This window comes from Herbaspirillum sp. Sphag64 (genome assembly GCF_014192645.1).
Lineage (GTDB): Bacteria > Pseudomonadota > Gammaproteobacteria > Burkholderiales > Burkholderiaceae_D > Herbaspirillum.
The window spans coordinates 1-57,671 of record NZ_JACHYE010000004.1 but is presented as its reverse complement, the minus strand read 5'-3'; the positions used below and the strand labels follow the sequence as shown (position 1 = coordinate 57,671).

Sequence of the window (57,671 nt, the reverse complement as noted above, 5' to 3'; positions counted from 1 at the left end):
CTGACTACCATCGAGCTCATTGCCGCGGGAGGCGTGATCGGCGTTGCCGTCGGCATCTTCGGTGCCTGGGCGCGCACCCAGGGACCGCGCTGGCTCAAGCCGCTGGTAAGCGCCTATGTCGAGTTGATCCGCAACACGCCGTTTCTGGTGCAGCTATTTTTCATCTTCTTTGGCCTGCCCAGCATCGGTGTGCAAATCACCGAGATGCAGGCGGCGATTCTGACCATGGTCATCAATCTTGGTGCCTACAGCACGGAAATCATCCGGGCTGGCGTCACTGCAATTGCCCCGGGGCAGATGGAGGCCGCGCTCAGCCTGTCGATGTCGCGTCGGCAGGCATTCCGGCACATTATCCTGCGTCCGGCACTGCAAAAAATCTGGCCGGCGTTGTCGAGCCAGATTGTGATTGTGATGCTGGGTTCGGCGGTCTGCTCGCAAATTGCCGTGGAAGAATTGTCGTTCGCTGCCAACTTCATTCAGGGACGCAACTTCCGCGCCTTTGAAGCCTATCTGGTGACCACCGCCATTTATTTGATCATGGCGATTCTGCTGCGCCAGTTATTGCGCCTGATTGGTTCACGCTTCATCTTTGTCCGGAGGCCAGCATGATTTCATTTTCACTCTGGGACATCATCCGCAACCTGCTGCTGGCAGGGCGTTGGACCGTGCTGCTGTCGCTGGCCACGTTTATATTGGGTAGTGCGGTCGGTATGCTGATCCTGTTTGCACGCATCTCTCATCGCCCCTTCCTGCGCCGCTCGGCACAAGCGTATATCGAGCTGTTTCAGGGAACGCCACTACTGATGCAGCTGTTCCTGATCTTCTTCGGACTAGCCTTGTTTGGACTGGAAGTCCCCGCCTGGCTGGCTGCCGGTATCGCACTGACGTTATGGAGTGCGTCCTTTCTGGCGGAGATCTGGCGTGGTTGTGTGGAGGCGATTCCACGCGGCCAGTGGGAAGCTTCATCGGTACTGGCGATGGGCCATTTTCAGCAAATGCGTCACATCATTTTGCCCCAGGCTCTGCGCATTGCGATTGCACCGACCGTTGGCTTTGGTGTGCAAATCATCAAGGGGACTGCGGTAACGTCGATCATCGGCTTCGTCGAGCTGTCCAAAGCCGGGACCGTCATCACCAACGCCACTTTCATGCCCTTCACGGTATTCGCTGCGGTCGGATGTTTTTATTTTGTGCTGTGCTGGCCACTGTCCAAATACAGTCAATTCTTGGAAAGGAAATTCAATGCCGCTCATCGCCATTGAGGATGTCAAAAAAAGCTACGGCGACAATCAGGTGCTCAAGGGTATCCGGCTGTCGGTAGAGGCCGGCGAAGTGATCGCCATCATCGGCAAGAGCGGCTCCGGCAAGAGTACGCTACTGCGCTGCATCAACGGGCTGGAAAGTATCGATGAAGGAGCGATCAGCGTTGCTGGTGCCTACCTTGGCAAAAGTGAGCTGGAGCTCAAGACCTTGCGCCTGAAAGTGGGCATGATCTTCCAGCAATTCAATCTGTTCCCGCACCTCAGCGTGGGCCGCAATGTGATGATTTCACCGATGATCGTCAAGGGCATGCCGGAAGCGCAAGCACGTGAGCTGGCACGCAAGAATCTGGAGCGTGTCGGACTCGGGCAGAAATTCGACAGCTTCCCGGATCAACTGTCCGGTGGTCAGCAGCAGCGGGTTGCCATTGCCCGCGCCCTGAGCATGCAACCACAGGCACTTCTGTGTGATGAAATCACCTCTGCACTCGATCCGGAACTGGTCAATGAAGTCTTGGCTGTGGTGCGTTCACTGGCCGACGATGGCATGACCTTGCTGATGGTGACGCATGAAATGCGCTTTGCCCGCGAAGTCTGTGATCGCGTGGTCTTCATGCATCAGGGTAAGGTCCATGAGATCGGTCCGCCGGAAGAGATTTTTGCCAATCCCAAGACGCCGGAATTACAGCAATTTTTGGGTATGACACAGTAACCCGCACCGTTTCTATGCAAAAAAAGCCTGACAGCAGATCTGTCAGGCTTTTTCATCAGGATTTTTACGATGGTTCTTGGATTGGGCGTTAGCGCGAAATATCGCACACATTCTGCCCATTCTCAACAAAACGTATCGGCCCTGTGGTGTAACTTTCCTTCGGAATCTCGACCAGCAGAAAATCTTTGACGTCGTAGGTTGCGCCAGATGCGGGAGAAGCAAAACGGTAGCGTAGTGTCAGCACGCCATTCTTCATGATGACCGACTCGGGCGTAAATACCTGACCACGTTCAATGCTGTCGGGCGCTTGAATGACGCGCGTCGCCAACAGCAACTGACGCGTCTCAAAATATTCCGCCTTGGGTGCCAACGCATCCTGGCTGCGCAGTGGCAGCTTGCGTTTGGCACTATTCAAAGCCTGCGTAGGCTGGAACCAGTATTCCCACTCGCTCTGGGAGCGAATCAACGTACACAGGACTGGCTGCTGCTTGTTATCCCAGTTTTTCACGGTCCCGCTGTAGGCCCCGCTGGAAATTGTCTGGAAAGGGATTACACCGGGATCTTCCTTTTTCTCTCCAGAGAACATGGAACACCCCGACACCAGCGCCGCCCCCGCGATCAGCGCGCCGCTAGTCAGTGTGGTTTTGATAGTCTTGTTCATGCAGCCCCCATTTTTCGGTCATATTAAAACATGCAATGATGCTGATGCGACAAGTTTGCTTGAAAAAGTTTTATTTTTTACTCTCCAAAACCCGTCAATTAACGAACATTGACATCAATTAATTCGAAAAAATTCTCGTCATATTAAGTTTTTTTGTCAGCGATGTTTTCAGAGAATTCCACCATTTCTGCGAAAATAGTCGTGAAAATTTACTTAAAAGGCATCCCCATGACATCCCCTTCCCCCAGTACCTTGCCCTTGACTCCCGCTATGCGTAGTTTTGTCGAAGCCATGCCCAAAACGGAATTGCATCTGCATATCGAAGGTACGCTGGAGCCTGAGCTGCTGTTTGCTCTGGCGCAGCGCAACAATGTCAGACTGCCCTATGCTTCCGTGGAAGCGCTGCGTGCTGCCTATGCCTTTACTGATTTGCAGTCGTTTCTCGATCTCTATTACGCCGGCGCCAATGTCCTGCGTACTGAGCAGGACTTCTACGACATGACGGCGGCCTATATCGCACAGGCGCGCGCTGACAATGTGCGCCATGCAGAGATTTTCTTTGATCCACAGACGCATACCGAACGCGGCATCGATATCGCCGTGGTATTTGCCGGTATTGCACGTGCGCTGCGTGATGCTCGGTCCGAACATGGTTTTTCCAGCAGCATGATCATGTCCTTCCTGCGCCATCTGTCAGAAGAAGACGCCTTTGCCACCTTGGACGCGGCGCTGCCCTTGCGCAAGCAATATGCGGATTTGTGGAATGGCATTGGCCTGGATTCCTCTGAACGTGGCAATCCACCCGAGAAATTTGCCCGCGTGTTTGCCCGCTGTAAGGAACTTGGATTCCATCTGGTGGCACATGCCGGCGAAGAAGGTCCACCGGCCTATGTCACCGCAGCGCTCGACATCCTGCAGGTTGAGCGGATTGATCATGGTGTGCGCAGCGAAGAAGATCCGGCCTTGATGGCACGTCTGGCGCAAGAGCGCATGCCGTTGACGGTCTGCCCTCTGTCCAATCTGAAACTGTGCGTGGTCAAAGAGATGCGCGAACATAATCTGGCGCGACTGTTGCGCGCCGGACTGGCGGTGACGGTCAACTCGGACGATCCGGCCTATTTTGGTGGCTACATGAATGCCAACTATCTGGCCGTCGCCGAGGCACTGTCACTGAGCAAGCAGGAGTTGCTGCAACTGGCCGCCAACGGTATTGCGGCGAGCTTCCTCGACAAGGCCGAGAAGGCTCGCCTGCAGGCTGAGCTGGACAGCTTCGCAGCGACACACTGAAATACGAATTGATGCATGCATTCATGGCGCAACCAAAGGGTTCGCCATGACGGCACTGCCCCCAGACCTCCTCCTTGGCGTAAATTGCGCGGCAAAATCAAGCGACGCGCAACGCGCTTATTATTCTCAAGATTTGTGCGACAGTCCTTGTTGTACAGCCTCGGCATCCCAGATAGCGACAAATTGATTGTCAACAATCCCGTGAGACAGTACATGGCACACTGATTGCTGATACAGAATGGATAGCAGCCGGCTAGCCACGAAGGGCCTTGTGTAAATGGGGTAATTGCTGCGACATTCTGAAATTGCCACGTAGGGCGATCAGGTTTGGTGCACGAACTCACCAAATTGTTGCAAATCAACTTCACCATTGTTGACAATACTGAGCGATTGGTTTGCTACTGCGGGGTCCGATATCGGTACTACTATGCATATCCGGTGCTGGAAAAATGCGTCTCTTTGCCACCGACTGCCTTGACTCACTTACGCGCCATGACCAAAGCAACCAAGACCAAACAAACACTACCAGCGCCAATGACCACAGTGCTGGAAGAACGCATTTATCAGGATATCTATGACGCCATCATGGAACACCGCTTACCACCGCGTACCAAGCTGACAGAACAGGTGTTGTGCCAGATCTATGACACGGCCCGTCACACCGTGCGTAAAGTATTGGCGCGCTTGTCCAGCGAGGGCCTGGTCGATCTGGAAGCCAATCGCGGCGCCTTCATCGCCAGTCCCTCCCATGCGGAAGTACGGGATATGTTTGAGCTGCGCAATATCATTGAATATGCAGTATTGGACAAGGTGGGACGGCAAGCCAGTACGCGTCAGATCGCGGGATTGCGCAAGATGGTCGAGGAAGAGCGCCAGTCTTATCTGAGCGGCGACCGACCGCGCTGGATACGGCTGTCTGCGCAATTTCACATGGCGCTGGCTGAGCTGACCGGCAATGACCTGCTGGTCGACACCTTGCGCAAGCTGGTATCACGCACCACCCTGATGATCGCCAAGACCGAAGCGCCGGGTCACAATGCCTGTTCCTTCGACGAACACGATACGGTGCTGGCGGCGCTAGAGAGTGGTGACGTCGCGCAGGCGCAGGCGCACATGGCGCAGCATTTGCACCTCTGTGAAGATCGGGTATTGCCAGATACCACTGAACAATTTGATTTACGGTCGGTACTAGGAAAATCATAAGAAAATCCTGTCACCGTTTTGACTCATTTACTCTGATAAAAACATGCAAGCAAGCAACCATTATCCCCGCGACCTGATCGGCTATGGCCGTCAGGTTCCACATGCAAACTGGCCAGGCCAGGCCAAAATTGCCGTGCAATTCGTCCTCAACTATGAAGAAGGTGGCGAAAACTCGGTGCTGCATGGCGATCCGGCATCGGAACAGTTTCTCTCGGAAATTATCGGTGCGGCAGCCTATCCGGCGCGCCATCTCTCGATGGAATCGATCTACGAGTATGGATCACGCGTCGGCGTCTGGCGCATCCTGCGTGAATTTGAAAAACGTCAGTTGCCACTGACCGTGTTTGGCGTAGCCATGGCATTGCAACGGCATCCAGAGTTGACTCAGGCGTTTGTCGAACTGGGACATGAAATCGCCTGCCATGGCTTGCGCTGGATTCACTATCAGAACATCGATATCGACACCGAACGCGCACATCTGCGTGCCGCAGTCGAGATCTTCCGCGAACTGACTGGCAGCGCTCCGCAAGGCTGGTACACCGGTCGGGACTCACCCAATACCCGACAACTGGTGGTCGAGCATGGCGGCTTTGCCTATGACTCGGATTACTACGGCGATGACTTGCCGTTCTGGACCAATGTCGCGCTCGCCGATGGCAGCCAGCAACCGCATCTGATCGTACCCTATACGCTCGATAGCAACGACATGCGCTTTGCCACGCCACAGGGCTTCAATACGGCCGATCACTTCTTCCAGTACCTCAAGGACAGCTTTGACGTACTCTATCAGGAAGGAGAGGAAGCGCCCAAGATGCTCTCGGTTGGTATGCATTGCCGTTTGCTCGGACGACCGGGTCGCTTTGTGGCACTGCAACGCTTCCTCGACTATATCCAGTCCCATGAGCGCGTCTGGATCTGCCGCCGGCTCGACATCGCCGAACACTGGCAACGTGAGCATCCCTATCCGCCAGCCGCTTGACTGACGCAAAAATCACCGAGACATTGATACGCAAAACAAAAGGGCTGAACACCATGTTCAGCCCTTTGACTTTCTTGCGTCAACGCAGATTACTCTGACTTGGCACCCTGCTCGAACCACTTACCGATCAACGCCCGTTCCTCATCAGTAATATTGGTCATGTTCCCCAGCGGCATGGCCTTTTGTACCACCACCTGCTGATAGATATCCTGCGCGTGTTGCAAAATGCCATCCTGATTGTCCAGGATGATGCCCTTGCCGGGAACCGGCATCAGTGTCGGCTTGGCCGCATGGCATTGAATGCAGCGCGTCTGGATAACTTGCTGGACTTGGGCAAATGACACTGACGCATTTGGGTTACCTGCCGCCGGCTCCAGTACCGACTTTGGCACGATCCAGGCGGCTACGGCGGCCAGAATCACGATCGCCGCGACCGGGTATTGCCATTTGACGATGTCCTTGTGACGCAACACGAAGAATTGCCGGATCAGTACCCCGGCCAGCATGATCAGCAGTAGCACAAGCCAGTTGCTGGGCGCACTGTAGGTCATGCTGTAATGGTTGGACAGCATCGCAAAGATTACCGGTAGCGTGAAATAGGTGTTGTGCACGCTGCGTTGCTTGCCGCGCTTGCCATGAATCGGGTCCGGACTCTGTCCGGCACGCATGGCAGCGACCATCTTGCGTTGCCCGGGAATGATCCAGAACAGCACATTGGCACTCATCACGGTCGCCAGCGAAGCACCGGTCATCAAAAATGCTGCCCGTCCGGAAAAGACATGGCAGGCTACCCAGACCGCGACAACCACATACAGCGTCACCAGGAGGCCGACGATACGATCGCCATTCTTCCTGTCACCGAACACCCGACAGATCAGGTCATACATCAGCCAGCCAGCAACAAGATAGGCCAGCGCGGCAAACACGGCTGTGCTGGCCGTCATCTCCAGCACATGCCGGTCGACCAGAAAGGTACCGGCATTGAACAGATACAGGACAGAGAACAGGGCAAAGCCAGAGAGCCAGGTACTGTAAGACTCCCAGAAGAACCAGTGCAAATGTTTGGGCAACTTTTGCGGCGCCAGCAAATATTTCTGCGGGTTATAGAATCCTCCGCCGTGTACTGCCCACAACTCGCCGCCAACCCCCTTTTCCAGCAGCTCAGGATCTTCTGGCCGGGTCAGACTGTTATCGAGCCAGACGAAATAAAACGACGAACCAATCCACGCAATCGCGGTAATGACATGCAGCCAGCGCAGCAGTAAATTGAGCCATTCAAAAAGATATGCTTCCATGAAGTTCGCCTATGTAATCGTACATCGCCTGTCAACGCTGTGAATCATTAGCGTTGTCGCAATCGTCTGAAACATTCTATTGTCGACAATATTAATAACACTCCCCGAGGAAGTCTCAACTTCCCTGGCTTCCCCAAAAGCCTTGCCAAATCGCTTATTCAACTGGAATAACAGAAACCCTTTTTAGGGCAAAGGGTCAAACTTAGTGCAGTAAAAGCACCGAATAATCCACTTTTTTAAAATTTTGTCGACAAAAATAACGCACGTCTACCTCCATCCGAAAAAAAGCCGGGCCCGCAGACCCGGCACATCCATCGCAGACCAACAGAAATAGTCATGACTGCGGGTGCTTCGTCAAGATTAAGCTTCCCGCGTCATCAGGATTGCAACTTAGAAATGATACTCGGCACGGACCATTGGTGTCTTGGCGAAAGAGCCCGGGACAGTGTCAGGGTTACCGAACTTGTTACGCCAGTATTGATATTCCAGACCGACACGGAAAGTATTTTTGCCCATGCCGATGCGGGAGCCCAGGTCGTACATGATCTGGCCGTCGAAGTTCAGCTCAGGCGACGTTGGGTCACCAAATTCATCCGTACCCTTGGCGGCGATATAGTCGCAGTAGCCTTCAAACGAAAAGCCGCTGTCACCAATCGGGATACCCCAGGCGAGATCCAGCATCGGGTGCGTCCTGTATTCATAGCGAGCAATACGAACGTTGCTGCTATTGACCGGCTGATTGCTTTCCCACAGGGCCAGTACACTGATATTCAAGAAGCCAGGCACATCCATCATCACAGTCGGACCAGCGACATACATACGCTTGCGTGAGCTGTAGCCTGGGTCATTCTTGGTATTCCAGTCAAATCCGACCGTTGCACCGAAACTGCGTGCCGGGCCCCATGCCAGATCCTTGCCGCCGACCTTGCTGAAGTCAATGGTATTACGGTAGACCACGTAAGCTTCCTGCGAATCATTGTCCTTGGCATTGGACATCAGCATGTCGATGCTGAAGAAGTTGGTACCGTACTTGTAGCCACCGCTATGGGTGAAGTTATAGATGGTCTTGGCAATGCCGTCACCAACATACGGCTCGGCAAACTGCGTACCGTAACGCACGCTCAGCGAGTTATCAGACCATTCCTCTGCATGTGCCACCGAACCGGCACAAGCTGCAGCCAGCAAGGCAGCTGTCGTCAGAATTTTCCCCATTGCACTCTTTTTCATACTTCTCTCCCTTTTTTAGATGTCATCAAAATAATTCAGACCCAGACCCCTACAACCCTCAAAACTGTTTCGGCAAACATGCACGCCAGAGTCCATCGCAACACGCGCCGAACCCTGTTGAATTTGTCAGCCAATGTCAAATAACATCAGGTCATGTCCACAACGCATGCGCCAGACGTCACCGCCGGGATCACTAATGCAAACCCCATGCCAGGAAAACACCTGCTCGCAAAAAAAGTGTCGACAAAGCTTTCAAAAATGATCGTCAGGCGACCTGCATCATGTGACAGACCACTCCAGACGTCGCACCGACGGGGCAAGCCATAACACGCCCGCAAGCGAACACGCCACCTTGGATAAAGTGGACGCAACTTACCTCATGCAAGGAGCTATCAAAATGATTGTCGACAATACCTAAAAAGGTGTCGAACAGCCTGCTTCCGCCTCATGCCTGTCTCCAAGGTATTTTTTGCACCACGCGTTATCTCGTCTTTTGGTGCGTTTTGTCTATTAAGGTGCAACGTAGCACAAGATTGTCGCAAATTATTATTATGATTGTTGACAATGCTATTCGCAAAATCATATATCTCTTGAGAAGAATGCCAGTCCGCAGGTTGCAACAACCGTAACAGCACAGGCGAGGATCAGGTTTTAACGGCTGGCATAGTAAATGCTTTTGGCTGTGGGAGATTTCAAACAATTGATGGCACAAGCAAGCACAACGCAGGCAATTTGCAACACTGCCCAGCCCTGCAACGACTTGCCAGCGCAATGCGCCATCACGCTTGGTCATTCAATTCAAAGGGAGAACATCACATGCCTAGCAATCGCTTCATCAAGTACACCGCTGCCTTGCTGCTCGGTGCAGCCTGTTCCAGCGCCATGGCGCAGACCAAAATCAAGTTCCAGCTCGACTGGCGCTTTGAGGGGCCTGCGGCATTGTTTCTGGTAGCAAAATCCAAAGGTTATTTTGATCAGGAAAAACTGGATGTAACGATTGACGCCGGCAACGGTTCTGGCAATGCGGTCAACCGGGTTGCCTCTGGCACCTATGACATGGGCTTCGCTGACATGGCCGCGCTGATGGAATTCACTGCCAACAATCCGAATACCCCGGGCAAGCCGATGGCTGTCATGATGGTCTATAACGACACACCTGCCGCCATCTTCTCGCTCAAGAAAACCGGTATCAAGACACCTGCGGATCTGATCGGCAAGAAACTCGGCTCACCAGTGTTCGACGCCGGACGCCGTGCATTTCCGATCTTTGCCAAGGCCAACGGCCTGGATGCCTCCAAAGCAAACTGGATCAGCATGGACCCACCGCTGCGCGAAACCATGCTCGCACGCGGTGATGTGGATGCGATTACCGGTTTCTACTTCACCTCGCTGCTCAATCTGTATGCACGCGGCTACAAGGACCAGGATCTCAACGTGATGATGTATCCGGACTATGGTGTCAAGCTTTACGGCAATACCATCATTGCCAATGAAAGCCTGATGAAAACCAATCCGCAGGCGATCAAGGGCTTCCTGCGCGCATTTGCCAAGGCGACTCGCGATGTATTGGCTAATCCGGAAGCGGCAATCAAGGTCCTCAAGGAAAAAGATGGTCTGATTGACGAAAAACTGGAACTGCGTCGCCTCAAGCTGGCGATCTCCAGCGCGATTGCCACGCCGCATGCCAAGGCGGAAGGCTATGGTCAGGTTTCCCTGCCACGCCTGACGCTGATGGCCTCACAAGTGTCGGATACCTATGCGACCAAGACCCGTGTCGATCCATCCAAGATCTGGACTGCAGCGTTCCTGCCCTCCAAAGAAGAACTGAACGTGCTGGGGAAATAAGCGTGCAGACTCTTACTTCCACAGCCAGCGCTACGTCGACAATCGCCAGCGAGCCCAATACGGAGGATAGTTTCGTCGACTTCCAGCGGGTATTTCTCTCCTATGACGATAGCGATGCGTTTGCCGTGGAAGATATTTCACTGCAGACCCGACATGGCGAATTCATCGCCATCGTCGGCCCTTCAGGTTGCGGAAAATCAACCTTCATGAAGCTGGCAACCGGCCTTAAGAAACCAACCCGGGGCAGTATCGCCATCGACGGCAAGCCAGTCACCGGCCCATTGAAAATTGTCGGTATGGCGTTTCAGGCGCCGACACTGCTGCCGTGGCGGACCACGCTGGACAATGTCTTGCTGCCTCTGGAAATTGTTGAGCCTTACCGGCATGACTTCCGCAAGAACCGCGAGCAATATGTGGAACGTGCGATGCAATTGCTACGCACGGTCGGCCTGGAAGCGTATGCCGACAAGTTTCCATGGCAACTGTCGGGTGGCATGCAGCAACGGGCCTCGATCTGTCGTGCGCTGATCCATGAGCCTAAAATGTTGTTGCTCGATGAGCCCTTTGGCGCGCTCGATGCCTTCACCCGTGAAGAACTCTGGTGCGTGTTGCGCGACCTGTGGACGCAACGTCAGTTCAACGTGATTCTGGTCACCCACGATCTGCGCGAAGCCGCCTTCCTGGCCGACACCATTTACGTCATGAGCAAGCATCCGGGCCGCATCGTGGCACGCAAGGTCAACCCTTTGCCACGTCCGCGCGAACTGGAGGTGACCTATACCGATCCGTTCAACGCGCTGGTGCACGAGCTGCGCGAACACATCGGCCGTGTGCGCAATACCTGAGCCTGCCTGCGCCGAGACGACTAGCTAACGAGACCTCATGAAAAAATCACCTTCCCTCAATCACGCCGCCAAAACTCTGGCACCCTGGTTGCTGCTATTGGCCATTCTGGTCCTCTGGCAAATCATCTGTAGCGCGCTGGAAGTCTCTGAATTCATCTTCCCCAGTCCGCTGGCGATCATTGACGCGCTGATCGAATTTTCCGGACCGATTGCCCACCATGCGCTCAGTACCTTCTGGGTCACGATGGCGGGCTTTGCCATTGCCGTCGTGGTCGGTGTTTCGCTAGGATTCCTGATCGGTTCGTCGCCACTGCTGTATGCCGCCGTCTATCCATTGATGACCGCCTTCAACGCACTCCCCAAGGCCGCTTTTGTGCCAGTGCTGGTGGTCTGGTTCGGCATTGGTGCCGGACCAGCGATTCTGACCGCCTTTCTGATTTCGTTTTTTCCGATCATGGTCAACATCGCCACCGGCCTGGCCACGCTGGAACCGGAACTGGAGGATGTATTGCGGGTGCTGGGTGCCAAGCGTTCGGACATCCTGCTCAAGGTTGGTCTGCCACGCTCGATGCCCTATTTCTTTGCCTCGCTCAAGGTCGCCATTACCCTGGCATTTGTCGGCTCCACTGTCTCGGAAATGAATGCCTCCAATGAAGGTATCGGCTATCTGCTGGTCTCGGCCGGTTCCTCGATGAAGATGCCGTTGGCCTTCGCCGGGCTGGTCGTCATTGGCGCCATGGCGATGGTGATGTACGAACTGTTCGCCATCATCGAAAAACGCACGACGGGCTGGGCTCACCGTGGCAAGAACGGAAACTAGCCACTGTCATGCATTGGCTTGATCCCTATTTTGCAATTTTCTGCATGAACGGCAATTCGTCTATGGTAAATTCCGCACAACATTTACATAACAAGAAGGCTCTGCAGCCCCTGCTGGTGCTGCGCAGGACTTCCGCGAAAGGAACCCAGTGACCGCTACGCCTGCCCGTCTCGACATAGCGCACATACGCAAGGCCTACCCGGGCGTATTGGCCAATGACGATATCAATCTCCGTGTTGCCCCAGGGGAAATTCATGCGGTACTTGGTGAAAACGGTGCCGGTAAATCGACGCTGATGAAAATCATCTTCGGTACCGTCAAACCCGATGCCGGTGAAATTCGCTGGAATGGCGACATTGTCCATATCGCCAATCCGCAGATTGCGCGCAAGCTGGGGATCGCCATGGTGTTCCAGCATTTCTCGCTGTTCGATACGCTGACCGTGGCAGAAAACATTGCCCTCGGCCTCGATGCAAATACCGATCTGCAGGAGTTGACCGCGCGTATTCGCGACACCGGTGCGCGCTATGGCCTGGAGCTGGAACCAAACCGCCATGTGCATACCTTGTCGGTCGGTGAGCGTCAACGCGTCGAAATCGTCCGTGCGTTGCTGACCAATCCGCAATTGCTGATTCTGGATGAACCAACGTCGGTACTGACACCGCAGGCGGTGGAAAAACTGTTCGTGACCCTGCGCAAGCTGGCGGCCGAAGGTTGCAGCATTCTTTACATCAGTCACAAGCTCGACGAAATCCGTGCGCTATGCCACAGCGCGACCGTCATGCGCGGTGGCCGTGTCACCGGCACCTGCGACCCGCGCAACGAAACTAGCGCCAGCCTGTCGCGGATGATGATCGGCGACGAACTGGTCCGTCTGCGTCGCGAGCGTAACGGCGATGTCGGACGTAACGAGCGCAAGTTGTTCATCAACCGTTTGTGCCTGCCGAAGGCGCATCTGTTCGCGACCGAGCTGAAGGATATTGAATGCGAAGTCCGCGCCGGTGAAATCGTCGGCATTGCCGGTGTGTCTGGCAATGGTCAGCAAGAGTTGCTGGCAGCCTTGTCCGGTGAAGACCAGCGCGCCGCGCCCAACATGATTTTGCTGGGTGGCAGTGCAGTCGGCCATCTGGCGCCCAATCCGCGCCGCGCACGCGGTCTGGGCCTGGTGCCGGAGGAGCGTCTGGGACGGGGTGCCGTCCCCAGTCTGAGCCTGGCGGACAATATGCTGCTGTCACATCAAAAGACGCCTTACGTCAAACGCGGCATGATCGATTTTGCCTACACCCGGCGTATCGCCAGCAGCATCATTGAGCGCTTCAAGGTCAAGGCCAGTGGCCCGAATGCGTTGGCCAAGAGCCTCTCTGGCGGCAATCTGCAGAAATTCATCGTGGGCCGCGAGATGGAGCGCAAGCCAAGTGTCTTTATCGTGGCGCAACCAACCTGGGGGGTGGACGTTGGTGCTGCCGCTCAGATTCATGCCGAAATTCTGGCGCTCAAACAAGAAGGTTGTGCTGTGCTGGTGATCTCCGAAGAACTCGACGAACTGTTTGCCCTCTGTGATCGCCTGCATGTGATCGCCAAAGGACAACTGTCTCCCTCCATCCCGATCGAGCAAGCTACCCGTGAGCAGGTCGGACTGTGGATGAGCGGCCTCTGGCACGACACCCCAGCCGCTGATCAGGCAACGGAGGTCAGCCATGCTTAAGGCATTCCCGTTGAAACTCGAATTGCGCGGCAATCCTTCGCGCGCCATGACTTACTGGTCACCGGTGATTGCCATCGTCCTGACGATGCTGTTCGGCTCGCTGCTGTTTCTGCTGCTGGGCAAGGACCCGGTCGCTGGACTGAAGGTGTTCCTGATCGATCCGTTCAGCGGCAAGCGTGCACTCAGCGAGCTTCTGCTTAAATCGGTGCCACTGATCTTGTGTGCGCTGGGCTTGACCGTCTGCTTCCGCGCCAGCATCTGGAATATTGGCGCTGAGGGTCAGTTTACGGTCGGCGCACTGTGTGCCGGTGCTATGCTGGTCTGGCTGGATGTGCCCAATCATGGCATCTCGGGCGGATTCGGCCTGCTGCTGATGATTCTGGCCGGCATCCTTGGTGGTGCGCTGTGGGCCAGTATCACTGCGGTGCTGCGGGATCGCTTTAACGCCAATGAAATTCTGGTCTCGTTGATGCTCACCTATGTCGCCCAGCTGCTGCTGATGTATGCCGTCAATGGCCCGCTGAAAGATCCGAATGGCATGAACTTTCCGCAATCCAAAGTATTCTCGGATGAATTCATGTTGCCAATGCTGATCCATGGCACGCGCCTGCATATCGGCTTTGTGGTGACCATCATCGCGGCATTGTTGATGACCGTGTTCATGACGCGCAGCCTGCGTGGTTTCTCACTGACCGTGGGTGGTATTGCACCGCATGCGGCACGCTATGCCGGCTTCTCCAGTCGCAATGCATTGTGGACCTGCCTGCTGATTTCAGGTGGCTTCGCCGGGCTGGCCGGCGCGTTTGAAATCGCTGGCCCCATCGGTCAGCTGCTGCCGTCGGTGTCTCCTGGTTACGGCTTTGCTGCGATCATCGTGGCGTTTATCGGCCGTCTGCATCCGATCGGTGCCATTTTTGGTGGGCTGGTCATGTCGCTGCTATATCTGGGTGGTGAACTGGCGCAATCGCGTCTGGGATTGCCGTCGGCTATTACTGGCGTGTTCCAGGGCATGCTGCTGTTTCTGCTGCTAGCCTGCGACACCCTGATCGACTATCGCCTGCGCTGGCAACGTCAAGGATAAGACACCATGGATCAACTTGCTCCTCTCATCGCCGCTTCCATCAATGCCGGCACACCACTGCTTCTGGCAGCGATCGGTCTGCTGATCAACGAACGCGCCGGGGTACTCAATCTGGGTGCCGAAGGCATGATGCTGGTCTCGGCAATTGCCGGTTTCGCCGTCGGTTATGCAACTAAAAGTCCGCTGCTGGGATTTATCGCTGGTGCCGCATGCGGCATGCTGCTGGCAAGCTTGTTTGCCTGGCTGGCGCTACTGCTGGCGACCAATCAGGTAGCGACCGGTCTGGCGCTGTCGATTTTCGGCAGCGGCTTGTCGGCCTTTCTCGGCCAACACTTTGTCGGTCTAGCCCTGCCCGCACAAAGCACCGGCATTCCCTTGCTGCGTGACCTGCCATTCGTCGGTGCAGCATTGTTCAGCCAGCACTGGATGAGCTATCTGGCGCTGCTGCTGTGTGGCGCGATTGCCTGGTTCCTGTATCGCACACGCGCCGGACTGGTTCTGCGCGCGGTCGGTGAGTCGCCGGAATCTGCCCATGCACTGGGCTATTCGGTACGCGGCATCCGCTTCATGGCCTTGCTGTTTGGTGGTGCCTGCTGCGGTCTGGCGGGTGCTTATCTGTCGCTGGTCTATACCCCGATGTGGGTCGAAGGACTGGTCGCTGGTCGTGGCTGGATTGCACTGGCACTGACCGCATTTGCGACCTGGCGTCCGGCACGGGTCTTGCTCGGTGCATTGCTGTTCGGCGGCGTGACGATTCTGCAGTTCTATCTGCAAGGCATGGGCGTGACCATCCCCTCCCAGATCCTGTCGATGTTGCCGTATCTGGCGACCATCGTAGTGCTGGCACTGATCTCGCGTAATCCCGACTGGATCAGGCTGAATATGCCCGCGTCACTGGGCAAGCCGTTCCGCCCGGGAGCCTCCTGAATTTTTTGTATTCGGCATTGCTGCTGATTGTTTTTGTTTCACATTGCTTGCTGCTTTTTTTGCTTCATTTACTCAACCAACACTGCCCAGGGAGAAATACATGAGAATTTCGCGCAGAGCCTCGATTGCGATGCTCGCTACATTGGCCGCCGCCAGCTTGATCGGCTGTGGCAAGAAGGAAGAAGCGGCACCTGCCCCAGCACCTGCTGCGGCTACCGCACCGGCTCCTGCGGCCGACCCGCTGAAGGTAGCGTTCGTCTACGTCGGCCCGGTTGGCGACGCTGGCTGGACCTTTGCCCACGACAGTGGCCGCAAGGCAGTCGAAGCCAAGTTCGGTGACAAGGTCAAGACCACCTTCGTGGAAAACGTCCCTGAGTCTGCTGCCGATGCCGAGCGCGTATTCCGCCAGTTGGCGACCGATGGCAACAAGCTGATTTTCGGTACTTCCTTCGGCTTCATGGAAGCGATGCTGAAAGTCGCCAAGGAATTCCCGGACGTCAAATTTGAACACGCAACCGGTTTCAAGACTGCCGACAATCTGGCCCAATATGATGTCCGCACCTACGAAGGTGCATACCTGGCTGGCGTCGTCGCAGGCAAGACCTCCAAGACCGGCAAGCTGGGCGTGGTGGCGTCAGTACCGATTCCTGAAGTGATCCGCAATATCGATGCGTTCACCCTGGGTGCCCGCTCGATCAATCCTAAGGCCACTACCCGCGTGGTCTGGGTCAACAAGTGGTTTGATCCGGGCAAGGAACGTGAAGCGGCGACAACTCTGATCGGCCAGGGCGTTGACGTGCTGATGCAAAACACTGACTCGGCTGCCGTGGTGCAAACTGCGCAAGAGAAGGGTGTGCACGCATTTGGCTGGGATAGCGACATGACCAGCTTTGGTCCCAAGGCCCATCTGGCTGCTTCCATGAACAACTGGGGTGTCTACTACATCGCACGTGTACAAGCCGTCCTCGATGGCACCTGGAAGAGTGGTACCAGCTGGAATGGCATCAAGGAAAATGGTATTGATCTGGGTGCCTTCAATCCGGATGTTCCGGCCGACGTGAAGGCATTGATCGAAGAACGCAAGAAGGGTATCGCTGACGGCAGCGCACCGATCTGGAAGGGTCCGATCAAGGACAATACCGGTAAGGAAGTGGTTGCCAAGGATGCCGTGGCCGATGATGGCTTCCTGCATGGCATCAAATTCTACGTTGAAGGCGTAGACGGCAAGGTTCCGGGCTAAGTCGACAGCTGAATCTGAGCCTGCCGGCGCCGGTGTAAGCCTGAAAACTTGCATCGGCGTCAACATTTCCACATCCATTTCTGCACTACCCTGCCAGCTGCTGATGCCGCCGGCACGTCCTCCGCCCTCCCCACCGACGCCAGTTTCTGTCGAACATGCCTAATTTGCTGTATTTGCGGCCATGAGGCGCTATCCCGCCGTCAGCCTGACTGTATAATGCAAAACCATCGTGTATCCGGCCTGCTGCCGCCTGATCGCGACGAGATATAACAATTTCACGCTCCCCGAACGCAATGATGCTTGTGCCGTGCTGTTAGCGCGGTCGCTGAACAATTTATGCAAAAAAACCGCAAACCGATCGATATCAAAATATCTACGGTGGTCGCCATTTCTGCGATTCTGCACGAAACCGACACTGCCGCCCTGGAGCAAGCGCTCAAGGAAATGACCGGTGGCGTTTCCGACTTCTTTGAAGACGAATTCGCCGTGCTGGATCTGTCCGCACTCGATTGCCAGCCCGATACCATCGCCTGGAGTGCACTGGTGGCCTTGTTCAAGCGCTACCGCCTCAACGCGGTGGCGGTCCGCCACGCGCCCGAGAGCCTGCACGCAGAAATCATTGCGCAGGGCCTGAGTATCGATAGCGGCGCAGTACCACGGCAACCGGCCGAGACACCAGTGGCTACCGCACCCACGCCAGCGCCAGTAGCAGTGGCGGCACCGGCTGAAGCCCCCAAGCCGGCATGGGCCGCAGCAGCGCCCGCTCCGACACCAGCAGCAGCACCGCCCAAGCCTGTCAGCACCATGATTGTCGATACGCCAGTGCGTGCCGGCCAACGAATCTATGCCCGTGGTGCTGATCTGGTGATCATGGCTGCGGTCAATAATGGCGCTGAAATCATTGCCGATGGCAGCATCCATGTGTACGCCCCCTTGCGAGGCCGGGCACTGGCCGGTGCCAGCGGCAACACCAGCGCGCGCATCTTTGCTGCCAGTCTGGAAGCTGAACTGGTCTCCATTGCCGGGGTCTACCGTACATTTGAAAATGGCCATCCCGCCGAGCTGGCACAACAACAAGTGCAGGTGCGCCTCAATGGCGACCGTATCGATGTCTTGCCAATCAACGGTAAAGGCTGATTGGCTGATCAACTGATGAGCTGAGCGGTGCATCTGCAAACAAGTACATTCAAATTAACTGATTTTCTAAGGAGTCTTTTGTGGCAAAAATCATCGTTGTGACATCGGGTAAAGGTGGCGTCGGCAAGACGACTTCGAGCGCCAGTTTCGCATCGGGACTGGCGTTGCGCGGACACAAGACGGTCGTCATCGACTTCGACGTCGGCCTGCGTAACCTGGACCTGATCATGGGCTGCGAACGCCGTGTGGTGTATGACCTGATCAATGTGGTCAATCAGGAAGCGTCGCTGAATCAGGCGCTGATCAAGGACAAGCACTGCGACAATCTGTTCATCCTGCCGGCCTCGCAAACCCGCGACAAGGATGCCCTGTCGGAAGAAGGCGTTGAGCGCGTACTGGGTGAACTGGCGAAGATGGACTTCGAATACATCATCTGCGACTCCCCTGCCGGTATTGAGCACGGTGCTGTTATGGCACTGACCTTTGCCGATGAAGCCATCATCGTCACCAATCCGGAAGTCTCTTCGGTACGCGACTCGGACCGTATCCTCGGCATCATCCAGGCCAAGTCGCGCCGCGCCCTGCATGGTGGCGAGCCGGTCAAGGAACATCTGCTGATCACCCGCTATTCCCCCAAGCGTGTGGACGCCGGTGAAATGCTGTCGTACACCGACGTTCAGGAAATCCTGCGCATTCCACTGATTGGCATCATTCCTGAGTCCGAATCGGTGTTGCAAGCTTCCAACCAGGGTAACCCAGCGATTCACCTGAAGGATACTGACGTCTCTGACGCCTATCTGGATCTGGTCAGCCGCTTCCTCGGTGAAGATTTGCCATTGCGCTTCACAAGCTACGAAAAGCCGGGCCTGTTGCAGCGTATTTTCGGAGGTAAGTAATCATGGCTCTGCTTTCCTTCCTGTTTCCGCCGAAGGCCAAGACCGCCACGGCGGCGAAAGAACGCCTGCAGATCATCATTGCGCGCGAGCGCGGTGGCCGTCAGGGTCAGGGGTATGACTTTTTGCCAGCCTTGCACAAGGAACTGATTGAAGTCATTTCCAAATACACCAAGGTCGATGCGGACGACATCAAGATCTCGCTGGATCGTCAAGGCAACCTGGAAGTGCTTGATGTCAACGTCGTGCTGCCCGACAGCGACGCGCCCTAAGTGCCGCCGATTACTGCGGCGACCGCCATGCAAATTGCCATCCTCAGTCAGACTGGCAGTGATATTGCGCTCATTTCACGCAATCTTTCGCCGCACCACTGCCAGGGCGTGCCTACTGCCGCCGATCTGCCTGCCTTGTCGGCACAGTTGCTGATCATTGACCTGGCCACCGCCGGACAACAACTCACAGCATTGCTGCAACGTGCCCATGAACAAGCTATTCCGGTATTGCTTTTGGTCGCCGATCAGCCAAATGAGCTGGCGATCCTGACGGCGTTGCGCCGCGAGCATGCCAGCTGGCATCTTCTGGACGCTGAATTCAAGCCACTGCAAAGGCACGCCATCAATGCGCGTGTGCGCCTGCTGTTGCGACTGGCTTATCCGGACTATCAGGACATACCAGTACAACAGATTGGCGACTATCTGTTTGAACCGGCCACCTATCGCGTACGCCATGGCGAGCACAGTGTAGCCTTGACCAGCAAGGAGTTTGCCCTTGCCCTGTTGCTGTTCCGCCATCTGGGACGCCCGCTGTCGCGCGCTTACCTACAGGAAAGCATCTGGGGGCCAGAGTCAGAAGACGCCTTGCCGACACGGACCATCGATACCCATATCGCACGTCTGCGTAGCAAGCTGCAACTCAAGCCGGAGCATGGGTTCAGGCTGGCAACGGTGTACGGTTACGGCTATCAGCTGGAGCAACTGGTTGATGGACAAAGCGCAGTGGCACCCCAATAAAGTTAACAAAAAGACAATTTCCCTGTTGTTTTGCTGCGCTTTCCGGCACTCCTTGATAGTCAGCTTATATAGTCATTATTGATACAGTTCAAAGCTCGATGACGCGCAACGCGTATAATGATGATTGAATTTTGTCAGTTTATTGCTCCACTTTTTACGTTGTCGCTCCCGAAAAATCATGCATTTGCTTGCCGTCGGACTCAACCACACTACCGCGCCGCTATCGCTGCGTGAGAAGGTGGCATTTCCGGCCGACCAGATTGGTCAGGCGGTCGCCTCTGCGCGCGCCTGGTTCGGTCGTAGCGATTCCAGCACAAGTCATGCGCAAACTGGCGAAGCAGCCATTCTGTCGACCTGTAACCGCACCGAACTCTACGCAGCCAGCACCAAGGTAAATGGTGGCGTTGACGATGCCATCGATAGCACTGCCCACTTCCTGGCCGACCACCATCAATTGCCGTACGCCGAGCTGCGCCCTTTCCTGTACGCGCTGCCGCAAGACAATGCGGTACGTCACGCGTTCCGGGTTGCTTCCGGGCTCGACTCGATGGTGCTCGGTGAGCCGCAGATTCTCGGACAAATGAAAGATGCAGTTCGCCAGGCAGAGGCTGCCGGCGGACTGGGTACCTACCTGCATCAGCTGTTCCAGCGTACCTTTGCGGTCGCCAAGGAAGTACGCAGCACCACGGAAATCGGTGCCCACAGCGTCTCAATGGCAGCCGCTGCGGTGCGGCTTTCGCAACGTATCTTTGATTCCATCTCTGGCCAGCATGTCCTGTTCATCGGCGCTGGTGAAATGATTGAACTGTGCGCTACGCACTTTGCGGCGCAGAATCCCAAATCGCTGACAGTGGCCAACCGCACCCTAGAACGCGGTGAAACTCTGGCACACCGTTTCAATGGCGCCGCGCTGCGTCTGGCAGACCTGCCAACAGAGCTCTCACGCTTTGACATCATCGTCTCCTGCACTGCGTCTTCCTTGCCGATCATCGGACTGGGTCTGGTGGAACGCGCCGTCAAGGCACGTCGTCACAAACCGATTTTCATGGTCGATCTGGCGGTGCCACGTGATATCGAGGCGGAAGTCGCGCGCCTGGATGACGTCTTCCTCTACACCGTGGATGATCTCGCCTCGGTGGTACAAAGCGGTGTCGAAAACCGTCAGGCTGCCGTCGCGCAGGCCGAGGCCATCATCGAAACCCGGGTGCAGTCGTTCATGCACTGGATCGATCACCGTGCCATGGTGCCGCTGATTCAGGATCTGCATGACAGTGGCGAAGCACTGCGTCAGGCCGAACTGGAACGTGCCCGTCGTATGCTGGCCAAGGGTGCCGATATCGATCAGGTACTGGAAGCCCTGTCCAAAGGTCTCACCGCCAAATTCCTGCATGGCCCGCAACAGGCCCTGCATCACGCCCAGGGTGACGAGCGTAGCCAGCTCGTCAATCTGCTGCCTCAACTGTTCCGCGCCAAGCGTTAGCTTCCCTTTGCGCTAGCCGCTGCCGTCACAGGCACTGCGGCTGTACTGCCTGCCCGGGCGCATCTGCCCTGCCTCCCTTTGATTTTTGTACATTCGATTGCAGACCTACTCATGAAACCCTCCATGCTCGCCAAACTCGACCAGCTCGCCGAGCGGCTGGAAGAACTCAATAGCCTGCTGGCACAAGAAGATGCCACCGCTGACATGGACAACTATCGCAAGATGACGCGCGAACATGCTGAACTGGGTCCGCTGGCCGCGCTATATCACGACTACACCCAAGGCGCGAAGGACATCAGCACGGCACAGGAACTGCTGGCCGACCCTGATATGAAGGACTTTGCCCAGGAAGAGATCAATACGGCCAAAGCCCGGATGGAGGCACTGGAAAGCGATCTGCAAAAGATGCTGCTGCCTAAGGATCCCAATGATGAACGCAATATTTTCCTGGAAATTCGTGCCGGTACCGGTGGCGATGAATCAGCGCTGTTCGCAGGCGATCTGCTGCGTATGTATACGCGCTTCGCCGAGCGCAATCGCTGGCAGGTCGAAATGATGTCAGCCTCGGAATCAGAAATCGGCGGCTACAAGGAAGTGATTGTGCGCATTGCCGGCTTCGGTGCGTATTCGCGTCTTAAATTTGAATCAGGCGGTCATCGGGTCCAACGCGTACCAGCGACTGAAACACAGGGACGTATCCACACCTCGGCCTGCACCGTAGCAGTCATGCCTGAAGCAGACGAAGTTGAGGATGTGGATATCAATCCAGCCGATATCCGTATCGATACCTATCGTGCTTCAGGTGCCGGTGGCCAGCACATCAACAAGACTGATTCTGCGGTGCGTATCACGCATATGCCGACCGGTATCGTGGTGGAATGCCAGGATGATCGCAGCCAGCACAAGAACAAAGCCTCGGCACTCAAGGTGCTGGCCGCGCGTATCAAGGATGTACAACTGCGCGAACAGCAATCCAAGGAAGCCGCAACGCGTAAATCGCTGATCGGGTCAGGTGACCGCAGTGAGCGTATCCGTACCTATAACTTCCCACAGGGACGGATGACCGACCATCGCATCAACCTGACCTTGTACAAACTCGACTTCATCATGGACGGTGATCTGGAAGAACTGACCAATGCCCTCATTACCGAACATCAGGCGGAGTTACTGGCACAATTGGGTGACGATTGAGAATCGCTGCGTCACGCTGATCGTTAGCAGAAACGATATCAATCGAGATTGATTGTCGCTTGCCGTGGCACAATGCAGCGACGCTGGAACCTATTGCAAGAGACGATCTCTGAGGTACTGCCTGAATTCAGGAAAATCCAACAACATCAAACGCTGACTCACTCTCCCGATCCCATGAAATCTTCCAAACTCCTGTTGCTGTCGGTCGCTGTCTCCTGTGTCGCCCTGCTGGGCGTTGCCTTGTATCTGCAGATCGTCGAAGAAATGACACCCTGCCCGCTGTGCATCATCCAGCGTTATCTGTTTGCCGCAATCGCGATCATTTGTGTGATCTTCGCGCTGTTGCCAGCCCGCGCCGGCCGCACCGGCTCAGGTCTTGCACTGCTGGCAGCACTTGGCGGCGTTGGCACTGCCTGCTGGCATCTTTGGGTACAGGCTCATCCAGGTACCACCTGCGCGATTGATCCGCTGGAAACCGCACTCAATACCGCGCCCACCGCCAAGCTCTGGCCGATCCTGTTTCAGGCCGATGGACTGTGCTCGATGCAATACCCATTCCTCGGTCTGGCAATCCCGAAATGGTCGCTGATCTGCTTCGTGCTGTTGAGTCTGGTACTGGCACGGCGCTTCTTCAAACGTGGCTGACACCAACGCTAACTTGAACTCTTCCGCCTACTTTACGCCCGGCATGTCGCTGGCAGCAGCATTGCGCAGTGCACCGCTGGATACCCTGGAAAACCGGATTCTGCTCAGCCATGCGCTGCAACTGACAAGAATCCAGTTGATCACGCAGTCGGAGCGGTCCCTGAGCAGTGATGAGGTCTTGCAATTGACAGCGCTGTTTGAACGTCGACTCCGCGGCGAACCGATTGCCTATATCGTCGGTGAGCGCGAATTTTTCGGTTTGCCACTGCAAGTCACACCGGCGGTATTGATCCCGCGTCCAGAGACTGAACTGCTGGTCGAACTGGCGCTGGACCGGCTACCACCCGGTGGCTGGGGGCTCGATATGGGTACCGGTTCAGGCGCTATTGCTGTCGCTATCGCCCACACCCGTGCCGACGTCACCATGACTGCACTCGATATCAGTGAAGATGCCCTGCTGGTGGCTCGCAGCAATGCACAACGCCATGGCACCAGCGTGCAATTTTTGCACAGCAACTGGTATGAAGCGCTAGGCACGGATATGCGGCATGCACTGGACCTGATCGCTGCCAATCCGCCTTATATTGTCGCGGGCGATACCCATCTGTCGCAGGGTGATTTGCGCTTTGAACCGGTCAGTGCCTTGACCGACCATGCGGATGGCTTGTCGGCATTACGCATCATCGTCGATGGTGCCAAAGTGTTCCTGAAACCGCATGGCTGGCTGCTGATGGAACATGGCTACGATCAGGTTGACGCCGTGCGCGAGCTGCTCAGCGCCCAGGGCTTTACCGAAGTGCAGAGCTGGAATGATCTGGCAGGGATCGCGCGCGTCAGCGGTGGCCGACGCGCTTGAATTAGTCCCTGCCTTCGACTCTGATCAGGCGGCTTCCTGACTGCCTCCTGCAACCGGCTGTTGCTGACCATGATAGGTCTGCAGCAACGCGGCTTGTTTTTGTGTAGCGGCCTTCAGGTGACGCTCCTTGACGTGGCCATAACCACGAATCTCCTCCGGAATACGTGCAATGGCGACAGCCTGTGCCAGGTTCTCCGGCGTCAGCTTTGCCAGCACGTCAGCAATCGTAGTGCGATAGGCCTCAATCAAGGCGCGCTCCTGCTTGCGCTCGGCGGTGTAGCCAAACGGATCAAACAGCGATCCGCGCAAGAAGCGTAACTTCGAAAGCACGCCAAACGCCCGCATCATCCACGGACCATACTGCTGCTTGAGCAGATGACCATTGGCATCATGCCGTGCCAGCAGCGGTGGCGCCAGGTGGAATTTCAGCTGGTAGTCACCTTCGAACATGGCTGCAATTTTTTCGCGGAAGGCCGGTGCAGTGTAAAGTCGTGCCACTTCATACTCATCCTTGTAGGCCATCAGTTTGAACAGATAATTGGCAACTGCATGGGTGAGCTTGAGCCCGTTTCCAAGGTTGCCAAAGCGACTCTCTACAGCCCTGACCTGTTCCACAAATTCACTATATTGGCCGGCATAGGCAGCGTTCTGATAATCGCTCAGGAATGCGACGCGCTTGGCAATGACCTCATCAAGCTTGGGTGGCAACTTGAAATCGATCACTTGCGCGGTCATACCATTGCGACGCGCGGCCAGCTCTACCGCAGCAGTATCATGTGCCGCAGCACGACCCCAGCCAAAGGCCTGCTTGTTGAACTCGACCGACAGGGCATTGAGCTCGATGGCTTTGAGAATTGCGGCTTCTGACAACGGCACCCAGCCTTTTTGCCACGCGTAACCAAGCATGAACATATTGGTGGCAATCGCATCGCCCATGAGTGCGGTGGCGATATTACCTGCGTCGATAAAGGCCACACCCTGCTTGCCGCAGGCTTGCTCAATGCTGCCCTGTGCCGAAGCGGCAGGGAACTGCCAGTCGGGATTACGGACGAAAGCAGCGGTAGGCATTTGCGTCGCATTGATGGCAGCACGGGTTCGTCCCTCACCCATGCGCGAGAGTGCATCGCGACTGGCACTGACAATGACGTCGCAACCAATTACCAGATCAGCAGCACCGGTGCCAACACGCGTCGAATACAAGCCATCGGTATCGCTGGACAAGCGCACATGCGACATCACGGGCCCCCCCTTTTGGGCCAAGCCACTCATGTCCAGCACCGAGCAGGCACGTCCTTCGACATGCGCTGCCATCGCGAGAATCTGACCAATGGTGATGACGCCGGTGCCGCCGATGCCGGTGACAATGATGCCGTAATGATCCGTCAGTGCAGGCAGCACTGGCTGCGGCAACGTCGGCAGGGCAACGCCATCGCTAGCGGCAGGAGCAGTCTTCTTTGCCTTTTTCAGCTTGCCACCTTCGACGGTCACGAAGCTGGGGCAAAAACCGGTTACGCAAGAAAAATCCTTATTGCAGGAGGATTGATTGATCTGACGCTTGCGACCGAATTCGGTCTCCAGCGGCTCGACCGACAGGCAGTTCGATTGCACACTGCAATCGCCACAACCTTCACAAACGGCTTCGTTGATGACGGCACGTTTGGCCGGATCAGGGTAGGCATCACGTTTGCGACGGCGACGCTTTTCCGACGCGCAGGTCTGGTCGTAGATCATCGCCGAGACACCTGATACTTCGCGCAATTCTCGCTGCACCGCATCGAGCTCGCTACGATGACGAATAGTGACGCCTTCGGCCCAGCGCGTGCCGGGTGGATATTTATCGGGCTCGTCGGTGACAACGATGATGGGTTGTACATTTTCGGCAGCCAGCTGACGCGAAATCATCGCCGGGTCGAGTGGTCCATCGAACTCCTGACCACCGGTCATGGCCACTGCATCGTTGTAGAGAATCTTGTAGGTAATATTGACCTTGGCCGCTACCGAAGCGCGCACCGCTAACAAACCAGAGTGGAAATAGGTGCCATCGCCAAGGTTGGAAAACACATGCTTTTCGCTGGTGAATGGTGCCTGCCCCACCCAGGTCACGCCCTCCCCGCCCATGTGCGAGAAAATCGTTGATTCCCGATCCATCCAGGTCACCATGTAGTGGCAACCAATCCCAGCCAGACCGCGGCTGCCTTCGGGTAGCTTGGTCGAGCTGTTGTGCGGGCAACCAGAGCAGAAATGCGGGATGCGATCTTTTTCGGGATCCGGTTTGGTGCTGATGTTGAGCGTGGCTTCCTTCGCTTCCAGATAGGCAATTCGCTGTTTGACACGTTGCTCAATCGGATGGCCAGCAAAGTATTTGGAAATGCGCGTGGCAATCGCCCGCGCAATTTGCGCCGGATTCAGTTCATAGGTCGCAGGCAGCAGCCAGTTACCGTGACCTTCGCGCGGTGAGCCACTCCATTCTCCGGTGTCATCGAACTTGCCAACCACCCGTGGACGAACATCATCGCGCCAGTTATAGAGTTCTTCCTTGAGCTGGTATTCCAGAATCTGGCGCTTTTCTTCCACCACCAGAATTTCATCCAGCCCTTGTGCGAACTCGCGCACGCCTTCCGCTTCCAGTGGCCAGGTCATGCCGATCTTGTAGAGACGCAGGCCAATGTCGCGCGCAACCTGTTCATCAATGCCGAGGTCTTCCAGTGCTTGTCTGGTATCGAGATAGGACTTGCCGGCGGTGATGATGCCGATACGAGCATGCGGACTGTCCCAGATGATTTGATTGAGCTTGTTGACCCGCGCGTAGGCCAGTGCCGCATACCACTTGTAGACATTCATGCGGGCTTCCTGCTCCAGCACGGTATCGGGCTGGCGGATATTGAGACCGCCCGCTGGCAGAGCAAAGTCCTGTGGCAAGATCGGTTGCACACGTTGCGAGTCGATCATCACCGACATACCCGACTCAACGATATCGGTGACGCATTTCATGGCTACCCACAAGCCGGTATAGCGGCTCATGGCCCAGCCGTGCAAGCCGTAGTCCAGATATTCCTGGACCGATGAGGGATACAGCACCGGGATACCACAGGCCTTGAGAATATGTTCGCTCTGATGGGCGGTGGTGGAAGACTTGGCGGCATGATCATCGCCGGCAATCACCAGCACACCGCCGTGGCGTGAGGTGCCCGCCATATTGGCATGTTTGAAGACGTCTCCACAGCGATCTACGCCCGGTCCTTTGCCGTACCAGAGCGAGAATACGCCGTCATATTGCGCGCCCGGGAACAGGTTCACCTGTTGCGTACCCCAGACACTGGTGGCAGCCAGATCCTCGTTCATGCCGGGATGGAATTTCACATGCGCGGCATCCAGATATTTTTGTGCCTTGGCCGCAGTCTGGTCCACGGTGCCTAGTGGTGAACCGCGATAGCCGGTGATGAAACCGGCAGTGTTGAGTCCGGCCTGTACATCACATTGCCGTTGCAGCATGGGCAGACGAATCAACGCCTGTATGCCAGTCATGAAGACCCGGCCATGCTGCAGCGAATATTTGTCGTCCAGGGAAATGGCGTCCTGCAATAGCGCCTGTTGGTTTGCTACCGTGAGTGGTGCATTCATGCGTTTGTCTCCGTGCCAAAAATTGTGTCTTTGTTGCACTTGAATCCGATCGGGATCCGGTCAAAACATCTCTGCCTTGTGAGCTGGATGTTTCCTTTTTTAGTGAGACGACATTAGCACAACGGCAGCGAGACTGCTACGCACGGCGCAGCATGGAAACAGGGGGCAGACATAAAAAAACCTGCCACAAGTGGGCAGGTTGCCGGAAAATATTATACGTCTGACAATAAAAACCAATTCACTTCATGGGCTGGCCGGCAGATTGATTTCCCCTGCCAACAAACTGTTGGCGGGTAACGCCTCCAGTGTGTTCAGGTGGGCATATAGCGGTGTAAAGTCAGGATGCGTATCCTCAAACAATTGCTCAAAATCACGAATCACGAAGTAAGTCTCCTGATACGAATCGATCTTGTACAAGGTCCGCATGACGCGCTCGACATTAAACGGAATGCGCCTGGGTTGCGAATTACGCAGGCAGTGCTCAATCTCGCCACCTGAAGACAAAATACCGGCACCATAAACGCGCAAGCCTTGCGGACTTTCGATCAACCCAAACTCGATCGTGTACCAATATAGCCGCGCCAGCAAGCCCAGACCATCAAGCTTGAGCGCCTTTAAACCGCCTTTGCCATACTCTTGCAGGTGATCGGCAAAGACGGAATTGAACAGCAACGGTACGTGACCAAAGAAGTCATGGAACACATCCGGCTCGACAATGTAGTCAAACTCATGCGCTTCACGCAGCCAGACCGTGACCGGAAAACGACGGTTGGCCAGGTGCTCGAAAAAGGTGTGGTCCGGCACCAGCCCCGGGACCGCAACCAGCTGCCAGCCGGTCGCCTTATACAGCGCCTCGCTGGTCTGATCGAAACGGGGAATCCCGTGGGAAACATCCAATGCGGCCAGGCTGTCGATAAAGACGTCACAGGCACGGCCGGGAATCAGCTTGGCCTGGCGCTCATAAAGGCGCCGCCATAGGGCGTGCTGGGCAGGGGTATAGGCGTCCCATTGCTGGGTGACAACAAAATTCTGGTCGGCCAAGGTATAGTCGCCGCGTAATGCGCCGCTATCGGATTTAGTGGCAACGCTGGCGAAGAAGTCGGCGGTGCTGGCGGTACTGTTCATGATCTGGATGCGTGAAATGCCAAGCCCCGTATTATGCGCTCAACCGGCTAGGCTTTGGGCTTGCCGATACCAGTGACCTTGGTCAGCCATTTCAGCAAGGCACGCACATTGGACTTAACGATGTAATCCAGCATCGCCGCCTGTTCCTCAACGGCCTCCTGCAATACTGTGACCGAATTGGCTGGTTTGAGCTTGAGGTAGGCATCCGCTTCGCCGTAATCGCGATGGATTTCCATACCTGCCTTGGTGGCGATATGCATCATCACTTTGTTGGACGACAGACAATGCATGTACAAGGTATCGACGTCAGCATTGCGGCAACGCATGGCACCGCGCTCAAACAACTTGGTACCAACTCCCATACCGCGTGCAGCCGCCGATACCGACACCCCGAATTCGGCAATACGGGCCTTGATGGTGGCGCCGCTGACACGCGAAGTTTCTCGCGGCGCGAACGCCAGATGGCCGACGCCAAGCAGCCGCAATTTGCGGTCATAGACGCCAAATATCGTATCGCGGGAAAAATCGAGCTGCTCTACGTAGCGCGTCACAAGCTCATCGGACAGCTTGGTACCAAAGCGCAGCAGCCGGTCCTTTTCTTCCAGTGCCAGGAAATGACGCAGTAGGTGTCGACGTGAACGAGGCGACAACTCCTTGACCAGAATCATTGGCTTTTCGGAAGCCTCGGCAATGGCGTAAAGAATACGTTTGCACCGCGTCACGCGCTCTGCCATGCGATCAAGAAATGTCGACATGATGACCTGACTCAGACATCTGAAGTAGGGTTGGACTGCGGGCCTGGCTGCAGGGTGGGCTGCTGGTTCGCCACCTCAACATACGCTTTTACTGCCGCGATACGCGCGGCAAGAATCGCCTCCGGAATGCGCTGAGGCTGCTCCCGCAATCGGCCCGCAATCGCGCCCGCATCCACCGCTTGCGCCACCTGCAAGGCACCCAGCAGATAAGGGCGCTGATCGAAACTGACTTCTTCAAAACCGGTACGCCCACGCCGGTCGCATTCGGATGCCAGCAACATATCGTCGAAACGCTGCGGTTTGCGCCAGCCGTCACAACGCGTAATCAGATCAACGATGGTGGCGGGCCGTAACTCAAAAGCCCGACCAACATTGCCATGCTCACGTGCGGTGATGAGTGCCAGGTCACGGTAATCATTGGGAATCTTGAGTCGTGCACAAATACCTTCAACCAGCGTAACACTACGCCCTTCATGACCGTGATGGCTAGGCCACAATGCCGGAGATGTCGTCCCCTTGCCGAGATCATGAAACAAGGCAGCCAGTCTTACACCCATTGAGTAGGCACGTGCAGCAGCATAATCGAGCACCATCATCACGTGCACACCGGTATCGATTTCCGGATGGTAGCGCGCCGGTTGCGGCACACCCCACAAAGCATCCAGCTCTGGCAGGATACGCGCCAGGGCACCGCAGGCACGCAATACTGCAAACATGCGTGATGGTTTCTGCTCCATCATGCCGCGCGCCAGTTCCTGCCACACCCGTTCTGGCACCAGTGCGTCGACCTCTCCTTGCCGCACCATATCCTGCATCAGTGCATTGGTTTCAGGTGCAACACGGAAGTCCACAAATCGCGCAGCGAAACGCGCTACCCGCAGAATTCGCACAGGATCTTCAACAAACGCGGGGGAGACATGACGGAACACCCGTTCATGAAGATCGGCTTGGCCATCAAAGGGATCTATCAGCACGCCATCCTCACCTTTGGCAATGGCATTGATAGTCAGATCGCGACGCGCCAGATCCTGTTCCAGCGTGACTTCGCTGTCGGTATGGAACACAAACCCGCGATAACCGGGAGCGGTCTTGCGCTCGGTACGTGCCAGCGCGTATTCCTCTTGCGTCTGGGGATGCAGAAAGACCGGAAAATCCTTGCCGACCGGACGATATCCTTGCGCCAGCATCTGTTCGGGCGTAGCACCAACGACCACGTAATCGCGGTCCTGCACCGGCAAGCCGAGCAGTTCATCACGTACTGCGCCACCAACAGTATAGATTTGCATGTTTCCTGCGACCTCGATAGCCGTGGTCAATGATCGGGCAATACTTCGGTCTCCGCCAGCGCGCCGGCGATCCAGCTGGCCACGGCAGGATGCGCAGCGACCCGATCACAGTAGGCCTGCAATGCTGGCGCCAGCGACACCTGATAGGTACGGAATCGCATCACCACCGGTGCAAAGTAAGCATCGGCAATCGAAAAATCACCAAACAGAAATTCGTGGTGACCGAATTTGGAGAGACAGTCTTCCCAGATTTCACAAATGCGGCCAATATCGCCCTGCGCTTCCGGGGTACGTCCACGGCCAGGATAACTGGCCCGAATATCCATGCTCATGGCGCTGCGCAAACCGCCAAAGCCGGAATGCATTTCAGCACAGATGCTGCGTGCCACGGCCCGGGCGGCAGTTTCCTTCGGCCACAAGGCGCGTTCGGAACATTGCTCTGCCAGATACTCACAGATTGCCAGCGAGTCCCAGACAGTGAGCTGTCCATCAATCAATACCGGTACTCTGCCAGCGGCACTGTACTCGGCGATGTTGGTGTCGGTATCGGGCTGATCGAGACAGATACGCACTTCCTGAAAAGGAATGTCAAACGCCGTCAGCACCACCCAGGGGCGCATCGACCACGATGAATAGTTCTTGTTGCCAATCACCAGGGTCAAGATATTTCTTCGGGCTTTTTCCAGCGTTTGTGACAACACAGCATCGAGTTCAGTATTCTGCATGCAACATCCTTAGGGGTGAAGAGAGTCTTGCGTTCATGGCCCGCATGTTGCGCGCCCGTAGCCGAGGAGTTTATCAGCGTCTGGCATTGCGACGCCAGGCGTCCAGCTGCTGCTGCACATTCACTCCGGCAAGATAGCGCGGCCCGACCTGCTCCAATGCCGTCGGCACAATCCCTAGTTCGACCGCCATTGGCGCACTAGCGATATTATCAACCCGCATCGAAGCCAGATTGTCGCGGCTCATCAATTGGCCTGGTAAGTGCTCCAGACAAAATGCTTGCAAGCTTGCCAATGTAGATGGCAACCCGATGATCGGGCGCGGATGACCGGCATAGATGCCCGCCAGATGGACCAGTTGTCGCAAGGTATATATCTGTGGCCCGGCCAGCTCAAAAATCTTGCCAGCGCCAATCTGGTGCTGCACAACGGCGACGACTGCCTCGGCTACATCACCGACATAGACCGGCTGGAAGCGTGCTTCAGCACCACCGAGCGGGACCACCGGGAACAGCTTCTGCAAGGCAGCAAACATATTCAGAAAATGATCCTGTTCACCAAACACGACGGATGGCCGCAATACCGTGGTGACGATTTCCGGGCTGGACAAGACCGCCGCTTCGCCAGCGGCCTTGGAACGCAGATACATGGAAGGTGCCTGTATGTCAGCGCCAATCGCGCTGACATGGACCAGACGCTTGATCCCACGGCGCTCACAGGCTGCCACGATCTTGCGCGGCAGATCGACATGAACTCGCGCGAAATCCGGACCATAGGCAGTGCCAGCAGGTCCACGGCGAGATTGCAGAATACCGACCAGATTGATGACCGTATCGACGCCATCCATGAGGCGCTCCAGCGCCGCTTCATCATGGATGTCGGCGACGACGGTACGAACCGTCGGCATGACCAGCAAGTGCTTGCTTGATTCGTAGCGCCGCGTCGGCACTGTAATGCGAGGCGCGGCGCCACGTGCCAGTCGCGCAATAACTTGACTACCGATGAAACCGGTACCACCGATGACCAGAATATTCTTGTACGCCATGAGTACCCTTCTCGTTGTTTGTCGTTGTTCGCCTTACCACCATGACATCAAGGCAAATCAGTTGGTGCATCAACCTTTGGTCCGACCATGCCAAGCCGCTGTTTGAGCGACTGCGGCCGGTTTTCAAAAATGGCGGCGTAATACGTGGCATTGGACATAACATTCTTGACATAGCCACGGGTCTCATTGAAAGGGATCGTCTCGGCAAAGATGGCCCCCTCCACCGGACCTGGCAAAGTCGCACGCCAGCTGCGCGGGCGTGATGGCCCGGCATTGTAGGCTGCGGTGGCAAGTGCCTGCGAACCATCCAGATTGTTGAGCACCATGTTGAGATAATTGGTACCCAGCAAGATATTCGTATTGATGTCATTGATCTGATCCTGACTGAACTCAGACATCCCGATCTTGCGAGCGACATATTTTGCGGTCGACGGCATCAGTTGCATCAAACCGGATGCACCAACGTAAGACTTCGCATTTTTGATGAAACGCGACTCTTGTCGGATCAGGCCGTAGACCCAGGCATTCTCCAGTCCGAGCGCACGGGTGCTGGCAGTCATTTCCGTCAAATGGGGCGCGGGAAAGCGTTGAGTGAAATCCATCTCGGCGCGGGTGCGTTCGGAGGTATTGACCATCCGGTCCAGCACATCGCTTTGTCGGGCAAACTCTGCAGCGGCCAGCAATTGCCGGTCGTTCATCTTGCGCAGTTCCCAGTTCCACTCGCGGATACCCTCAAAGCGCATGTTCAGATCGTAGAATTTGAGCGCCCGCTTGAAACCTTCGTTTTGCGCCATGGGTGCAATCTCGGCAGCAGTTGCCGGCACAGGTCCGGGAGGAATCACAATTTTCTTGCCCAATTCCTCAGTCGCCAGCTGCCCATAAAAGCCGACATTCGAGGCAATCGATTGAAACAGCTTTTGTGCGGCCTCATTCTGTCCATCCTGGCGCAGTGCGCGTGCCTGCCAGTAAGTCCAGGTAATGTCCGAACGCAACGACGCCGGCATAACATCAATGGTGCTGCGCAGCAACTTCCAGTCTCCTGCACGCAAGGCGATACGCGCTTTCCACTGATAGGCTTCGTAGGACAGAGGGACATCACGTGTCTTGCGCCAGTAGTCAATCGCTTCCGGTGTCAGTTTCATGGAGGCCTGCAGCGCAATCTGGGCCCAGGCCGTTGCCTGCTCCTGCTGAGACAGGCCGCTGGCAGTATTAAGCAACATGCCCGCTTGCTGCGCATTGTTACGCGCTACCCGACCCAGTGCCACGATGTAGAGTTCATGTGCAGTGCGGGTTTTCCCCGGGCCACGTGCCAGTAATGGGCCCGGCTTGTCGATCGCCTGTTGCAGCACGACATCGGTGCGGTCATTGAAAACCGCAGCAGCACGGCGTGCTACGGTAGGACTCCCCGCCTCGACTGCCTGCCGGATTTGAGCCCAGATATCATTGTCGTCAAATTGATGATTCTGGAACAAGGTGACAATCAAATCACTGCAACCCTGACCATAGTCTTTGGGACTGATCAGCGCAGCACGCGCCTCATCAGCCACATTCTGGCCTTTTAGCGCACGCGAAGTGAGTGCAAAACATTTCACCTGTACGTCATCGTTGAGAATGAACAAGGGATACTGCTCATCGAAGGTGGCCCAGTCACCATTTTTACCCAACGCCAGCAACCAGTCGTTGCGCAGGCGATCAGCAATGGCGCTACCATCATAGCGATTCAGAAACTCGCGAATTTCAGCCTGTGAAGCGGTGAAATCACGCACACGCGGCTTGAGGCGATAATAGTCAACGTAGGAAGGAATGACATAATCAGGCAAACGTGAGGCCAGCGTGAGCGCGGTCGCAGAGTCATCTGCCCGGACCGCATCCCGCAGCGCCAGGAAAATGTCATCCGGTGCAGCATCAGACGGCAGTTTTTTTTGCGCCTGGGCTGGTAGCGCCAGACTGAAGGCCAGAGTGAAAGCGCAAGTAATGGCGCACACAGATTTCTTAAATTGCATTCTGAGACAATCCTAGTTGGAACAAGATGACAACAGCAACAATAGTACGCGATCACGAGAACAGCGACGAACCTTCTGCGAAGTCTGCCATCCGCAAACAATTGCTGGAACAACGTCGCCAGCGCAGCAGCGCTGACCAGGCTGCGGCAGAAGCTGCCATCTGCGCGCGTCTGCTGGCATGGTGGCAAGCCCATCCGGTCAGCAGCCTTGGCGTCTACCATCCAATCCGGCGCGAGCCCGATCTGACATCGTTCTATAACGCCTTGAGCAGGCAAGGCGTGCACCTGTCATTACCAATTATTCGTGGGACTGCATTGCCACTGGAATTTATCGCCTGGACACCCGGTGAAACCCTCGTCAAAGATGCCTTGGGTACCTTGGTACCGGCCTCGGACATTACCGTACAGCCACAGGCACTCGTGATTCCTTGTCTAGGTTTCAATGCCGATCGTCTACGGCTCGGTTATGGTGGCGGCTTCTATGACCGCACACTGGTACAGTCGCCTCGCCCCTTCAGTATTGGCGTGGCTTACAGCGATGCGGAAGTCATATTCGCCGGTGAAGAACACGACATTGCCCTGGACTTGATTGTGACTGGTCCCTGACACTGCGTCTCGCACAGTCCAATAAAAAAGCCGGCAGCGTGCGCTTGCCGGCTTTGTCACTCGATCCGCAGAGAAAGCTGCAATCAATCGACCAGTCGTTGCCAGATCGCCATCGTGGCGTTGGCCTGATTGAGCGTATAGAAATGCAGGCCCGGTGCGCCACCCTTGAGCAGGCGTTCGCACAGCTCGGTCACCACATCCAGCCCAAACGCCCGAATCGACTCGGTGTCGTCACCATAACTTGCCAGCTTGAGACGAACCCAGCGCGGGATCTCGGTACCGCACATATCCGAAAAGCGCATCAATTGCGAATAATTGGTAATGGGCATGATGCCGGGAACAATCGGAATTTCCACGCCTTGCTTGCGCGTCTGTTCAACGAAGTGGAAATAGGCGTCCGCATTGTAAAAATACTGGGTAATTGCGGCATCGGCACCGGCTTTTACCTTGCGCGCAAATTGCTGCACATCATCTTGAGGCGAGCGTGCCTGTGGGTGCATTTCAGGGTAGGCACCGACTTCGATATGAAACCAGTCGCCGGTTTCAGCGCGAATGAATTCGACCAGCTCATTGGCATAGCGAAATTCGCCAGAGGATAAGTCGACTGCACCGTAACCGCTAGGCAAATCGCCGCGCAATGCCACCAGACGCTTGATGCCATGCGCCTTGTATTCCTTGAGGATGGTGCGCAAGGTGCCACGTGAGCTACCGATGCAAGAAAGATGCGGTGCGGCTTGATGACCTTCTGCCAGAATTTCCAGGACGGTATCCAGCGTACCTTGCTGGGTAGAACCGCCGGCACCAAAGGTCACCGAAAAATATTTAGGCTGCAACTCGGCCAGCTTGGCACGAGTAACGCGTAATTTCTCCACGCCCTCAGGGGTCTTCGGAGGAAAAAACTCAATGCTGAAATTATGTGATGTCATGACAAGCGTGATTCTGTATCAGGAAGAATGTGTCAGTACTGAAGTGTCACGATTTAAGCAATAGCGTCGACAGCGCCCACGAAACGATGCTGTAGACGATCGCACCGCCGACTGCAGACCAGAAGCCAGCAACGTGAAAACCACCGACCAACTGCGCCACGACCCAGAACATCAGTCCGTTAATGAGCAGGATGAATAAACCGAGGGTCAACAGCGTGACCGGCAGGGTCAGCACGACCAACACCGGACGCACCAACGTGTTGACGAATCCTAATATCAGGGCGGCAATGAGCGCAGCACCGAAGCTGTCAACCTGCACCGAGTGCATCAAATAAGGAACAGCAAGCAATGCAAGCGCATTGACCAGCCAGGTAAGCAACAACATGGAACGTCCTTCGGGGATAAGCGGATGATGCGATCAAGAATTGGATGCCATTCGCAAACTAACACCTGCCTGGCGACAGATATTATCGTCACCAGGCAGAGTCATTACCAGATTAGTAACGGTAATGTTCAGGCTTGAACGGGCCTTGCTGCTTCACACCAATGTAGTCAGCCTGCTCCGGCGTGAGCACGGTGAGCTGTGCGTTGAGCTTCTTGAGCTGCAGGCGGGCAACTTTTTCATCGAGGTGCTTGGGCAGGGTGTAGACACCGACCGGATAGTCCTTGGTATTGACGAACAATTCAATCTGCGCAATCGTCTGATTGGCAAACGAGGAGCTCATCACATAGGAAGGATGGCCGGTAGCACAGCCGAGGTTGACCAGACGTCCTTCGGCCAACAGGATGATGCGCTTGCCGTCCGGGAAGATCACGTGATCGACTTGTGGCTTGATGTTTTCCCAGGTGTATTGCTTTAACGCTGCGACTTCGATTTCATTGTCGAAGTGACCAATGTTGCAGACAATCGCCTGATCTTTCATCTTCTTCATGTGCTCGTGTGTGATCACATGATAGTTGCCGGTTGCTGTGACGAAAATGTCAGCATGCTCGGCCGCGTAATCCATGGTCACTACACGATAGCCTTCCATGGCTGCCTGCAGCGCACAGATCGGATCGACTTCCGTCACCCAGACCTGGGCCGACAATGCACGCAAAGCTTGTGCAGAACCCTTACCAACATCACCATAGCCAGCCACGACTGCAACCTTGCCGGCGATCATGACATCGGTAGCACGCTTGATACCGTCGACCAGCGACTCACGGCAACCGTACAGATTGTCGAACTTGGATTTGGTCACGGAATCGTTGACGTTGATAGCAGGGAAAGCCAGCTTGCCTTCCTTATGCATCTGATACAGACGATGCACGCCGGTCGTGGTTTCCTCAGTCACGCCCTTGACTTGTGCCAGACGCGATGAATACCAGTTGGTATGCGTGGCGAGACGCTTCTTGATCGAGTTGAACAGGCAAATTTCTTCTTCCGAAGTCGGATTGTTGAGCACGGAAGCATCCTTTTCCGCGCGTGTACCGAGGTGCAACAACAGGGTCGCATCGCCGCCATCGTCGAGAATCATGTTGGCTTGCTGGTCTTCTGCGCCCGGCCATTCGAAGATACGGTGGGTGAATTCCCAGTAGTCATCCAGACTCTCGCCCTTGAATGCAAATACTGGCGTACCTGCATCAGCGATTGCAGCAGCGGCGTGATCCTGGGTCGAGTAAATATTGCAGGATGCCCAACGCACCTTGGCGCCAAGCGCTTCGAGCGTCTGGATCAGCACCGCTGTCTGGATGGTCATGTGGATTGAGCCGGTGATGCGCGCACCCTTGAGTGGTTGCGTGGCAGCGAACTCTTCACGGATGGCCATCAGGCCAGGCATTTCGGTTTCGGCGATGCGAATTTCCTTGTGACCCCATGCTGCGAGGCCAATATCGGCGATGACATAGTCATTGAAACCGGTGCTTGCGCTGGATTGCAAGTTGGAAATAGTGGAATTGGCATTCATGGCTGCGGCGTTGTTCACGCCCTCCTTTCATAGAAAATCAGAAAAAAAGTAACGTGAGCGCAGTTGCGGTGTGACGGTATCAAGCCTGGCAAAACCGCTGTGGGTTTCGTCGCAACGCTCCTTGATACGGAAAGGCATTGTAAATCACTTCTCACATGCAATGCCAGCACATACGAGAGCTCCGTTGCTAAACAGAGCAACAAGCAAAGCGTCATGCGCTTTGCTTGTTATTTTTGCATCGCAGATCAACGATCCGGATGCAATTTCTTCACTTAGAAACCTGCTGCGGCACGCAGGGCAGCCGCCTTGTCTGTACGTTCCCAGGTGAATTCCGGCTCTTCGCGACCAAAGTGACCGTAAGCTGCCGTCTTCTGATAAATCGGACGCAGCAGATCAAGCATCTGCACAATACCCTTTGGACGCAAATCGAAATGCTCCAGTACCAGTTTTGCCAGCTTTTCATCACTGATCTTGCCAGTACCAAAGGTTGTCACCATGACCGACGTTGGCTTGGCGATACCGATAGCGTACGACACCTGAATCTGGCAACGTGATGCCAATCCTGCTGCCACGATGTTTTTCGCCACATAACGACCTGCATAGGCCGCAGAACGGTCAACCTTCGAAGGATCCTTGCCAGAGAAAGCGCCGCCACCGTGCGGTGCAGCACCACCATAGGTGTCAACAATAATCTTGCGGCCAGTCAGACCGCAATCGCCTTGCGGACCACCAATCACGAAACGACCAGTCGGATTAATCAGGTAGCGGGTGTTTTTCAGCCATTCTGCCGGCAGCACCGGGCGGATGATTTCCTCGATCGCGGCTTCTTCAATCGCCTTGTGTTCCATTTCTGGTGCATGCTGGGTCGACAACACGATGGTATCGATCGCTACCGGACGACCATCCACATATTTCAGTGTGACCTGCGATTTCGCATCAGGACGCAACCACGGCAGGCGACCATCCTTGCGCAGCTGGGACTGACGCTCGACGATACGATGCGCATAGTAAATGGCGGCTGGCATCAGTTCTGGTGTTTCATCGCAGGCATAACCAAACATCAGTCCCTGGTCGCCGGCACCCTGGTCCAAATCCAGACCGCGTCCTTCATCCACACCTTGGGCAATATCAGGGGATTGTTTGTCGTAGGCAACCAGAACAGCGCAGCTCTTGTAGTCGATACCATAATCAGCATTGTCATAGCCGATGCGCTTGATGGTTTGACGCGCGATATCAATGTAGTCTACGTTGGCACGTGTCGTGATTTCACCAGCCAGTACCACCAGACCGGTATTGCACAGGGTTTCTGCGGCAACGCGCGAACTTGGATCCTGGGTGAAGATCGCATCCAGAATGGCATCAGAAATCTGGTCGGCGACCTTGTCTGGATGACCTTCGGAAACGGATTCGGAAGTGAAAAGATATTCGTTTGACATGCAGGCTCCTGAGGGAAAGATGGGTTTATGTCTGTCGCGACTACATCTTCGAGCCTGCGACGCTTTAGCGAAATTTATATCCCGTCTCGCAAGTTGTCATTAACTCGACGGCTTTCATGCTATTTTACGCCTCTTGAAATTTTTCGGCAATTTCAGGGAATTCCTGATCCGGCACACCTACTCCCGGCACGTATGATCGTTTCTCTATTTCGTCTGCTCTCCTATTTCCCACTCCCCATACTTCACGTCATCGGGATCTGCATCGGCTGGCTTGTCTATCTGGCATCACCGTCCTATCGCAAAAGACTGAATGAGAATCTTGCACGTGCTGGTTACCGGCAACATTTAATACCTGCGGTCAACGAGGCCGGCAAAGGCATCTTCGAACTCCCATTCATATGGTGCGCCTCACCAGAACGCGTGCTGCGTGCGGCGCGCATTGATAACTGGGAACTCGCGCAAGCTGCGCTTGATCGCAGCACCGGCGTGATTTTCCTGACCCCGCATCTGGGCTGCTTCGAAATCACGGCACAGGTTATTGCTCAGCAAACCTCTCTGACTGCCTTGTATCGTCCGCCACGCAAGGCTGCGCTCAAACCTTTGATTGAAGGCGCGCGCGCGCGCCCCAATCTCCATCTCGCAGCGGCCAACTTGTCTGGCGTACGTATCTTGCTGAAAGCGTTGAAGAGTGGCAAGGCAATCGGGCTGCTGCCGGATCAGGTGCCACAGAACGGTGAAGGCGTATGGGCGGATTTTTTTGGCAAGCCCGCGTACACGATGACGCTGTCGGCCAAGATGCATCAGATGAGCGGTGCGCCAATCATTCTTACCTATGGAGAACGACTTTCCTGGGGGCGCGGTTTCGTGATCCGTTTCGTCGCATTTGATGAGGTTCTCGGCAGCACACAGGAAGAACAGGCGCGCGCCATCAACCTTGCAATGGAAAAACTGATTTCACGCTGCCCGGCGCAATACATCTGGAGCTATAACCGCTACAAGACACCGCCGGGCGTGACCCCGCCAGGCACAACAGACACAACTGGAGTGCGGTCATGAGAGCATTACTTGCCATGATGTGGCTGCTGCACTGGCTACCATTGCCCATTCTGGGCAGACTTGGAGAAGCGCTGGGAAGTTTGCTGTTCATCATCATGAAGCCACGGCGGCACATTACACTGACCAATTTGCGCCTGTGCTTTCCCGACAAGACAGAAGCCGAACGTGTTGCGATCGCCAAAGGACATTTTCAGGCTTATGCGCGTAGCGCGCTGGAGCGAGGCATTCTCTGGTGGGCATCTGAAGCGCGACTGAAAAGACTGATCAAGGTGGAACCTGCCGTCCCGCTGGATACCCTCAAGTCCGGCCCAACCATTTTGCTCTGCCCGCACTTTGTCTGCCTGGAAATTCCTGGCATTGCGCTGGTGCTCAATTCCGACTTCTCGGTCTGCACCATCTATGCCAAACAACAGAATCAGATCGTTGATCAGGCCTTGCTGAAAGGACGCTCGCGCTTCCGCCCGGTCACATTGCTGTCGCGCGAGAAGGGAGTCAAACCTATTATCCGCGCCATGCGCGACGGCCTGCCATTCATCATGCTGCCGGATATGGATTTTGGCCTGCGTGACGCCGAGTTTGTGCCTTTCTTCGGCGTTCCTGCTGCGACCTTGACCGCTACTGCGCGTATTGCCGCTGCCACGCAGGCAAATGTCGTCCCGGCCATCACCACTTTCCTTCCCAACTACAAGGGTTGGAAAACCACGTTTTATCCCGCATGGGAGAACTATCCCGGCGATGACATTGTGGCTGCCACACGACGCATGAATGCCTTCATTGAGGAGCGCGTACTCGAAGCACCTAGCGAATATTTCTGGGCGCACAAACGTTTCAAGACGCACCCTCCAGGCACGCCCAACGTCTACGGCAAAGACGAATAGACCGCTCTATAATTGATTCATGAAAATCAAATTCACAAAAATGCACGGCGCCGGCAACGATTTCGTTGTCGTTGATGCTATCCATCAACACATCAATCTGAGCGCTGATCAATGGAAGTTTATTGCCGACCGACGCTTTGGCATCGGCGCTGATCAGATGCTGGTCGTTGAAAAACCGCAAGCAGCGGGCATTGATTTTCGTTATCGCATCTACAATGCCGACGGTGGTGAAGTCGAGCAATGCGGCAACGGCGCACGTGCGTTTGCGCGCTTTGTCAGCGACAAGGGATTGACAGACAAGCGCGTGATCCGCGTCGAAACCATGTCAGGCGTGATTGAGCCCATGCTGGAGGAGGATGGCAGAGTCACAGTTGACATGGGTGCACCAATACTAAATCCCCCCGACGTCCCTTTCGATGCGAGCGGACTAAGCAGCACGCAGCAGCAGCGAGACGCTTTATGGCCGCTAGAGATCAATGGCAAGACGACCTTGATTTCAGTCATTTCCATGGGCAACCCGCACGCAGTACAGATCGTGGAGGATAGTGAGGCAGCGCCGGTGCTGATCGACGGCCCCGTCATTGAGCGCCATCCCCGCTTCCCCAAACGCGTCAATGCAGGCTTCATGCAAATTGTCGATGCGCATCACATCAATCTACGCGTCTATGAGCGGGGCGCTGGAGAAACGCTGGCTTGTGGTACCGGGGCCTGCGCGGCAGTTGTTGCAGGAGTTCTGCGTGGCGTTCTCACGTCGCCGGTTGCGGTCCAGACCCATGGCGGCGAGTTGGTCATCAATTGGGCGGGACCAGGTAGCCCGGTCATGATGACAGGGCCTGCGGTGTCGGTATTCGAAGGCGAAATTGAGCTCTAAAAATTGCGACTGGAACATTTCGCTTTGAATCGAGCGAGCCAGTCTCATATATATAAATATAAGCTGGATACACGAGATAGAAGACGCTTCAGAACACTCTGTGCTCAGGACTCTTCGACCAGATCATCTTCCTGCTCATCTAGGTCCTGAGGCATGGCGGTTTTCAGACGATACATACGCTGACGATAATTACCCTCGGGCCCGCTCAGGCTGCAGTCGACGTCCTCAAACAAGCGACCGATGCGATTAAGCACCTGACGCTCCTCCCCCGTCTCAACCAGAATCAGGCGTCGCTTGCTGCGTGCATAGTGATCGCGAATATCGACGACCAGACAATGCCCACAATCGGCTCGTTTCAGATCAATCAACAACGCTTCCGGACGACTCAAGCCAAATAATGCCGCCAACTCAAGTCGAGCCACAAGAAATGGATAAGCCGCCAAAAATTCCCTGGTCATCGCGCGTCGCCCTTCCACCGCCCATGCCGCCGGAGCAGGACGGTCTGCAATCTTGAACAATAGCTGGCGGGCCTCGACGCTCTCCTGCGCTGCCGCTTTTTGCAACCAATACACCGCACGCACATCATTGACCGGATCATCGCGACGATTGCGCCATGCCGTATTGCCACATTCCAACTGTGACTGTGCATGCCCCATTTCTGCAGCGCGCTCAAGATAATGCTGCGCATCGGCAAGATTGCGTTGAGAAAACTCAGGCTTGAGATAGATACGTGACAGAGCGAACCAGGCCGTTGCAATGCCTCGCTCGCCTGCATGCGTGAGCCAACGAATTGCTTTTTTGTAATTAGCAGAACCACAAGCAGCAAACGCCTTTCCACCATCCTCACTCATGCGCGCATAAAATAATCCAAGCGACAACTGTGCCGTCTTGTCATCAGCATAAGCAGCAAGCTCCAGCAATTGCTGGAACTCATCAATGCAGCCGTCCTCCATCGTATCAACCGCCAGTGACAACCGTGACAACAATACGATATTGTCCTCACCAAGACTTGCGGCAAGCGCCTCCGATGGCGCATTCAGTTGCGTTAGCTCGTTAGTATATTGCGCCAGTAACGCACGCCCCAAAGGTCGTGCCCGACGAATGAAATCTTTTCGGTCACCCCGCTGCCAAGCCGCGTCTGCCAATGCCAGTTGCGCTGCACCAATACCTGCATCGGCTGCTTTCTGCGCCCACTCAGTGGCCACCACGGCGCCAGCGGGATTGACATTGGGTTGCTGAGGATGATCCAGCGCCTGCATGACTTGCTGCTGAGACAACAACCATTGGGCATCTGGATTTCCTGCATGGGCCTCGGCTTCCAGTATTTTGATTGCCTTACCCAACATTGCCTGGGCGGCCGGATGCCCCCGGTTAGCCAGAACAACCCGGGCGAATATCATTCCCGCCGCCTTCATTCCGGAATCAAAGGCGCGCTCATACCAGATGAGCAACTCCATCGGTTGCGGCAGTTGCAGCACAACTTCATAAGGAACATGTTCCCCAATGGCCATCCATGCATCTGACACACCTTGTCTGGCAGCGCGCTCCAGCCAATGCAGCGCAGTAGCAAAACTCTGCGGCAAACCATTGCCACCAAACAAGTAACGCTGCCCCAGTGCCAATTGCGCCGCTGCGCCACCAGCGCGTGCTGCACGAATAGTTGCCAGATCTTCACGACTCGCCATAAACCAATTCAACCTTGCTCTGAAAGGAAAAAATTATCACTCATAAATCACTATATTTTTTTTATTCCTGATTTCAGTGCCATAAGTGGAGCTTTAAAACAACAATTCAAGATCCAAAACTTGATGCGATGATTGAAATGACAACAGATACGACAGATACCTGCCCTCTTTGTAAAAAACACAAAGACGAGCTCAAATGTGTTGCCTCAACGGCCAGAACGTTAGAAAAAAACAACACTCCCGGGCAAGATTAGGAATTTCAACCAAAACTCTGCGATCCAAACGACCAATCTGAGGCCATAAGGAATGAGAACCCTTAATGTCACACCATCCGACTAGATGTACGGATCCTCAAGACTATTTTTATAGAAGGATGTCAAATGAAAAAATCGCTGCTCGCATTGGCCGTATTCGGCGCGTTCGCAGGTGTTGCACACGCTCAAAGCTCCGTCACAATCTACGGTATCATCGATACTAACGTTACTTACGAAAACTCGGCAGCTGGCACTACTGGTGTTACTGGCAGCAAGTTCTCGGTGAACTCCGGCTCCAGCAACATCCAAGGTTCGCGTCTGGGTTTCAAGGGCGCTGAAGATCTGGGCGGCGGTCTGAGCGCAGTCTTCAATCTGGAAGCTGGCTTCTACAGCGACACTGGCGCTCTGAACAACGCCAACGGTGGTTCCCCAACTCTGTTCCGTCGTAAGTCCAACGTTGGTTTCTCCAGCACCACTTTCGGTACTGTGTTGGTTGGTCGTCAAACTGACTGGAACGACACCATCAGCGCCTACACCGCTGTGAACGACTTCGGTGGCTTCGTTGGTAACTCCGGTTCCAACCTGGATCGTCTGCAAGGTACACGTACCAACAATTCGATCAGCTACACAACCAACGCAATCAGCGGCTTCACAGCTACTGCACTGTATGGTTTCGGTGAACAAGCAGGCCAAACTTCTGACGGTCAAGCATTCAGCTTCGGTGGTTCGTATGTGAACGGTCCTCTGGCTCTGGGCGCAACTTACTACCAATCGAAGGTTGGTGCTACTAACGCGAACACAGCTGACACCAGCTTGACATCGACAACCACAACTACACCGATCTACTCTGCTGGTAACGCTGGCAGCACAGCACAGAAGGTGTTCACTCTGGTTGGCAGCTACCAAGTTGGCCCAGCACGTGTGTATGCTAACTGGTCGCAAGTCAAGCAGCCTCTGAACGTTGAAGGCACAGTCGTAAACGGTGGCACTACTTCCGTGTTCACCAGCCTGGCAACATCGACTACTAGCCTGGCAACAAACTCCAACGCAACACTGGCTAACGCAAAGAAAGTCAATGCGTATGAAATCGGTACTGCGTACTCGCTGTCTGCAGCTCTGAAGCTGTTGGCAGCTGTTGACTACGCAAGCGCACAGTTTGACGGCGTAGGTACTAATGGCAAGGTTACACAAGTTAGCTTGGGTACCGACTATAACCTGTCGCAACGTACTGACGTTTATGCATTCCTGGGTTACGTGCACTCCTCCAACCTGTACAACCCAGGCGTGGTTGATGCAACTGGCGGCGGTACTAACCAAACAGCCGTTGCAGTCGGCGTTCGTCACAAGTTCTAATTTAAGCCTCTGAACCTCTGACGCCTTGTGCGTCAGAATCAGAACTTGAGTTAAACGCTACGGGCTTACATGAGCAATCATGTAAGCCCGTTTGCTTTGGGCGAGAAATTTTCCCTATGGCCAGGAACAGCTGTAGTTTCAGTTGTCAGCATGCTCGATAGCGTAGATAATCTCGCGATATTGTGCGCCCGCTGGCGCACCACAGCAGCTCAACAAGACTTCGTACCGCACATGACCACCCAACTGGACTCCGATTCAATCGCCGAATATCTGCTCGATCATCCGCATTTCTTTGAAGAGCATGCTGAATTACTCGGCCGGATCCGGCTCACTAGTCCATTGATGGGTCGCGCCATCTCCTTGCAGGAGCGGCAGATGGAAATTCTGCGCGAGAAGATCAAGGTACAGGAAATACATGTCGCCGATATGCTGCGCCATGCGCAAGAAAACGAAGACATCAGCAACAAGTTTCAAGCCTGGACACGGGCCTTGCTGCTGGCACGCAATGACAGCGACCTGCCACAGACCTTAATCAGTCAGCTACAAACCATATTTGATGTGCCGCAAGTGACCTTGCGCCTCTGGAATATCCATGGTCGCCATGAAGGTCAATGGTTCAATATGCCTGCATCAGATACGACGCGCACCTTTGCTGATGGCCTGAGCAAGCCATTTTGCGGCGCAAACAACGATATCGATGCCGCTGGCTGGCTGGAAGATGCAGCTGCCATCAAATCGTTGGCACTATTGCCGTTGCGGGTCGGCGCAGCACCGCAGGCATTTGGCCTGCTGGTTCTGGGTTCGGCAGATGCCAGTCGCTTCACCGACGACATGGGCACCGATTTTTTGAGTCGTATCGCAGAAACCGCCAGCGCCGCACTGTCTTGTCTGCAACACTGAGCACTCACTGATTTTTGGAATCCTGTGTGAGCGCCATCGATACCAGGAGTGCCATGCAGGATACCAATGCTGACGATAACCGACTGGTTTTATCAGCTTATCTCGACAGCCTACAACATCAGCGCATGCTGTCACCGCACACGATCTCCAATTACGCCCGAGATCTGCAGGAACTGCTTTCTCTGTGCCACTCCATGGCAATCGACATGTACGCCGTCAAACATGTCCAGATCCGCAAATTCGCCGCACAGTTACACGCCAAAGGCTTGAATGCACGCTCGATTGCACGCAAGCTCTCCGCATGGCGCGGCTTCTACGACTGGCTCTCAGAGCAACGCGACCTGCCATCGAATCCGGTTGACGGCGTCAAAGCCCCAAAAAAGACAAAACCACTGCCCAAGGCGCTGGCCGCGGATGATGCAGTTCATCTGGTATCCCATGGCAATCCCCTCAAGGCCGAGGACGAGACGCTGCAACGCTGCAATCGCGCCATGTTCGAACTGCTTTATTCGAGCGGTCTGCGGGTCTCGGAGCTGGTTGGGCTGGATGTGCGCTTCCACCAGGAAAACAACTACTCGTCGCTGGGCTGGATCGATCTGGACAACCACGAAGTTACGGTCACCGGCAAAGGCAGCAAGATGCGTAGCGTGCCTGTCGGGCAAGCTGCAATAGATGCGATCAAGCAGTGGCTCGAAGGGCGTGCAAGCATCCTCGCTCGACATGCCGATGGCGATCCACACGCACTGTTTCTGAGTGAGAGAGGGACGCGCATGTCGGTGCGGGTTGCGCAATTACGACTCAAGGCGCATGCACAGGCGCTCGGCATGGCAACCAATGTGCACCCACATGTCTTGCGACATTCATTTGCATCACATTTGCTGCAAGGCTCAGGCGATCTGCGCGCGGTGCAGGAATTGCTGGGGCACGCCTCCATTACCGCCACCCAGGTCTATACCTCACTCGACTTTCAACGCCTCGCGCAAGTCTATGATGCCGCCCATCCACGTGCAAAGAAGGTCCCGCCGAAGTAGACGGTAATGCCGTAGCGTGCAACAACAGCCCGCACCTGCAAATTGGGGCATAATTCGACTTGCGCTGTGCCATCCCGCTTAGCCTGCCAGACATCACACCTGCTCACCCGGTCTTAACTTATTTTCGCAACACGCATGACGTCCAAATCTGCCGATATCACCGCTAGCAAGGCGACCATGCCTTCCCACGAGCTGGCACCATCCCAAGCGCAAGCGCTGGCGGAAGTCAGGCTACGTGATGCCGCAGTGCGTGTCACGCAGGCACGTGTGAGCGTCATGGCAATGCTGCTGCAGGCGCGCAGCGCGGTGTCACATCAAGATATTCAGGACAAGCTGGTTGGCATGGACCGCGTTACCCTTTACCGGGCGCTGGATTGCCTGACCGAAGCTGGTCTGGCGCACAAGATTTCCAGCGACGACCGCATCTTCCGCTACAACGCAGGCACTAGTGGCGACCACCACGAACACCGTAATCATGATCATGGTCCTGGCAATAATCCGGCTCAACATCAGCACGGGCACTTCAAGTGCACACGCTGCTCAAGGGTGTTCTGTCTCGATGGTAGCGGTGAAGCAGGCTTTCTGGAAAGCGTCCTACCCTCTTCGGGTAAGCACCAGACGACCGCAGCACAACTCCAGAATGCGATTCAAAAGTCATTGGGCAAGGGTTTTCGCAGCCACGAAATCGAGCTGACCATCAAAGGCTGGTGCGCAGACTGCGCCGATTAGTCATTATTAGCGAGCCAATCGTCCAAGATGGGTAGCAAGTTGGCGCACCGATTTGACCTTCACATCGACATAAGCTGGATGCATCGTCGACTGTCGCCTCGCATCGATCCCGGTAACATGAACATTACCGTGCAGATACTGCGTTACCCACGCTGTGCGCAAACCCAGATTTTTTGCCGATTTCAGATTGACCGCCGTATCCTCAACCAAAATGCAGCGTCTGGCGGGGACGCGCTCTCGGGCCAATAACTTACGCAGCATCTGCCGCGATGGCTTGGGCCTGAGTCGGCGATGTACGTGCATCTGCTCAATCGAAATATGTTTTTCAAAATGACGATGCAAGCCCAGATGCCGCACCACATCCCGTGAATAACGACGCGGCGCGTTCGTCAGCAAAATCTTGCGCCCAGGCAATCGCCGCAGCAGATGCGATAATCCACGCTCGGCGCGAATCATGCTCGCCAGGTCAGGGAATGCATGTGCATCACGCAAGAAATCTTCTGACCTGACCTCATGATGCTGGATCATGCCAATCAAGGTTGCGCCATACAAACGCCAATAACGCTGACGCATCTCGTTGACGGCCTGTTGATCGGCAGGGAGCCCCTGCTCTTCCAGCACGCGTGTCATGAATACGTTCATGTTGGCATTGATAGCCGGGAAAATCGCGTGAGAAGCGTTGTGCAGGGTGTTGTCAAGATCGAACAGCCAGAGCGGTGTAGTATTCGGCACGGTAAAACGCGATCAGTGAATTGAGAGAAACAATGGGAGTAAAACGAAGATGCTGCGACGCCTGATTATAGTGAGTTTGAGTTGTCTGCTCTGTCTTTATCTGCCAGTAGCAACTGCTCAGCAAACAGCCAAGCAGGCTGGCGGAGCACTGTTTCGTGTGCAGGATGGTCATCACACGCTGTATCTATTCGGTACGATTCACGTTGGCGCAGCAGATTTCTATCCGCTCGCACCGGAGGTGATGCAGGCCCTTGAACGGGCACCGGCCGTCGCGCTTGAGCTTGATCCGACCAAACTTGATAGCTTGCAGGCAGCCATTGAGCAATACGGCGTCTATCCACCCGGCCAAAGTTTTCGTACTGCGCTGAGTGCTCCGCTACAACAGCAGCTCCTGAAAGTGCTCGCGCAGTACCATATCGACCCCAAATCTATCGAGCGTATGCGGCCCTGGATGATTGCCAGTCTGCTCACCGTGGAGGAGGCAGAAGGTAGCGGCTACCAGTCACAACTGGCCGTCGACAGCTATCTGGCTAATGCCATTCTCAAGCGCAACAAGCCAGTGATTGAACTGGAAGGTGCCGCCAGACAAATGGCCCTGTTCGCGGCACTGTCCCCGGCGCAAGAAAATCTGTTGCTCGCAGACACCATCAAGGAACTCCATGATGCCGAAAGTGCAACCGAGCTCAAGGCCATGGCCGAGTGCTGGCGTCGCGGCGATCTCAACGGACTCGCTGAATTACTCAACGACAAGTCCGACAAGGCCAGCTTCGTGACACGGTTTACCAAAGAAGTCTTGCTGGATGAGCGCAACCCTTACCTGGCAGAACGCATTGCTGACTTGCTGACGCAGCAGGATGGCGTCTTTGCCGCAATCGGCATGCTGCACCTGACCGGCAGCAACGGCTTACCCGCACTACTGGAGCAGCGTGGCCTCAAAGTCGAGCGAATTGAATAGGGGTCTGCACCCGTAGGATCGTATCGCGCTAACAATAAAAAAGGCGCTGCCGGTCAATACCGGGAGCGCCTTTTACTGGATGGTGCGATGACCGCTGCCAAATACTCAGTGAGAGCGAATCATCGTACCAAAAGCCTGCTCGGTCAGCACTTCCAGCAGCAGCGAATGCTCGATGCGGCCATCAATGATGTGCACGGTGTTGACACCCGACTTGGCAGCATCCAGCGCTGACGAGATTTTCGGCAACATTCCACCGGAGATGGTGCCATCTTCAAACATTTCATCAATCTCGCGCGCCGAGAGATCGGTCAGCAAATTACCTTCCTTGTCTTGCACACCGGCAATGTTGGTCATCATGATCAGCTTTTCGGCATGCAGGATTTCAGCAATCTTGCCCGCCACCACATCGGCATTGATGTTGTAGGCCTGACCGTCAGCGCCAAACCCAATCGGAGAAATGATCGGGATGAACGCATCGTCCTGCAACGCCTTGACCACGGCCGGATTGATTGCTTCGATTTCACCGACAAAACCGATGTCCAGAAACTCGCCCGGATGCTCCTTGTCCGGCATGCGCATCTTGTGGGCGCGGATTAAGCCGCCATCCTTGCCTGTCAGGCCAACTGCCTGACCACCATAATGATTGATCAACATCACGATATCCTGCTGCACTTCGCCGCCCAGCACCCACTCCACCACTTCCATGGTTTCTTCATCGGTGATCCGCATGCCTTGCACAAAGGTGCCTTGCTTGCCGATTTTCTTGAGGGCATTATCAATCTGCGGTCCACCGCCGTGCACCACAACCGGATTCATGCCGACCAGTTTCAGCAAGATCACGTCACGCGCAAAACCATGCTTGAGGCGTTCTTCCGTCATGGCATTGCCACCATATTTGACCACGATCGTTTTGCCATGGAATTTACGGATGTAGGGCAACGCCTCAGCCAGAATTTCGGCCTTGATTTGAGGGGCAACGTCGGTCAGATCGGTGAAGTCGGGCATGGCGCAGATCCTGAGCAGATAGATATTCGGAATGTCCGGAATTTTACATGGAAAGCGCGCCAAGTTTGTGGATGAGTTGCCGTCTCGGAGGGAGTTTTTTTGGAGCCGCCGATCATTTTCAGATCAGCCACAGCCCTGAGCTGGCGTTCACCCGCCGCAATTGCGCAGGTCTTGCCCCGGAAATTTGGCTTTCAGCGCCTCCAGCGTCGTCTTGATGGCAGGATCAATATTGCGCCATTGATAAACCTGCTTGCTAGCGCCCGAAGTACGTACCATGACGCGCGCACTACGAACACCCATCCCGCTCAACTGACTGACGTAGGCCCTGGCGGCATCCTCGGTTTTGAAAACTCCCAGCGAAATGGCCCAGTGCAAGGCGGGATTGGGTTGCGACTCCGGGATCACGTAAAAATCTTCAACGCCGAGGCGACGCAACTCGGCAGCCTTGCGTTCGGCCGCTTCCTTGCTGCCCTGAGAGGGAACATAGACCATATGACTCGCAACGTCCTGCACACTGCTCCGGGTCGGCTTGACCGACAGACTCAAGTCATCCAGTTGTGATTCGAAGCGGCGCGCTTCGGCGGTATTGAAATTGCCAATCTCGAGACAAGCAATGGGGGCTGGCTTGGGTTCTGGTTTCGGTTCTTTCGGTTCGGGCTTATCTGCCGGGCGCGCTGCGGCTGCGCCAGCTGTGCCTGGCGACGTCGTTACGGCTGGCTTCGGCAAGGCAACTGGTGCGGTAGCCGTTGTTGCCGAGGGCGAGGCCGCCGCTATTGCCGTTTTGCCATCACTGGCAGGTACGTTGTCAAGCTGTGGCGTTGCGCTGGCCTGTTCAGCCGTCACAGGCTGGACCAGCTTGGCGCTGTTGGGCGGCAAAATTGTCAGTGTTTGTGGCTGTAATTGCTGTTGCAGACGCTGTGGCTCATGGCGTTCTGCCGGGTTGCTGCCGAGAAGCCCGCCCTCAATGGCGAGCAGAACGCCGTTAGCAATCAACAGTAGCCAAAAAAACAATTTCAGCATGTAGGGAGCGTCGTCAGTGAAGAGTCTGGTTGAGTGGCCACCACGTACAGGCCGAGCAGCACAAGATTATCGACTTTTTCGCACGCTACCGCCAGTTGCGTAACTAGCTGCCCGGCAGCGCCGCCTGCCAGCACGCAGAGCACCTCGCCCTGCGTAGCGCGCAGGGCTGTCACAGCACGTTCAATCGCACCAACTTGTGCCGCCACGCAGCCACTGGCAATCGCATCAACAGTGTTATCGGCAAACGGGGATGACAAGTCATTGACTGGTTCAACCTGCGGCAATTGCGCAGTGTTGCGCGCCAGCGCGTTTGCCATAAGGGCAATACCAGGCAGAATCATGCCGCCGATAAAGCGCCCGTCAGCGGTGACTGCATCGATCGTGGTCGCCGTCCCACAACTGGCAACGATCAATGATTGCGCAGGAAACAACGCATGGGCACCAATCGCGCATGCCAGCCGATCGACTCCCAACTGCGCTGGATCTCGATAGCCATTGCTGATCCCGGCCAGCTCCGGCACAGAAGCAAACCAGTCGATTCTGAGGGCCATTCCAAATACATGGTGCAAGAGCCCACGCAAGCGCTGCTGCATTGCTGGACCCGCAACGTTGGCAATCAATACCTGAGTGACGAGCAATCCCTGCCACGCATCGACCAGTTGTGCCAGTTGGACATGATCGACTGCGCCAGAACGTTGCCAGTGCAATCCGGACAGCGTTGATGGCAGTGCCATCGCTGTTTCGGGCACGCCCCATTTGACCCGCGTATTGCCAGCATCGATGAGTAGCAGCACGATCTACTCCCGCAACCGTAACGACACATCACCCGCCAGCACCGCAATACGACCAGTATCCGTATCCATCAGAAAACAGCCACTGGCGTCAACACCCACCGCAGTGCCCTGATGCACGATACGATCCTGTTCAAGAATCCGTACGGCGCGGCCGGCGTAGGCATGTAGCCGGTTCCAACGCGCTACAAAAACCGCAAAACCATGCGCATCGAACTCAGCCAGGGCATCCGATAGTGCGCTGAGCAACAACGCCAGCAAACGCTCGCGATCAATTCGTTGCAAATCAGAAACGTCAGCGACCGTACGACCTATATGCTGCTGCAAGGCCTCTGACGATGTCAGATTGATGCCCACACCGATGACCAGCCAAGTGCCATCGGCTTGGCTTGGCTTGCTTGCCACCGTTTCGATCAAAATTCCCGCCAGCTTGGCGCCATCGCGCAGCAGGTCGTTTGGCCATTTCAGTTCGACCTGAACACCAAACACTTGCAATGCCTCTGCCAATGCCACACCAATGGCCAGCGGTAAACCGATCAGCGCATGCAGGGGACGATTAAATTTCCAGGCAAGGGAAAAGGTCAGCGCCGAACGGGGACTAGTTACCCAAGAACGGCCAGCGCGGCCCCGACCAGCTGTCTGCGATTCAGCGACCAGCAGCACTGGCGTCGTCAAGCTTCCTGCGCGCGCCAGCAAATCGACATTGGTCGAGCCGGTTTCGGCAACAACCTCAATCGCCACCGACTTTGCGTGATCATTGGTAGAAGCAGCAATCAAGGCTACGATGCGCGCAGCCGACAAGCTCTCTGCAGGGGCTGCGGTACGGTCTGGGGAGGGATGTTCTGGTGCGTACATGGGCGACATTGTAACGGTTGTCGAAGGTGCAAGCGATGATGAAATCGGGTACGCTCCCTGCCATGGACGCTCCTGACAACGCCACTTCCTCTGACGCTACTGACCTGCCACAGGAAAATCTCACCCACCAGACTGCCACCTCCGCCTTCGCCCGTTTCAGTCTTTTGCTGTACACGCTGCTCATCATCTATGCCAGCTGGTATCCGTTTTCTGGATGGCGTGACATGGGATTACCGCCGTTCAGTTATCTGTGGGCGCGCCTGCCTTATTACTGGACCGGTTTCGATCTGTGGACCAATATCGTCGGTTACGCGCCCTTTGGTGCACTAGTAGTGTATTCACTTTACCCCCGTCTGCGCAGCTGGCGCGCATGCCTGCTCAGTATCCTTGCAGGTGTCGCCCTGTCGGCAGTCATGGAGGCCGTGCAAACCTACTTGCCGACGCGCGTCTCCTCCAATCTGGACTTGCTCGCCAATAGCTGCGGTACGGTGGTCGGCGCCGTATTCGGTGCGCTCACCTGTCGCTACTTTTTGCTGGAAAGTCGTTTGCTGGAGATACGTCGTCGCTGGTTCTCCCGGACCGCCAGCCGTGGACTGGTCGTCGTTGGCCTGTGGCCACTGGCACTGGTCTATCCCCAGAATCACCTGTTCGGCCTCGGCCACCTGGTGCCACCGCTGTCGGGTTTGCTGTCGGATTTTCTGGAAACGCCGATTGATCTGGCCACCTGGTGGACCAATCTGGCGCAGCTCAACGCCGAACAATACTGGCTCGCGGAAGTTGTGGTGACAGCCTGCGGCTTGACCGGTGCCATGTTGACGATGTTGTTGCTGCTGCGCAAGCAAGCTCCGCGCAACGTGCTTTCATGGGTATATCTGGCCAGCGCCGGTGCCATTAAATCACTCGCCTGCGCGCTGTTCTTCGCACCGGAAAATGCATTTGTCTGGTTCACTCCCGGTGCAGCGGGCGGTCTGCTGTTGGGCGGGCTGATGCTGGCAGGACTGTCCTGGGCGCCACCGGTGGCGCAGCGCCGTATCGCAGCACTGGCACTAATCTTCAGCCTGCTGGTGACGAACGCGGTACCTGCCAATCCATATTTTGTTTCCACTTTGCAAACCTGGGTCCAGGGCAAATTTCTCAATTTCGATGGGGCGGCACAATTTCTGTCGGTATTGTGGCCGTTCCTGGCGTTATGGTTCCTTTACCACCCTGTCCATACAGCACGGAGCCAGAAGTAGAGGGCTGCGAGGTGTATCATTACGTCTTTGCTTCTCACTCCAGCAATCATGGCAGATACCCCTTTTTACGAACATCACGTGTTTTTCTGTCTCAACCAGCGTCAACCCGGCGAGCGGACCTGCTGCGCTGACAAAGGCGCGCAGGCAGCGCAGGAACACGCCAAGAAACGCATCAAGCAACTCGGTCTGGCTGGCGAGGGCAAGGTCCGAATCAACAAGGCTGGCTGTCTTGAGCGATGTGAAGAAGGCCCGGTCCTGGTCATCTATCCGCAGGGTACCTGGTACACCTATGTGGACAATCAGGATATCGATGACATCATCGATTCCCATATCGTCGGCGGCAAGATCGTTGACCGCCTGAAGATCTGATCTCCCTCTGAATTTTTTGATTCTCTGCCCCTGTAATGAATGCCCATACCCAAGTCTTCCTGATTGATGGTGCGGTCGGTCTGCTCGAATGTGCACTGGACCTGCCAGACTCCGAACAATTCGTGCAACCACGCGGCCTGGCACTGGTGGCACATCCGCACCCGTTGTTTGGTGGCACTATGGATAACAAGGTAGCGCAGACGCTGGCACGGTCTTTCCTGGCACTCGGCTATGTCACTGTGCGCATGAATTTCCGCGGCGTCGGCAAATCCGAAGGCGTACATGACCATGGACAAGGCGAAACCGATGACATGGCGCTGCTGCTCACGCATATGCGCCGCCAGTATCCTGAGCTGCCACTGGCGCTGGCGGGCTTCTCGTTTGGCACCTTTGTCCAGTCACAACTGCAGCAACGCCTGACCGCCCAAAACGATCCAGCGCAACCGCCAGCTGAACGTCTGGCACTGGTCGGCACGGCAGCGGGTAAATGGCCGATGCCCAACGTGCCTGCCAACACCATTCTGATTCACGGAGAACTGGATGACACGATCCCTCTGATCGCCGTGCTGGACTGGGCCCGGCCTCAGGAATTGCCAGTTGTTGTTATCCCGGGAGCAGATCACTTTTTTCATCGCAGGCTGCAACATATCAAAAATCTGGTGGTCGAAATGTGGCACCGTTAGCGCAAATTGCAGATGGGCAAGTAAGGTGATGTGAATATTGTCATCCGCTTTGTCCATTTGCGCGTTCAGTGCCCATGGCGCAACAAGAGGCCTATTTAGACTCCATGTCGTTTCATCCACACTCTGCATTTTCAACCGTCGATCCCGCCTGCCAACAGCGGGACATTTTCTTTACACCAAGATGAAAAAATACCTCGTGGCACTCGCCACATCCCTCCTGACCTTCACGGCGGCAAGCGCCCAAAGCCTTCCACCACCTAGCGTCGCTGCCAAATCCTGGCTGCTGCTGGATGCCTCCAGTAATCAGGTTGTCGCGTCTCAAGATGCCGACATGCGTGTTGAACCAGCATCGCTGGTGAAACTGATGACAGCTTATCTGGCCTTCGCCGCGCTGCGCGACAAGCGTCTGGACCTGAATCAGGAAGTCAGCGTGTCGGTCAACGCCTGGAAAGTCGATCCCAGCAGCTCAAAAATGTTTGTTGAGCCCAACAAACCAGTGACCATCAACAATCTGCTGTATGGCCTGATCGTGGTGTCGGGTAACGATGCTGCAGTGGCGCTGTCGGAAGCCGTCTCTGGCACCAGCGATGCGTTCGTGGTTCTGATGAACCGTGAAGCCCAACGTCAAGGCCTGACAGGTACGCACTTCAGCAATCCCCATGGCTTGCCCAGCCCTGAGACCTATACCACTGCACGCGATCTGTCGATCCTGTGCCGTAACCTGATCAACGATTTCCCCGAGTACTACAAGACCTATTACTCGACCAAGAAATTCACCTATAACAACATCACGCAACCTAACCGCAACCGTCTGTTGTGGAGCGACCCAACTGTGGACGGCATGAAGACCGGCCACACCGATAGCGCAGGCTACTCGCTGATTACTTCGGCCAGGCGTCCAGTCGCGAACGGAGAGCGCCGTCTGATCTCGGTCGTCGTCGGTACCGTCTCCGATCAGGTCCGCACACAGGAAAGCCAGAAGCTGCTGAACTGGGGCTTCCAGAACTTTGATGCGGTGAAGCTCTACAGCAAGGGGCAAGCTGTGGATACCCCGGATGTGTGGAAGGGTTCACAAGGCAAGATCAAGATCGGCTTTACCCATGATGTCTACGTCACCGTTCCGAAGGGTTCGGCAGACAAGATCAAACCACGCGTGGAACGTAATGACCCCCTGATCGCGCCGATCTCGGAAAACGCCAAGGTCGGTACCTTGAAGGTCACTATTGATGACAAGGTCGTGACCGAGTTGCCGCTGGTGGCACTGGAATCCGTTGGTCCAGCTGGTTTCCTTGGCCGTGCGCTTGACTCGATTCGTCTGCTGTTCAAATAAACACAGCCGTCGTATCAGACATTCTACGCAATCGAATAATTGCCTAGAACGTTCAACAAAAAACCCACCATCACACTGAACTGACCCCATAAAGTTGGACGGTTTAATTGCTAGGCAGCCAAAGGCTGAGTTCTGTATTGCACAGGACTCAGCCCTTTTAATTTGGTCTTG

Annotated in this window: 54 protein-coding genes and 1 riboswitch (1 of these 55 running past the window's edge); of the genes, 34 read left to right on the top strand and 20 right to left on the bottom strand. The window is 55.5% G+C overall.

Annotation, left to right across the window (positions count from 1 at the left end; translation table 11 throughout):
• The 3 genes in view from FHW66_RS08880 to FHW66_RS08870 are tightly spaced (each overlapping or abutting the next) and all read left to right on the top strand, a layout consistent with a single transcriptional unit that may run on beyond the window.
• A protein-coding gene (locus FHW66_RS08880; protein WP_183379425.1) for an amino acid ABC transporter permease crosses the window boundary here: on the top strand, positions 1-609 show its 3' portion. The gene continues 63 nt to the left of window position 1, outside the view; the window shows 609 of its 672 coding nt (coding positions 64-672); its start codon lies off the left edge, out of view; its stop codon occupies positions 607-609.
• Positions 606-1,262: an amino acid ABC transporter permease gene (locus tag FHW66_RS08875; RefSeq protein ID WP_183379424.1), complete on the top strand. Its 657-nt coding sequence runs from the start codon at positions 606-608 to the stop codon at positions 1,260-1,262. The genes FHW66_RS08880 and FHW66_RS08875 overlap by 4 nt, the downstream gene beginning before the upstream one ends.
• Complete coding sequence (locus FHW66_RS08870) at positions 1,243-1,971, top strand: amino acid ABC transporter ATP-binding protein (RefSeq protein WP_183379423.1); 729 nt, start codon at positions 1,243-1,245, stop codon at positions 1,969-1,971. The genes FHW66_RS08875 and FHW66_RS08870 overlap by 20 nt, the downstream gene beginning before the upstream one ends.
• An 88-nt stretch (positions 1,972-2,059) precedes the next feature.
• On the opposite strand, the gene FHW66_RS08865 is transcribed toward FHW66_RS08870, so the two are convergent.
• Positions 2,060-2,632 carry a hypothetical protein gene (locus tag FHW66_RS08865; protein WP_183379422.1) on the bottom strand — a complete coding sequence of 191 codons (573 nt, stop codon included), beginning with the start codon at positions 2,630-2,632 and terminating at the stop codon, positions 2,060-2,062.
• 228 nt (positions 2,633-2,860) lie between these two features.
• Between FHW66_RS08865 and FHW66_RS08860 the strand changes: the two genes are divergently transcribed.
• The 3 genes from FHW66_RS08860 (at position 2,861) to puuE (ending at position 6,101) form a co-directional block, all read left to right on the top strand.
• Positions 2,861-3,919, top strand: a complete 1,059-nt coding sequence (locus FHW66_RS08860; protein ID WP_183379421.1) for an adenosine deaminase — start codon at positions 2,861-2,863, stop codon at positions 3,917-3,919.
• Positions 3,920-4,411: 492 nt separating this feature from the next.
• Complete coding sequence (locus FHW66_RS08855; protein WP_183379420.1) at positions 4,412-5,122, top strand: GntR family transcriptional regulator; 711 nt, start codon at positions 4,412-4,414, stop codon at positions 5,120-5,122.
• Between the two features lie 43 nt (positions 5,123-5,165).
• A complete protein-coding gene (puuE, locus tag FHW66_RS08850) occupies positions 5,166-6,101 on the top strand; it encodes an allantoinase PuuE (protein ID WP_183379419.1) in 936 nt (311 codons plus the stop codon).
• Between the two features lie 89 nt (positions 6,102-6,190).
• Here puuE and FHW66_RS08845 read toward each other — a convergent pair whose 3' ends face one another.
• Both FHW66_RS08845 and FHW66_RS08840 read right to left on the bottom strand, forming a co-directional pair.
• Positions 6,191-7,396 carry a urate hydroxylase PuuD gene (locus FHW66_RS08845; RefSeq protein WP_183379418.1) on the bottom strand — a complete coding sequence of 402 codons (1,206 nt, stop codon included), beginning with the start codon at positions 7,394-7,396 and terminating at the stop codon, positions 6,191-6,193.
• A gap of 390 nt (positions 7,397-7,786) precedes the next feature.
• Entirely contained in the window at positions 7,787-8,623 is an 837-nt protein-coding gene (locus FHW66_RS08840) for an outer envelope protein (RefSeq protein ID WP_183379417.1), read from the bottom strand.
• 816 nt (positions 8,624-9,439) lie between these two features.
• Between FHW66_RS08840 and FHW66_RS08835 the strand changes: the two genes are divergently transcribed.
• The 15 genes from FHW66_RS08835 to prmC all read left to right on the top strand — a co-directional run bounded on the left by FHW66_RS08835 (position 9,440) and on the right by prmC (position 24,298).
• The gene (locus FHW66_RS08835) at positions 9,440-10,468 is read left to right on the top strand and encodes an ABC transporter substrate-binding protein (protein WP_183379416.1); all 1,029 of its coding nucleotides are present in this window, start codon (positions 9,440-9,442) and stop codon (positions 10,466-10,468) included.
• A gap of 41 nt (positions 10,469-10,509) precedes the next feature.
• Positions 10,510-11,313 (top strand): ABC transporter ATP-binding protein, encoded by an 804-nt coding sequence (locus tag FHW66_RS08830; protein WP_183379640.1) that lies wholly within the window; start codon positions 10,510-10,512, stop codon positions 11,311-11,313.
• Between the two features lie 37 nt (positions 11,314-11,350).
• On the top strand, positions 11,351-12,133 hold the full coding sequence (locus FHW66_RS08825; RefSeq protein WP_183379415.1) for an ABC transporter permease: 783 nt from the start codon (positions 11,351-11,353) through the stop codon (positions 12,131-12,133).
• 148 nt (positions 12,134-12,281) lie between these two features.
• Complete coding sequence (locus FHW66_RS08820; protein ID WP_183379414.1) at positions 12,282-13,838, top strand: ABC transporter ATP-binding protein; 1,557 nt, start codon at positions 12,282-12,284, stop codon at positions 13,836-13,838.
• Positions 13,831-14,919, top strand: coding sequence for an ABC transporter permease (locus FHW66_RS08815; protein WP_183379413.1), 1,089 nt, complete (start codon positions 13,831-13,833; stop codon positions 14,917-14,919). Before FHW66_RS08820 ends, FHW66_RS08815 begins: the two co-directional genes overlap by 8 nt.
• Positions 14,920-14,925: 6 nt before the next feature.
• Entirely contained in the window at positions 14,926-15,846 is a 921-nt protein-coding gene (locus tag FHW66_RS08810; protein WP_183379412.1) for an ABC transporter permease, read from the top strand.
• A gap of 100 nt (positions 15,847-15,946) precedes the next feature.
• Positions 15,947-17,086, top strand: a complete 1,140-nt coding sequence (locus FHW66_RS08805; protein ID WP_183379411.1) for a BMP family ABC transporter substrate-binding protein — start codon at positions 15,947-15,949, stop codon at positions 17,084-17,086.
• Between the two features lie 336 nt (positions 17,087-17,422).
• Positions 17,423-18,223 carry a septum site-determining protein MinC gene (gene minC, locus FHW66_RS08800; RefSeq protein WP_183379410.1) on the top strand — a complete coding sequence of 267 codons (801 nt, stop codon included), beginning with the start codon at positions 17,423-17,425 and terminating at the stop codon, positions 18,221-18,223.
• Positions 18,224-18,303: 80 nt separating this feature from the next.
• Positions 18,304-19,119, top strand: coding sequence for a septum site-determining protein MinD (gene minD / locus FHW66_RS08795; RefSeq protein WP_183379409.1), 816 nt, complete (start codon positions 18,304-18,306; stop codon positions 19,117-19,119).
• 2 nt (positions 19,120-19,121) lie between these two features.
• Positions 19,122-19,388: a cell division topological specificity factor MinE gene (gene minE, locus FHW66_RS08790; protein ID WP_183379408.1), complete on the top strand. Its 267-nt coding sequence runs from the start codon at positions 19,122-19,124 to the stop codon at positions 19,386-19,388.
• A gap of 27 nt (positions 19,389-19,415) precedes the next feature.
• The gene (locus FHW66_RS08785; RefSeq protein ID WP_183379407.1) at positions 19,416-20,126 is read left to right on the top strand and encodes a response regulator transcription factor; all 711 of its coding nucleotides are present in this window, start codon (positions 19,416-19,418) and stop codon (positions 20,124-20,126) included.
• Positions 20,127-20,304: 178 nt separating this feature from the next.
• A complete protein-coding gene (gene hemA / locus FHW66_RS08780) occupies positions 20,305-21,606 on the top strand; it encodes a glutamyl-tRNA reductase (protein ID WP_183379406.1) in 1,302 nt (433 codons plus the stop codon).
• A gap of 111 nt (positions 21,607-21,717) precedes the next feature.
• Positions 21,718-22,797, top strand: a complete 1,080-nt coding sequence (prfA, locus tag FHW66_RS08775; RefSeq protein ID WP_183379405.1) for a peptide chain release factor 1 — start codon at positions 21,718-21,720, stop codon at positions 22,795-22,797.
• Positions 22,798-22,971: 174 nt separating this feature from the next.
• Complete coding sequence (locus FHW66_RS08770; RefSeq protein ID WP_183379404.1) at positions 22,972-23,442, top strand: disulfide bond formation protein B; 471 nt, start codon at positions 22,972-22,974, stop codon at positions 23,440-23,442.
• A gap of 43 nt (positions 23,443-23,485) precedes the next feature.
• Positions 23,486-24,298: a peptide chain release factor N(5)-glutamine methyltransferase gene (gene prmC / locus FHW66_RS08765; RefSeq protein ID WP_183379639.1), complete on the top strand. Its 813-nt coding sequence runs from the start codon at positions 23,486-23,488 to the stop codon at positions 24,296-24,298.
• Between the two features lie 24 nt (positions 24,299-24,322).
• On the opposite strand, the gene FHW66_RS08760 is transcribed toward prmC, so the two are convergent.
• The 7 genes from FHW66_RS08760 to FHW66_RS08730 all read right to left on the bottom strand — a co-directional run bounded on the left by FHW66_RS08760 (position 24,323) and on the right by FHW66_RS08730 (position 34,855).
• Positions 24,323-27,919, bottom strand: coding sequence for an indolepyruvate ferredoxin oxidoreductase family protein (locus tag FHW66_RS08760; protein ID WP_183379403.1), 3,597 nt, complete (start codon positions 27,917-27,919; stop codon positions 24,323-24,325).
• A 243-nt stretch (positions 27,920-28,162) separates the two neighbouring features.
• Entirely contained in the window at positions 28,163-29,044 is an 882-nt protein-coding gene (gene phhA, locus FHW66_RS08755) for a phenylalanine 4-monooxygenase (RefSeq protein WP_183379402.1), read from the bottom strand.
• A gap of 47 nt (positions 29,045-29,091) precedes the next feature.
• On the bottom strand, positions 29,092-29,778 hold the full coding sequence (locus FHW66_RS08750) for a GNAT family N-acetyltransferase (RefSeq protein WP_255458908.1): 687 nt from the start codon (positions 29,776-29,778) through the stop codon (positions 29,092-29,094).
• A gap of 32 nt (positions 29,779-29,810) precedes the next feature.
• A complete protein-coding gene (locus tag FHW66_RS08745; RefSeq protein WP_183379400.1) occupies positions 29,811-31,085 on the bottom strand; it encodes a multifunctional CCA addition/repair protein in 1,275 nt (424 codons plus the stop codon).
• Between the two features lie 26 nt (positions 31,086-31,111).
• Complete coding sequence (locus FHW66_RS08740) at positions 31,112-31,810, bottom strand: glutathione S-transferase family protein (RefSeq protein WP_183379399.1); 699 nt, start codon at positions 31,808-31,810, stop codon at positions 31,112-31,114.
• A gap of 73 nt (positions 31,811-31,883) precedes the next feature.
• On the bottom strand, positions 31,884-32,852 hold the full coding sequence (locus FHW66_RS08735) for a complex I NDUFA9 subunit family protein (RefSeq protein WP_183379398.1): 969 nt from the start codon (positions 32,850-32,852) through the stop codon (positions 31,884-31,886).
• 47 nt (positions 32,853-32,899) lie between these two features.
• Positions 32,900-34,855, bottom strand: a complete 1,956-nt coding sequence (locus tag FHW66_RS08730) for a lytic transglycosylase domain-containing protein (RefSeq protein WP_183379397.1) — start codon at positions 34,853-34,855, stop codon at positions 32,900-32,902.
• Between the two features lie 26 nt (positions 34,856-34,881).
• On the opposite strand from FHW66_RS08730, the gene FHW66_RS08725 reads away from it, so the two are divergent.
• Positions 34,882-35,460 (top strand): 5-formyltetrahydrofolate cyclo-ligase, encoded by a 579-nt coding sequence (locus FHW66_RS08725; RefSeq protein WP_183379396.1) that lies wholly within the window; start codon positions 34,882-34,884, stop codon positions 35,458-35,460.
• A gap of 83 nt (positions 35,461-35,543) precedes the next feature.
• Here FHW66_RS08725 and metF read toward each other — a convergent pair whose 3' ends face one another.
• The 4 genes from metF to metK form a co-directional block, all read right to left on the bottom strand.
• Positions 35,544-36,386, bottom strand: a complete 843-nt coding sequence (gene metF / locus FHW66_RS08720; RefSeq protein ID WP_183379395.1) for a methylenetetrahydrofolate reductase [NAD(P)H] — start codon at positions 36,384-36,386, stop codon at positions 35,544-35,546.
• Positions 36,387-36,432: 46 nt separating this feature from the next.
• Positions 36,433-36,771: a phage holin family protein gene (locus FHW66_RS08715; RefSeq protein WP_183379394.1), complete on the bottom strand. Its 339-nt coding sequence runs from the start codon at positions 36,769-36,771 to the stop codon at positions 36,433-36,435.
• A gap of 112 nt (positions 36,772-36,883) precedes the next feature.
• Complete coding sequence (gene ahcY / locus FHW66_RS08710; RefSeq protein WP_183379638.1) at positions 36,884-38,332, bottom strand: adenosylhomocysteinase; 1,449 nt, start codon at positions 38,330-38,332, stop codon at positions 36,884-36,886.
• Positions 38,333-38,380: 48 nt separating this feature from the next.
• Positions 38,381-38,461: riboswitch (S-adenosyl-L-homocysteine riboswitch) on the bottom strand.
• Positions 38,462-38,604: 143 nt separating this feature from the next.
• A complete protein-coding gene (gene metK / locus FHW66_RS08705; protein ID WP_183379393.1) occupies positions 38,605-39,768 on the bottom strand; it encodes a methionine adenosyltransferase in 1,164 nt (387 codons plus the stop codon).
• 192 nt (positions 39,769-39,960) lie between these two features.
• Here metK and FHW66_RS08700 point away from each other — a divergent pair, with 192 nt between their 5' ends.
• Genes FHW66_RS08700 through dapF form a run of 3 tightly spaced genes read left to right on the top strand, consistent with a single transcriptional unit; the run spans position 39,961 to position 42,573 of the window.
• Positions 39,961-40,824, top strand: a complete 864-nt coding sequence (locus FHW66_RS08700; protein WP_183379392.1) for a lysophospholipid acyltransferase family protein — start codon at positions 39,961-39,963, stop codon at positions 40,822-40,824.
• Positions 40,821-41,702, top strand: coding sequence for a lipid A biosynthesis acyltransferase (locus FHW66_RS08695; RefSeq protein ID WP_183379391.1), 882 nt, complete (start codon positions 40,821-40,823; stop codon positions 41,700-41,702). Before FHW66_RS08700 ends, FHW66_RS08695 begins: the two co-directional genes overlap by 4 nt.
• A 19-nt stretch (positions 41,703-41,721) precedes the next feature.
• Positions 41,722-42,573, top strand: coding sequence for a diaminopimelate epimerase (dapF, locus tag FHW66_RS08690; RefSeq protein ID WP_183379390.1), 852 nt, complete (start codon positions 41,722-41,724; stop codon positions 42,571-42,573).
• A 104-nt stretch (positions 42,574-42,677) separates the two neighbouring features.
• Here the strand turns inward: dapF and FHW66_RS08685 are convergent, their stop codons facing one another.
• The gene (locus tag FHW66_RS08685) at positions 42,678-44,258 is read right to left on the bottom strand and encodes a tetratricopeptide repeat protein (RefSeq protein WP_183379389.1); all 1,581 of its coding nucleotides are present in this window, start codon (positions 44,256-44,258) and stop codon (positions 42,678-42,680) included.
• Positions 44,259-44,638: 380 nt separating this feature from the next.
• Here FHW66_RS08685 and FHW66_RS08680 point away from each other — a divergent pair, with 380 nt between their 5' ends.
• The 4 genes from FHW66_RS08680 to FHW66_RS08665 all read left to right on the top strand — a co-directional run bounded on the left by FHW66_RS08680 (position 44,639) and on the right by FHW66_RS08665 (position 48,525).
• Positions 44,639-45,865, top strand: a complete 1,227-nt coding sequence (locus tag FHW66_RS08680) for a porin (protein WP_183379388.1) — start codon at positions 44,639-44,641, stop codon at positions 45,863-45,865.
• 231 nt (positions 45,866-46,096) lie between these two features.
• The gene (locus FHW66_RS08675; RefSeq protein ID WP_183379637.1) at positions 46,097-46,765 is read left to right on the top strand and encodes a DUF484 family protein; all 669 of its coding nucleotides are present in this window, start codon (positions 46,097-46,099) and stop codon (positions 46,763-46,765) included.
• Between the two features lie 53 nt (positions 46,766-46,818).
• On the top strand, positions 46,819-47,796 hold the full coding sequence (gene xerC, locus FHW66_RS08670; protein ID WP_183379636.1) for a tyrosine recombinase XerC: 978 nt from the start codon (positions 46,819-46,821) through the stop codon (positions 47,794-47,796).
• Positions 47,797-47,931: 135 nt separating this feature from the next.
• On the top strand, positions 47,932-48,525 hold the full coding sequence (locus tag FHW66_RS08665) for a transcriptional repressor (RefSeq protein ID WP_183379387.1): 594 nt from the start codon (positions 47,932-47,934) through the stop codon (positions 48,523-48,525).
• Between the two features lie 6 nt (positions 48,526-48,531).
• Here the strand turns inward: FHW66_RS08665 and FHW66_RS08660 are convergent, their stop codons facing one another.
• A complete protein-coding gene (locus tag FHW66_RS08660) occupies positions 48,532-49,257 on the bottom strand; it encodes a pyrimidine 5'-nucleotidase (protein ID WP_183379386.1) in 726 nt (241 codons plus the stop codon).
• 70 nt (positions 49,258-49,327) lie between these two features.
• On the opposite strand from FHW66_RS08660, the gene FHW66_RS08655 reads away from it, so the two are divergent.
• Positions 49,328-50,212 carry a TraB/GumN family protein gene (locus FHW66_RS08655; protein ID WP_370543436.1) on the top strand — a complete coding sequence of 295 codons (885 nt, stop codon included), beginning with the start codon at positions 49,328-49,330 and terminating at the stop codon, positions 50,210-50,212.
• A gap of 105 nt (positions 50,213-50,317) precedes the next feature.
• Here FHW66_RS08655 and argB read toward each other — a convergent pair whose 3' ends face one another.
• From argB to FHW66_RS08635, 4 genes are all read right to left on the bottom strand, one after another.
• Positions 50,318-51,217 carry an acetylglutamate kinase gene (argB, locus tag FHW66_RS08650; RefSeq protein WP_183379384.1) on the bottom strand — a complete coding sequence of 300 codons (900 nt, stop codon included), beginning with the start codon at positions 51,215-51,217 and terminating at the stop codon, positions 50,318-50,320.
• 147 nt (positions 51,218-51,364) lie between these two features.
• Positions 51,365-52,237, bottom strand: a complete 873-nt coding sequence (locus FHW66_RS08645; RefSeq protein WP_183379383.1) for an SPOR domain-containing protein — start codon at positions 52,235-52,237, stop codon at positions 51,365-51,367.
• The gene (locus FHW66_RS08640; RefSeq protein ID WP_183379382.1) at positions 52,231-53,031 is read right to left on the bottom strand and encodes a type III pantothenate kinase; all 801 of its coding nucleotides are present in this window, start codon (positions 53,029-53,031) and stop codon (positions 52,231-52,233) included. Before FHW66_RS08640 ends, FHW66_RS08645 begins: the two co-directional genes overlap by 7 nt.
• 3 nt (positions 53,032-53,034) lie before the next feature.
• A complete protein-coding gene (locus FHW66_RS08635) occupies positions 53,035-53,883 on the bottom strand; it encodes a biotin--[acetyl-CoA-carboxylase] ligase (protein WP_183379381.1) in 849 nt (282 codons plus the stop codon).
• A gap of 35 nt (positions 53,884-53,918) precedes the next feature.
• Here FHW66_RS08635 and FHW66_RS08630 point away from each other — a divergent pair, with 35 nt between their 5' ends.
• The 4 genes from FHW66_RS08630 to FHW66_RS08615 all read left to right on the top strand — a co-directional run bounded on the left by FHW66_RS08630 (position 53,919) and on the right by FHW66_RS08615 (position 57,500).
• Positions 53,919-55,118, top strand: coding sequence for a VanZ family protein (locus tag FHW66_RS08630; protein WP_255458890.1), 1,200 nt, complete (start codon positions 53,919-53,921; stop codon positions 55,116-55,118).
• A gap of 48 nt (positions 55,119-55,166) precedes the next feature.
• Complete coding sequence (locus FHW66_RS08625; protein WP_183379380.1) at positions 55,167-55,487, top strand: ferredoxin; 321 nt, start codon at positions 55,167-55,169, stop codon at positions 55,485-55,487.
• A gap of 35 nt (positions 55,488-55,522) precedes the next feature.
• Positions 55,523-56,170, top strand: coding sequence for an alpha/beta hydrolase (locus FHW66_RS08620; protein ID WP_183379379.1), 648 nt, complete (start codon positions 55,523-55,525; stop codon positions 56,168-56,170).
• Positions 56,171-56,351: 181 nt separating this feature from the next.
• On the top strand, positions 56,352-57,500 hold the full coding sequence (locus FHW66_RS08615) for a D-alanyl-D-alanine carboxypeptidase family protein (protein ID WP_183379378.1): 1,149 nt from the start codon (positions 56,352-56,354) through the stop codon (positions 57,498-57,500).
• Positions 57,501-57,671 lie beyond the last annotated feature (171 nt).

What these genes read in the sequence shown, in the direction of transcription:
- FHW66_RS08735 (WP_183379398.1), bottom strand. Translation starts at nt 32,852, where the DNA reads ATGGCGTACAAGAATATTCTGGTCATCGGTGGTACCGGTTTCATCGGT.
- FHW66_RS08770 (WP_183379404.1), top strand. Translation starts at nt 22,972, where the DNA reads ATGAAATCTTCCAAACTCCTGTTGCTGTCGGTCGCTGTCTCCTGTGTC.
- FHW66_RS08865 (WP_183379422.1), bottom strand. Translation starts at nt 2,632, where the DNA reads ATGAACAAGACTATCAAAACCACACTGACTAGCGGCGCGCTGATCGCG.
- FHW66_RS08675 (WP_183379637.1), top strand. Translation starts at nt 46,097, where the DNA reads ATGACCACCCAACTGGACTCCGATTCAATCGCCGAATATCTGCTCGAT.
- FHW66_RS08695 (WP_183379391.1), top strand. Translation starts at nt 40,821, where the DNA reads ATGAGAGCATTACTTGCCATGATGTGGCTGCTGCACTGGCTACCATTG.
- xerC (WP_183379636.1), top strand. Translation starts at nt 46,819, where the DNA reads ATGCAGGATACCAATGCTGACGATAACCGACTGGTTTTATCAGCTTAT.
- FHW66_RS08860 (WP_183379421.1), top strand. Translation starts at nt 2,861, where the DNA reads ATGACATCCCCTTCCCCCAGTACCTTGCCCTTGACTCCCGCTATGCGT.
- FHW66_RS08635 (WP_183379381.1), bottom strand. Translation starts at nt 53,883, where the DNA reads ATGTACGCACCAGAACATCCCTCCCCAGACCGTACCGCAGCCCCTGCA.
- FHW66_RS08810 (WP_183379412.1), top strand. Translation starts at nt 14,926, where the DNA reads ATGGATCAACTTGCTCCTCTCATCGCCGCTTCCATCAATGCCGGCACA.
- FHW66_RS08855 (WP_183379420.1), top strand. Translation starts at nt 4,412, where the DNA reads ATGACCAAAGCAACCAAGACCAAACAAACACTACCAGCGCCAATGACC.
- metK (WP_183379393.1), bottom strand. Translation starts at nt 39,768, where the DNA reads ATGTCAAACGAATATCTTTTCACTTCCGAATCCGTTTCCGAAGGTCAT.
- prfA (WP_183379405.1), top strand. Translation starts at nt 21,718, where the DNA reads ATGAAACCCTCCATGCTCGCCAAACTCGACCAGCTCGCCGAGCGGCTG.
- ahcY (WP_183379638.1), bottom strand. Translation starts at nt 38,332, where the DNA reads ATGAATGCCAATTCCACTATTTCCAACTTGCAATCCAGCGCAAGCACC.
- FHW66_RS08840 (WP_183379417.1), bottom strand. Translation starts at nt 8,623, where the DNA reads ATGAAAAAGAGTGCAATGGGGAAAATTCTGACGACAGCTGCCTTGCTG.
- minC (WP_183379410.1), top strand. Translation starts at nt 17,423, where the DNA reads ATGCAAAAAAACCGCAAACCGATCGATATCAAAATATCTACGGTGGTC.
- FHW66_RS08730 (WP_183379397.1), bottom strand. Translation starts at nt 34,855, where the DNA reads ATGCAATTTAAGAAATCTGTGTGCGCCATTACTTGCGCTTTCACTCTG.
- metF (WP_183379395.1), bottom strand. Translation starts at nt 36,386, where the DNA reads ATGACATCACATAATTTCAGCATTGAGTTTTTTCCTCCGAAGACCCCT.
- FHW66_RS08785 (WP_183379407.1), top strand. Translation starts at nt 19,416, where the DNA reads ATGCAAATTGCCATCCTCAGTCAGACTGGCAGTGATATTGCGCTCATT.
- FHW66_RS08715 (WP_183379394.1), bottom strand. Translation starts at nt 36,771, where the DNA reads ATGTTGTTGCTTACCTGGCTGGTCAATGCGCTTGCATTGCTTGCTGTT.
- FHW66_RS08845 (WP_183379418.1), bottom strand. Translation starts at nt 7,396, where the DNA reads ATGGAAGCATATCTTTTTGAATGGCTCAATTTACTGCTGCGCTGGCTG.
- argB (WP_183379384.1), bottom strand. Translation starts at nt 51,217, where the DNA reads ATGCCCGACTTCACCGATCTGACCGACGTTGCCCCTCAAATCAAGGCC.
- phhA (WP_183379402.1), bottom strand. Translation starts at nt 29,044, where the DNA reads ATGAACAGTACCGCCAGCACCGCCGACTTCTTCGCCAGCGTTGCCACT.
- FHW66_RS08680 (WP_183379388.1), top strand. Translation starts at nt 44,639, where the DNA reads ATGAAAAAATCGCTGCTCGCATTGGCCGTATTCGGCGCGTTCGCAGGT.
- FHW66_RS08835 (WP_183379416.1), top strand. Translation starts at nt 9,440, where the DNA reads ATGCCTAGCAATCGCTTCATCAAGTACACCGCTGCCTTGCTGCTCGGT.
- FHW66_RS08645 (WP_183379383.1), bottom strand. Translation starts at nt 52,237, where the DNA reads ATGCTGAAATTGTTTTTTTGGCTACTGTTGATTGCTAACGGCGTTCTG.
- FHW66_RS08825 (WP_183379415.1), top strand. Translation starts at nt 11,351, where the DNA reads ATGAAAAAATCACCTTCCCTCAATCACGCCGCCAAAACTCTGGCACCC.
- FHW66_RS08815 (WP_183379413.1), top strand. Translation starts at nt 13,831, where the DNA reads ATGCTTAAGGCATTCCCGTTGAAACTCGAATTGCGCGGCAATCCTTCG.
- FHW66_RS08620 (WP_183379379.1), top strand. Translation starts at nt 55,523, where the DNA reads ATGAATGCCCATACCCAAGTCTTCCTGATTGATGGTGCGGTCGGTCTG.
- FHW66_RS08870 (WP_183379423.1), top strand. Translation starts at nt 1,243, where the DNA reads ATGCCGCTCATCGCCATTGAGGATGTCAAAAAAAGCTACGGCGACAAT.
- FHW66_RS08750 (WP_255458908.1), bottom strand. Translation starts at nt 29,778, where the DNA reads ATGGCAGAGCGCGTGACGCGGTGCAAACGTATTCTTTACGCCATTGCC.
- minE (WP_183379408.1), top strand. Translation starts at nt 19,122, where the DNA reads ATGGCTCTGCTTTCCTTCCTGTTTCCGCCGAAGGCCAAGACCGCCACG.
- FHW66_RS08760 (WP_183379403.1), bottom strand. Translation starts at nt 27,919, where the DNA reads ATGAATGCACCACTCACGGTAGCAAACCAACAGGCGCTATTGCAGGAC.
- FHW66_RS08615 (WP_183379378.1), top strand. Translation starts at nt 56,352, where the DNA reads ATGAAAAAATACCTCGTGGCACTCGCCACATCCCTCCTGACCTTCACG.
- FHW66_RS08725 (WP_183379396.1), top strand. Translation starts at nt 34,882, where the DNA reads ATGACAACAGCAACAATAGTACGCGATCACGAGAACAGCGACGAACCT.
- FHW66_RS08700 (WP_183379392.1), top strand. Translation starts at nt 39,961, where the DNA reads ATGATCGTTTCTCTATTTCGTCTGCTCTCCTATTTCCCACTCCCCATA.
- FHW66_RS08665 (WP_183379387.1), top strand. Translation starts at nt 47,932, where the DNA reads ATGACGTCCAAATCTGCCGATATCACCGCTAGCAAGGCGACCATGCCT.
- FHW66_RS08745 (WP_183379400.1), bottom strand. Translation starts at nt 31,085, where the DNA reads ATGCAAATCTATACTGTTGGTGGCGCAGTACGTGATGAACTGCTCGGC.
- puuE (WP_183379419.1), top strand. Translation starts at nt 5,166, where the DNA reads ATGCAAGCAAGCAACCATTATCCCCGCGACCTGATCGGCTATGGCCGT.
- FHW66_RS08625 (WP_183379380.1), top strand. Translation starts at nt 55,167, where the DNA reads ATGGCAGATACCCCTTTTTACGAACATCACGTGTTTTTCTGTCTCAAC.
- dapF (WP_183379390.1), top strand. Translation starts at nt 41,722, where the DNA reads ATGAAAATCAAATTCACAAAAATGCACGGCGCCGGCAACGATTTCGTT.
- FHW66_RS08685 (WP_183379389.1), bottom strand. Translation starts at nt 44,258, where the DNA reads ATGGCGAGTCGTGAAGATCTGGCAACTATTCGTGCAGCACGCGCTGGT.
- FHW66_RS08740 (WP_183379399.1), bottom strand. Translation starts at nt 31,810, where the DNA reads ATGCAGAATACTGAACTCGATGCTGTGTTGTCACAAACGCTGGAAAAA.
- FHW66_RS08805 (WP_183379411.1), top strand. Translation starts at nt 15,947, where the DNA reads ATGAGAATTTCGCGCAGAGCCTCGATTGCGATGCTCGCTACATTGGCC.
- FHW66_RS08875 (WP_183379424.1), top strand. Translation starts at nt 606, where the DNA reads ATGATTTCATTTTCACTCTGGGACATCATCCGCAACCTGCTGCTGGCA.
- prmC (WP_183379639.1), top strand. Translation starts at nt 23,486, where the DNA reads ATGTCGCTGGCAGCAGCATTGCGCAGTGCACCGCTGGATACCCTGGAA.
- hemA (WP_183379406.1), top strand. Translation starts at nt 20,305, where the DNA reads ATGCATTTGCTTGCCGTCGGACTCAACCACACTACCGCGCCGCTATCG.
- FHW66_RS08630 (WP_255458890.1), top strand. Translation starts at nt 53,919, where the DNA reads ATGATGAAATCGGGTACGCTCCCTGCCATGGACGCTCCTGACAACGCC.